Annotated in this window: 51 protein-coding genes (2 of these 51 cut by a window edge); 23 read left to right on the top strand and 28 right to left on the bottom strand. The window is 62.3% G+C overall.

Annotated elements, in window-relative coordinates; genetic code table 11:
* Positions 1-820, top strand: the 3' portion of a protein-coding gene (locus HX830_RS32390; protein ID WP_371317471.1) for a methyl-accepting chemotaxis protein. 44 nt of this gene lie to the left of the window's left edge; the window shows 820 of its 864 coding nt (coding positions 45-864); the start codon falls outside the window, past its left edge; the stop codon is at positions 818-820.
* 49 nt (positions 821-869) lie between these two features.
* On the opposite strand, the gene HX830_RS04455 is transcribed toward HX830_RS32390, so the two are convergent.
* From HX830_RS04455 to HX830_RS04415, 9 genes are all read right to left on the bottom strand, one after another.
* Entirely contained in the window at positions 870-1,847 is a 978-nt protein-coding gene (locus HX830_RS04455) for an NAD(P)-dependent oxidoreductase (protein ID WP_177099087.1), read from the bottom strand.
* Between the two features lie 19 nt (positions 1,848-1,866).
* Positions 1,867-3,165 (bottom strand): MFS transporter, encoded by a 1,299-nt coding sequence (locus HX830_RS04450; RefSeq protein WP_177099086.1) that lies wholly within the window; start codon positions 3,163-3,165, stop codon positions 1,867-1,869.
* A 63-nt stretch (positions 3,166-3,228) separates the two neighbouring features.
* Positions 3,229-4,182 (bottom strand): sugar kinase, encoded by a 954-nt coding sequence (locus HX830_RS04445; protein WP_152739705.1) that lies wholly within the window; start codon positions 4,180-4,182, stop codon positions 3,229-3,231.
* The gene (locus HX830_RS04440; protein ID WP_177099085.1) at positions 4,175-4,963 is read right to left on the bottom strand and encodes a sugar phosphate isomerase/epimerase family protein; all 789 of its coding nucleotides are present in this window, start codon (positions 4,961-4,963) and stop codon (positions 4,175-4,177) included. The genes HX830_RS04445 and HX830_RS04440 overlap by 8 nt, the downstream gene beginning before the upstream one ends.
* A 71-nt stretch (positions 4,964-5,034) precedes the next feature.
* On the bottom strand, positions 5,035-6,063 hold the full coding sequence (locus HX830_RS04435) for a LacI family DNA-binding transcriptional regulator (RefSeq protein WP_177099084.1): 1,029 nt from the start codon (positions 6,061-6,063) through the stop codon (positions 5,035-5,037).
* A gap of 104 nt (positions 6,064-6,167) precedes the next feature.
* Entirely contained in the window at positions 6,168-7,097 is a 930-nt protein-coding gene (locus HX830_RS04430; RefSeq protein ID WP_177099083.1) for an alpha/beta hydrolase, read from the bottom strand.
* 221 nt (positions 7,098-7,318) lie between these two features.
* Entirely contained in the window at positions 7,319-8,260 is a 942-nt protein-coding gene (locus HX830_RS04425) for a choline ABC transporter substrate-binding protein (protein ID WP_100943482.1), read from the bottom strand.
* A 134-nt stretch (positions 8,261-8,394) separates the two neighbouring features.
* Positions 8,395-9,006: a LysE family translocator gene (locus tag HX830_RS04420; RefSeq protein WP_177099082.1), complete on the bottom strand. Its 612-nt coding sequence runs from the start codon at positions 9,004-9,006 to the stop codon at positions 8,395-8,397.
* Positions 9,007-9,057: 51 nt separating this feature from the next.
* Positions 9,058-9,909: an AraC family transcriptional regulator gene (locus HX830_RS04415; protein ID WP_177099081.1), complete on the bottom strand. Its 852-nt coding sequence runs from the start codon at positions 9,907-9,909 to the stop codon at positions 9,058-9,060.
* Positions 9,910-10,081: 172 nt separating this feature from the next.
* Here HX830_RS04415 and HX830_RS04410 point away from each other — a divergent pair, with 172 nt between their 5' ends.
* From HX830_RS04410 to HX830_RS04380, 7 genes are all read left to right on the top strand, one after another.
* Entirely contained in the window at positions 10,082-11,185 is a 1,104-nt protein-coding gene (locus HX830_RS04410) for a DmpA family aminopeptidase (RefSeq protein WP_103499141.1), read from the top strand.
* A gap of 309 nt (positions 11,186-11,494) precedes the next feature.
* The gene (locus tag HX830_RS04405) at positions 11,495-12,943 is read left to right on the top strand and encodes a serralysin family metalloprotease (RefSeq protein ID WP_103499140.1); all 1,449 of its coding nucleotides are present in this window, start codon (positions 11,495-11,497) and stop codon (positions 12,941-12,943) included.
* 51 nt (positions 12,944-12,994) lie between these two features.
* Entirely contained in the window at positions 12,995-13,390 is a 396-nt protein-coding gene (locus tag HX830_RS04400) for a protease inhibitor Inh/omp19 family protein (RefSeq protein ID WP_256350391.1), read from the top strand.
* A gap of 183 nt (positions 13,391-13,573) precedes the next feature.
* The gene (locus HX830_RS04395; RefSeq protein ID WP_177099080.1) at positions 13,574-15,355 is read left to right on the top strand and encodes a type I secretion system permease/ATPase; all 1,782 of its coding nucleotides are present in this window, start codon (positions 13,574-13,576) and stop codon (positions 15,353-15,355) included.
* Entirely contained in the window at positions 15,352-16,680 is a 1,329-nt protein-coding gene (locus HX830_RS04390; RefSeq protein WP_152739713.1) for an HlyD family type I secretion periplasmic adaptor subunit, read from the top strand. Before HX830_RS04395 ends, HX830_RS04390 begins: the two co-directional genes overlap by 4 nt.
* Before the next feature lies 1 nt (position 16,681).
* The gene (locus tag HX830_RS04385) at positions 16,682-18,031 is read left to right on the top strand and encodes a TolC family outer membrane protein (RefSeq protein WP_103499137.1); all 1,350 of its coding nucleotides are present in this window, start codon (positions 16,682-16,684) and stop codon (positions 18,029-18,031) included.
* Between the two features lie 25 nt (positions 18,032-18,056).
* Positions 18,057-19,904 (top strand): polyurethane esterase, encoded by a 1,848-nt coding sequence (locus HX830_RS04380; protein ID WP_152739714.1) that lies wholly within the window; start codon positions 18,057-18,059, stop codon positions 19,902-19,904.
* A 185-nt stretch (positions 19,905-20,089) separates the two neighbouring features.
* Here the strand turns inward: HX830_RS04380 and HX830_RS04375 are convergent, their stop codons facing one another.
* The 8 genes from HX830_RS04375 to arnC all read right to left on the bottom strand — a co-directional run bounded on the left by HX830_RS04375 (position 20,090) and on the right by arnC (position 29,437).
* Complete coding sequence (locus tag HX830_RS04375; protein ID WP_152739805.1) at positions 20,090-21,685, bottom strand: ArnT family glycosyltransferase; 1,596 nt, start codon at positions 21,683-21,685, stop codon at positions 20,090-20,092.
* Positions 21,686-21,802: 117 nt separating this feature from the next.
* A complete protein-coding gene (locus HX830_RS04370; protein WP_103495130.1) occupies positions 21,803-23,164 on the bottom strand; it encodes a UDP-glucose dehydrogenase family protein in 1,362 nt (453 codons plus the stop codon).
* Positions 23,161-23,568, bottom strand: a complete 408-nt coding sequence (arnF, locus tag HX830_RS04365) for a 4-amino-4-deoxy-L-arabinose-phosphoundecaprenol flippase subunit ArnF (protein WP_103495131.1) — start codon at positions 23,566-23,568, stop codon at positions 23,161-23,163. The genes HX830_RS04370 and arnF overlap by 4 nt, the downstream gene beginning before the upstream one ends.
* The gene (arnE, locus tag HX830_RS04360; protein ID WP_177099078.1) at positions 23,565-23,909 is read right to left on the bottom strand and encodes a 4-amino-4-deoxy-L-arabinose-phosphoundecaprenol flippase subunit ArnE; all 345 of its coding nucleotides are present in this window, start codon (positions 23,907-23,909) and stop codon (positions 23,565-23,567) included. The genes arnF and arnE overlap by 4 nt, the downstream gene beginning before the upstream one ends.
* Positions 23,906-25,555 carry a lipid IV(A) 4-amino-4-deoxy-L-arabinosyltransferase gene (gene arnT / locus HX830_RS04355; RefSeq protein ID WP_177099077.1) on the bottom strand — a complete coding sequence of 550 codons (1,650 nt, stop codon included), beginning with the start codon at positions 25,553-25,555 and terminating at the stop codon, positions 23,906-23,908. The genes arnE and arnT overlap by 4 nt, the downstream gene beginning before the upstream one ends.
* Positions 25,552-26,436 (bottom strand): 4-deoxy-4-formamido-L-arabinose-phosphoundecaprenol deformylase, encoded by an 885-nt coding sequence (arnD, locus tag HX830_RS04350; RefSeq protein ID WP_100943353.1) that lies wholly within the window; start codon positions 26,434-26,436, stop codon positions 25,552-25,554. The genes arnT and arnD overlap by 4 nt, the downstream gene beginning before the upstream one ends.
* Positions 26,436-28,427, bottom strand: a complete 1,992-nt coding sequence (gene arnA, locus HX830_RS04345; protein ID WP_103495134.1) for a bifunctional UDP-4-amino-4-deoxy-L-arabinose formyltransferase/UDP-glucuronic acid oxidase ArnA — start codon at positions 28,425-28,427, stop codon at positions 26,436-26,438. The genes arnD and arnA overlap by 1 nt, the downstream gene beginning before the upstream one ends.
* Positions 28,424-29,437, bottom strand: a complete 1,014-nt coding sequence (arnC, locus tag HX830_RS04340; protein ID WP_103495135.1) for an undecaprenyl-phosphate 4-deoxy-4-formamido-L-arabinose transferase — start codon at positions 29,435-29,437, stop codon at positions 28,424-28,426. Before arnC ends, arnA begins: the two co-directional genes overlap by 4 nt.
* A gap of 396 nt (positions 29,438-29,833) precedes the next feature.
* Here arnC and HX830_RS04335 point away from each other — a divergent pair, with 396 nt between their 5' ends.
* Entirely contained in the window at positions 29,834-31,495 is a 1,662-nt protein-coding gene (locus tag HX830_RS04335) for an MFS transporter (RefSeq protein WP_177099076.1), read from the top strand.
* Positions 31,492-32,637 carry an HlyD family secretion protein gene (locus tag HX830_RS04330; protein ID WP_177099075.1) on the top strand — a complete coding sequence of 382 codons (1,146 nt, stop codon included), beginning with the start codon at positions 31,492-31,494 and terminating at the stop codon, positions 32,635-32,637. Before HX830_RS04335 ends, HX830_RS04330 begins: the two co-directional genes overlap by 4 nt.
* Before the next feature lie 7 nt (positions 32,638-32,644).
* Here the strand turns inward: HX830_RS04330 and HX830_RS04325 are convergent, their stop codons facing one another.
* The 3 genes from HX830_RS04325 to HX830_RS04315 are packed head-to-tail and all read right to left on the bottom strand — an operon-like array spanning position 32,645 to position 35,930.
* Positions 32,645-33,472: a metal-dependent hydrolase gene (locus HX830_RS04325; protein ID WP_152739719.1), complete on the bottom strand. Its 828-nt coding sequence runs from the start codon at positions 33,470-33,472 to the stop codon at positions 32,645-32,647.
* Between the two features lie 14 nt (positions 33,473-33,486).
* Positions 33,487-34,383: an SDR family NAD(P)-dependent oxidoreductase gene (locus HX830_RS04320; protein WP_177099074.1), complete on the bottom strand. Its 897-nt coding sequence runs from the start codon at positions 34,381-34,383 to the stop codon at positions 33,487-33,489.
* The gene (locus HX830_RS04315) at positions 34,380-35,930 is read right to left on the bottom strand and encodes a flavin-containing monooxygenase (RefSeq protein WP_177099073.1); all 1,551 of its coding nucleotides are present in this window, start codon (positions 35,928-35,930) and stop codon (positions 34,380-34,382) included. The genes HX830_RS04320 and HX830_RS04315 overlap by 4 nt, the downstream gene beginning before the upstream one ends.
* A 252-nt stretch (positions 35,931-36,182) precedes the next feature.
* Between HX830_RS04315 and HX830_RS04310 the strand changes: the two genes are divergently transcribed.
* From HX830_RS04310 to HX830_RS04285, 6 genes are all read left to right on the top strand, one after another.
* Positions 36,183-37,175: an alpha/beta fold hydrolase gene (locus HX830_RS04310; RefSeq protein ID WP_177099072.1), complete on the top strand. Its 993-nt coding sequence runs from the start codon at positions 36,183-36,185 to the stop codon at positions 37,173-37,175.
* A 242-nt stretch (positions 37,176-37,417) separates the two neighbouring features.
* Positions 37,418-38,695, top strand: a complete 1,278-nt coding sequence (locus HX830_RS04305; RefSeq protein WP_177099071.1) for an alkane 1-monooxygenase — start codon at positions 37,418-37,420, stop codon at positions 38,693-38,695.
* Between the two features lie 138 nt (positions 38,696-38,833).
* Positions 38,834-39,325, top strand: coding sequence for an alkane oxidation protein activator PraA (gene praA / locus HX830_RS04300; RefSeq protein WP_103495143.1), 492 nt, complete (start codon positions 38,834-38,836; stop codon positions 39,323-39,325).
* A gap of 170 nt (positions 39,326-39,495) precedes the next feature.
* Positions 39,496-39,978, top strand: a complete 483-nt coding sequence (gene praB, locus HX830_RS04295) for an alkane oxidation protein activator PraB (protein WP_100943342.1) — start codon at positions 39,496-39,498, stop codon at positions 39,976-39,978.
* A gap of 124 nt (positions 39,979-40,102) precedes the next feature.
* Entirely contained in the window at positions 40,103-41,545 is a 1,443-nt protein-coding gene (locus HX830_RS04290; protein WP_177099070.1) for an outer membrane protein transport protein, read from the top strand.
* Between the two features lie 224 nt (positions 41,546-41,769).
* Positions 41,770-42,684, top strand: a complete 915-nt coding sequence (locus tag HX830_RS04285) for a LysR family transcriptional regulator (RefSeq protein WP_103495146.1) — start codon at positions 41,770-41,772, stop codon at positions 42,682-42,684.
* Positions 42,685-42,700: 16 nt separating this feature from the next.
* Here HX830_RS04285 and HX830_RS04280 read toward each other — a convergent pair whose 3' ends face one another.
* Positions 42,701-43,474, bottom strand: a complete 774-nt coding sequence (locus HX830_RS04280) for a substrate-binding domain-containing protein (protein WP_103495147.1) — start codon at positions 43,472-43,474, stop codon at positions 42,701-42,703.
* A 35-nt stretch (positions 43,475-43,509) separates the two neighbouring features.
* Positions 43,510-44,808 carry an MFS transporter gene (locus tag HX830_RS04275; protein ID WP_103495148.1) on the bottom strand — a complete coding sequence of 433 codons (1,299 nt, stop codon included), beginning with the start codon at positions 44,806-44,808 and terminating at the stop codon, positions 43,510-43,512.
* 1 nt (position 44,809) lies between these two features.
* Between HX830_RS04275 and HX830_RS04270 the strand changes: the two genes are divergently transcribed.
* The gene (locus HX830_RS04270) at positions 44,810-45,007 is read left to right on the top strand and encodes a hypothetical protein (protein WP_177099069.1); all 198 of its coding nucleotides are present in this window, start codon (positions 44,810-44,812) and stop codon (positions 45,005-45,007) included.
* A gap of 7 nt (positions 45,008-45,014) precedes the next feature.
* Here HX830_RS04270 and HX830_RS04265 read toward each other — a convergent pair whose 3' ends face one another.
* The gene (locus HX830_RS04265) at positions 45,015-45,893 is read right to left on the bottom strand and encodes a LysR family transcriptional regulator (RefSeq protein ID WP_177099068.1); all 879 of its coding nucleotides are present in this window, start codon (positions 45,891-45,893) and stop codon (positions 45,015-45,017) included.
* Positions 45,894-46,137: 244 nt separating this feature from the next.
* Here HX830_RS04265 and HX830_RS04260 point away from each other — a divergent pair, with 244 nt between their 5' ends.
* The 3 genes from HX830_RS04260 (at position 46,138) to HX830_RS04250 (ending at position 49,147) form a co-directional block, all read left to right on the top strand.
* The gene (locus tag HX830_RS04260; RefSeq protein ID WP_103495150.1) at positions 46,138-47,451 is read left to right on the top strand and encodes an MFS transporter; all 1,314 of its coding nucleotides are present in this window, start codon (positions 46,138-46,140) and stop codon (positions 47,449-47,451) included.
* A 154-nt stretch (positions 47,452-47,605) separates the two neighbouring features.
* Entirely contained in the window at positions 47,606-48,160 is a 555-nt protein-coding gene (gene phnN, locus HX830_RS04255) for a phosphonate metabolism protein/1,5-bisphosphokinase (PRPP-forming) PhnN (protein ID WP_103495151.1), read from the top strand.
* Between the two features lie 177 nt (positions 48,161-48,337).
* The gene (locus HX830_RS04250) at positions 48,338-49,147 is read left to right on the top strand and encodes a hypothetical protein (RefSeq protein WP_177099067.1); all 810 of its coding nucleotides are present in this window, start codon (positions 48,338-48,340) and stop codon (positions 49,145-49,147) included.
* Here the strand turns inward: HX830_RS04250 and HX830_RS04245 are convergent.
* The gene (locus HX830_RS04245; RefSeq protein WP_177099066.1) at positions 49,144-50,061 is read right to left on the bottom strand and encodes a LysR substrate-binding domain-containing protein; all 918 of its coding nucleotides are present in this window, start codon (positions 50,059-50,061) and stop codon (positions 49,144-49,146) included. The two genes, HX830_RS04250 and HX830_RS04245, sit on opposite strands and share 4 nt — an antisense overlap.
* Before the next feature lie 143 nt (positions 50,062-50,204).
* On the opposite strand from HX830_RS04245, the gene HX830_RS04240 reads away from it, so the two are divergent.
* Both HX830_RS04240 and HX830_RS04235 read left to right on the top strand, forming a co-directional pair.
* Positions 50,205-51,215, top strand: coding sequence for an aldo/keto reductase (locus tag HX830_RS04240; protein WP_177099065.1), 1,011 nt, complete (start codon positions 50,205-50,207; stop codon positions 51,213-51,215).
* Positions 51,216-51,304: 89 nt separating this feature from the next.
* Positions 51,305-51,721, top strand: a complete 417-nt coding sequence (locus HX830_RS04235; protein WP_103495155.1) for an SRPBCC family protein — start codon at positions 51,305-51,307, stop codon at positions 51,719-51,721.
* A 22-nt stretch (positions 51,722-51,743) separates the two neighbouring features.
* Here HX830_RS04235 and HX830_RS04230 read toward each other — a convergent pair whose 3' ends face one another.
* Together HX830_RS04230 and HX830_RS04225 are read right to left on the bottom strand one after the other, a co-directional pair.
* The gene (locus HX830_RS04230) at positions 51,744-53,138 is read right to left on the bottom strand and encodes a sensor histidine kinase (protein WP_177099064.1); all 1,395 of its coding nucleotides are present in this window, start codon (positions 53,136-53,138) and stop codon (positions 51,744-51,746) included.
* Positions 53,116-53,799, bottom strand: a complete 684-nt coding sequence (locus HX830_RS04225) for a response regulator transcription factor (protein WP_100943330.1) — start codon at positions 53,797-53,799, stop codon at positions 53,116-53,118. Before HX830_RS04225 ends, HX830_RS04230 begins: the two co-directional genes overlap by 23 nt.
* Before the next feature lie 317 nt (positions 53,800-54,116).
* Between HX830_RS04225 and HX830_RS04220 the strand changes: the two genes are divergently transcribed.
* Positions 54,117-55,736, top strand: a complete 1,620-nt coding sequence (locus HX830_RS04220; RefSeq protein WP_177099063.1) for a glucan biosynthesis protein D — start codon at positions 54,117-54,119, stop codon at positions 55,734-55,736.
* A gap of 166 nt (positions 55,737-55,902) precedes the next feature.
* Here the strand turns inward: HX830_RS04220 and msrA are convergent, their stop codons facing one another.
* Entirely contained in the window at positions 55,903-56,631 is a 729-nt protein-coding gene (gene msrA / locus HX830_RS04215) for a peptide-methionine (S)-S-oxide reductase MsrA (protein WP_177099062.1), read from the bottom strand.
* 20 nt (positions 56,632-56,651) lie between these two features.
* On the bottom strand, positions 56,652-57,259 hold the final stretch of the coding sequence (locus HX830_RS04210) for a cytochrome c biogenesis protein DipZ (protein WP_177099061.1). It continues 1,198 nt past the right edge of the window; only the last 608 of its 1,806 coding nucleotides appear in the window; the start codon falls outside the window, past its right edge; it ends in the stop codon at positions 56,652-56,654.

The raw sequence follows: 57,259 nt of genomic DNA, 5'->3' as shown, positions 1-57,259 counted from the left end.
CGCCACGCAGCTGGCGTCGGCCGCTGAAGAGCTTAGCGCGGTGACCGAAGAGTCGTCCCGCGGGCTGCAGCAGCAGAACAACGAGATCGAGCAGGCGGCCACCGCGGTCAACGAAATGACCAGTGCGGTGGAAGAAGTGGCCCGCAATGCGGTGTCCACCTCCGAAGCCTCGCAGCAATCCAATCAGGCGGCTCGTGACGGACGCGACCGTGTCGTGCAGACGGTGGAGGCGATCCAGGCCATGACCCAGGACGTGCAAAGCACCTCGGTGCTGATCGAAGGCCTGGCCACCCAGGGTCGCGATATCGGCCAGGTGCTGGACGTGATCCGCGCGATTGCCGAACAGACCAACCTGCTGGCCCTCAACGCCGCCATCGAAGCCGCACGGGCGGGTGAGGCCGGGCGTGGTTTTGCGGTGGTGGCCGATGAAGTGCGGGCGCTGGCCCATCGTACCCAGCAGTCGACCAAGGAGATCGAGCAGATGGTTGCCGGTATCCAGAATGGCACCGGTCAGGCCGTGCAATCGATGCAACAGAGCAACCAGCGGACCCAGAGTACCCTGGAAACGGCCCGTGCCGCCGGTGTGGCCCTGGAGCAGATCACCCAATCGATCAACCTGATCAACGAGCGCAACCTGGTGATTGCCAGTGCCTCGGAAGAGCAGGCGCAGGTCTCCCGTGAAGTGGACCGCAACCTGGTGAACATCCGCGACCTGGCTTCCCAGTCGGCCGCCGGTGCCAACCAGACCAGTGCCGCCAGCCATGAGCTGTCGCGCCTGGCGGTGGACCTCAATGCCATGGTCGCGCGTTTCGTGATCTGACGCTGCGAGCGTTGCCAGGGCTTGGCGACGCTCGCTACCGGCACGGCTGTCAGTGCGGGTAGGCCTGGGGATTGACCAGATTTGCCGGTCGTTCTCCGGCCAGGGCTGCCAGCAGATTGTCCACCGCACAGAGTGCCATGGCTTCACGGGTTTCAAAGGTGGCCGAGCCGATATGCGGCGTGGCCACCACGTTGGCCAGGCTCAGCAACGGCGAGTCCGGCGCCAGGGGTTCGCGCTCGAACACATCGAGGCCGGCGCCACGGATCTGCCGGTTCTGCAAGGCCTGGATCAGCGCCTGCTCGTTCACCACCTTGCCCCGGGAAATATTGATAAGGATGCTTTCCGGGCGCATCAGGGCCAATTCCCCGGCACCGATCAGCCCCTCGGTCTGAGGGGTCAGGGGCAATGTCAGGCAGACAAAGTCGGCTTCCCGCAACAGTTCGTGCAGTCCCAGGTAGCGCGCATTGAAGCGTTGTTCCACTTCAGGCTTGGGCGAGTGACTGTGGTAGAGCACCGGCATGCCGAAGCCGAAATGCCCGCGCTGGGCCAGGGCTTCACCAATACGGCCCATGCCGATGATGCCGAGCTTCTTGCCATGGACATCCGTGCCGAAATGCAGCGGGCCGATATTGCGCGTCCACTGTCCGTTGCGCACCAGGTTCGCCAGTTCCACCACCCGTCGGGCGCTGGCCAGGATCAGGGCGAAGCCGGTGTCGGCGGTGGTTTCGGTGAGCACGTCCGGCGTGTTGCTGAGTAGGATCCGTCGGCGGGTCAGGTAATCGATGTCGTAATTGTCGACCCCCACCGAGACGCTGGCGATGGCCTCCAGGTGTGGCGCCAGGTCAAGCAGTGCGGCGTCCAGCTTCAGGCTGGCACCGAGCAGGCCCCGGGCCTCGGGCAAGGCGGCACGCAGTTGCGCCAGGCCGTTGTCACCCAGATCGTCGATCAGGGTGACCTGGGTGTGCTCATGCAGGCGGGCCATCAGCGAGGGCGAGAGCTTCTTGTACAACACAACCGGTTTTTTCATCGGGTTCGCTCGACAGGGTTCAGGGATGGGAGAGCGCACGGGGCGTCGGCAAGCCCTTGGGGGCTGCGCGATCGCTGGCGCCGGGATTGAGGAATACGGTCAGGATCACTGACAGCAGCAGGGCGCCGCTCATCAGAAGGTAGGAAGCCCCCGGCGAACCGGTTTCGCTGTTCAGGTAGCCCACCAGGTAGGAACCACCGAAGGAACCGAGGGCACCCATGCTGTTGATCAGCGCCATGGCACCGCCGGCAACGTTGGCCGGAAGGATCTCCGGGACAATCGCAAAAAACGGTCCATAGGGCGCGTACATGCAGGCTCCGGCGAGCACCAGCAGGCTGTAGGACCACCAGAAATGTTCCGCGCCCAGGGCGTAGGAGGCATAGAAGGCCACCGACGCCACCAGCAGCGGTGGCCAGACAAAACGTTTGCGCCGTTGCAGCTTGTCCGAGCCCCAGGACACCGCGAGCATGGCGATCACCGCGGCCAGGTAGGGCAAGGCCGACAACCAGCCGGCTTCGACCATGTCCATCTTCAAGCCGCTTTTCAGAATCGACGGCAGCCACAGCACAAAGCCGTAGACGCCGATGCTCCAGCAGAAGAACTGCAGGGCAAGGATGATCACCTTGGGTTCGCGGAAGGCCTGGGCATAGTTTTTCACCGCCTTGATGCCGACCTGCTCGGCGGCCAGGGCGCTGTCCAGGTCGCGTTTTTCCTGCTCGCTGAGCCAGCTCGCCCGGGCTGGACGCTCATCGGCCAGGCGCCACCAGATAAAGGCCCAGATCACCGCCGGCAGGCCTTCGACGATAAACATCCAGCGCCAGCTGAAGTGCTGCACCAGATAACCCGAGACCACCGACATCCAGAGCATGGTCACCGGGTTGCCGAGGATCAGGAAGGTATTGGCCCGCGAGCGTTCGGCACGGGTGAACCAATAACACAGGTACACCAGCATCGCCGGCATCACGGCGGCTTCGACCACGCCAAGCATGAAGCGGATGCCGATCAGCATATAGGCATTGGAAACGATGCCGGTGAGGGTGGCCAGGCCGCCCCAGAGGATCAGGCTGACGAAGATCAGCTTCTTCACGCTGTGCTTCTGCGCGTAGAGGGCGCCGGGCACCTGGAAGAAGAAGTAGCCGAGAAAGAACAGCGCGCCGAGCAGCGACGACAGCCCGGGGGTGATCTGCAGATCGGCGGCCATGCCCGAGGCCGCGGCGAAGCCATAGTTGGCGCGGTCCAGGTAGGCCAGGCTGTAGGTGATGAAAACGATGGGCATGATGTACCACCAGCGGCGGGTGGCGAGTTTCAGCGTGTGCATGGTGTGGCTCCTGAGCTTGTTGTTTTTGTCGCAGCAGGTGGCATTCGGAAAACGCGGTCTTGCTTAGCCGACGGGCGCGGGTCGGTGCGCCGCTGTCAGTTGTTCCCGGGTCGGTAAACCCTCCATGTCGCCGCGGCTCTGCACCGCCTGGGCGCCGATCCAGTTGCCGCGCGCCACGGCCTGGGCCACGCTGTGGTTCTCCAGCAGCGCACTGACCACGCCAACGGCGAAAGCATCACCGGCACCGACCGTGTCCACCACGACCTGCACCGGCACCGCGGCGACAAACCCCTCGTCGCGATGGGTCCGGTAGTAGGCGCCGTCAGCCCCGAGCTTGATGGCCACGACGGCGGCGCCCTGGTCGAGGTAGAAGGCGGCGATATCCCGCGGATCCTGGTAACCGGTGAGCAAGCGGCCTTCGCCCAGGCCCGGCAGGACCCAATGGGCGAGGGCGGCCAGGGCGTTGATGTCTTCGATCATCTGTCTTTCGCTGGGCCACAGGCTCGGTCGCAGGTTGGGGTCGAAGGACACGCTGCGCCCGGCCGCCGCCATGCGTGTCATCAGCTCGAACGACAGCTCGCGGGCACTGGCCGAGAGAGCGGGAGGAATCCCGGTGGCATGCAGATGCCGGGCCTTGAGCAGCTCCGGGCGGATATCGGCCACTGACAGGTGACTGGCGGCCGAACCCCGACGGAAATACTCCACCTGCGGGTCCTGGCCCTGGTCTTCCCGGGACTTGAGTTGAAAACCGGTGGGATAGCCCGGGTCGATATCGACGTAATCGCAGTGCAGGCCTTCGCCTTGCAGGGTGTCGATCACAAAACGGCCGAGGGAGTCGGCGCCGACCCGGCTCAGCCAGTTGACCTTGAAGCCCAGGCGCGCCAGGCCGATGGCGACATTGCTGTCGGCGCCGGCGATGCGCTTGTGGAAGTGCCCGACCCGGGCCAGGTCGCCGGTCTGTTCGGCGACGAACATCGCCATGGTCTCACCGAACGAGAGGATTTCGATCTCAGGCATGGGCTGTTTCCTCCATGGAGTGGCCCAGGCGGGCGAGGGTGCATACCTGTTCGCGGGTGACGGCCAGCAGGTCGTCGCCTTGCAGCGGGTATTCAACGGCCCGGGTCAAACCTTGACTCATCTGGCCCAGCAAACGTTCCCACTGTTCCAGGTCGACGGCGCTCGGCGGCAGGGCGACGAGCTTGCCGTCCGCACGCAGGGCCACGGCCTTGCAGTGCAGGTAGTCGACATGCCGGCCGAGCAGGCGCGCGGCGCTGCTGGCGGATTGGTCCTGCCAGCGCCAATTACCAATATCGAAGGTCATTTTCACCGGCAGTTGCTGTTGCTCGACCTGATCGAAAAAGCGCAGCAGGGGTTCGATTCGGCCGCCCTGGGTGGTCTGGTCGTTCTCCACCAGCAAGCGGACTGATGATGCCGACAACAATCCTGCCAGTGCCGACAGGTCGCAGTTTTCACTGAAGTAGCCCAGGGAGACTTTCAGCCAGCGGGCGCCAAAGGCTTCGGCGCGTTGCAGGGTAGCCGCCAACTGCGGGTCGGGACGCGACTGACCGGCGGGCCACAATTCCAGGGGGGACGAGTAGGCACACTCCAGGCCCATGGCCGCCGCGCGGGTTGCAAAGCGCTGCGGATCTTCGTTGGTCAGCAGTTCTTCGCGTACTTCGATGCGACTGGCGCCGGCCTCGGCCAGCAGTTCGATAAAACTTTCCTGGCCACGTTCGCGAACCAGCGTCGCGCCGTAACTGGAGAGGCTGATGGAGACGGGAAACAGCTGTTCTTTCATTGTTGTTGTACCTCTGAAACCGGTTTCATTTTTTGGCGGGCTTTACAGCGGAGGCCAGGCTTCGCTGCGTCTCAGGCAAATCTTGTACGTTGGGTGGATCCACGGACGATCAACTGTGCGGGAAAATCGAGGGCTTTGGCGGCGCCCTTGTCACCCCGCAGGCGCTTGAACAGGCAGTCGAAGGCACTGGCGCCGATCTGCTGCGTGGGCTGGGCGAGGGCGGTGATGCCGCTGCCGACCAGCGGGAACCATTCCAGGTCGTCGAGGGCGATCAGGCCGATATCGTCGAACAGATTGCAGCCCAGCTCGCGCAGGGCCTGGACACAGGCCAGGGCGGCAATGCCGTTGGCACAGAACAGCGCCTTGGGTCCGGCACTGGGGGCCGCCAGGAAATCCTGCAACTGATGTCGCAATGATTCGCCGGTATGGCCGATGCTGCCGCTCAGGGCATCACGCCTGACGATTTCGAGATTGAAGTGTTCAATCCGTTCCAGCCGCGAGCTGGTGCCGTCGAGGGGTTCACTGACCAGCATCAGGTCGCGGTAACCCTGTTGCTCCAGGTGCTCGACGGCGCTGCCCACGGCACCGCCGTTGTCGAGGCCGACCAGGTCGCTGCCCAGTTGCTCGACCTTGCGGTCCACCAGCACTATCGGCATTTCCCGTTGCAGTGCCTGCAATTCTTCGAGGTGGTGACCGAGGGTATTGAGGATCAGGCCTTCGATGTTGTACGAGCGCAGCGCCGCCAGGTGCAGGCGTTCCTGCTGGTCGTCGCGGTCGGTGTTGCACACCACCAGGCTGTAGCCGTGGGCGCGGCAGGCGGTTTCCACGCCATGCATCACGGCAATCGAATAAGGGTTGCGGATATCGGCCACCAGCATGCCGATCAGGCGCGTACGGCCGCGTTTCAGGCCACGGGCCATCTGGTTCGGGCGGTAGCCCAATTCGCTGATCGCCTGCTCGATACGCAGGGCGATGGCTTCGGAAAGCAGGGCGCGGTCATCGCCGATAAAACGCGACACGCTGGCCTTGGAGACCCCGGCGCGTTCAGCGACATCGAGCATGGTCACGCGGCTGCGTTGGGCGGCGGAAAAACTGTTCACGGCCTGAAACCTTTTCTTGGAGTTGTCGGCAGGCGGTTGGTGCATTGGCACTGAAACCGGTTTCAGAAGAACTCAAGGCAAGGTCGGTCGTCAAGTAACTTTTGCTACAGGTCCAGGGAGTGGCGCAGGGCGGCGAGGAGTTTTTCGTAGAGCAGATCGACCTCCGGTGCACTGCCCCGGGCGCGCAGGCAGCCGTGCACCAGGCCGTGGCCGGGATGGAAATCCACACTTACACCGGCCGCTTGCAGGCGTTCGCTGTACTCCACGCCGTCGTCGCGCAAGGGGTCGAATTGCGCCACGGCGATAAACGCCGGGGCCAGGCTCCGCAGGTCCGTGGCTTGCAACGGCATCGCATAGGCCGAAGGGGTGGCCGAACCCGGCAGGTACAAGGCGTGGTAGCAGTGCACATCGCTGGTGCTGAGCAGGGGCGCGTCGGCGCATTCGATGCGCGAGGGCAGTTGGTCGTCGCCACCCAGTCCTGGATAGATCAGGGCTTGTAGCCGCGGCCGCGCTTGGCCGGCATCGCGCAGGGCCAGGCATACGGCGGCGGCGAGATTGCCCCCGGCGCTGTCGCCGGCAATCGCCATGCGTTGCGGATCCAGTTGCCAGGTTGCGGCACTGTCCTGCAAACCGCGCCATACCGCCAGGCAATCATCGAAGGCCGCCGGGAAGGGATGTTCCGGTGCCAGTCGGTAGTCGACCGCGATGACCACGGCGTTGAGCCGGGAGGCCAGTTCAGCGGTGATGAAGTCGTGGGAGTCGAGGTCGCCGACCACCCAACCGCCACCGTGCAGGTAGACCACACAGGGCCAGCCATGGGCGGGTATTGCTGAAGTCGGACGGTATTGGCGTACGGGCACTTGGCCGATCCGCTGTTCGCTGACGCTGATGTTCGCCGGGCGGGCTGGAGTAAACGCTCGGCACATGGCGCTATAGCCGAGGCGCAGGCCATTGATGCTGGTGTCGGGATAGCTGAAATCGAGGGTCTTGGCGACAAAGGCGCTGAGTTCGGGGGAGAGCGGGTAATCGGTCATGCGCAGTCTCAGTTCTGTACGAGGTGTCAGGAGAACCTGTGGCGGCGATCTTTAGGGCCTCTTCGCGGCGGTGCGGCGATCCGACAAGCCCTGCTCCTGCAGCTCGGCGTCGGATACAGATTTTGCGCACACCATGGACCTGTAGGAGCTTGGCTTGCCAGCGAAGAGGCCCGTGAGGACGCTAAAAGCTTCGCGGGCAAGCTCCGCTCCTACAATGGGTGTTATTTCAAACTGGCCTGCACGGTCGCCACGCCGTCCTTGCCATCAACACTGGTCACGCCGGCCAGCCACTTCTGCAGATCTTCCGGGTGATCGCGCAGCCATTTCTTGGCCACGTCCTGGGGCGTCTGGCGCTCCATGATCGGCACCATCAACTGGCTTTCCTGGGCGGCGCTGAAGGTCAGGTTCTCCAGCAGCTTGTTCACGTTCGGGCAACGCTGGGCGTAGTCCGGGGCGGTGACGGTGGACACGGTGGCCGCGCCTTCGTTAGGCCCGTAGACATCTTCGCTGCCGGTCAGGTAAGTGATCTTCATATTGATGTTCATCGGGTGCGGGGTCCAGCCAACGAACACCACGAACTCCTTGCGATTGACCGCCCGCTGCACGGCGGCGAGCATCCCGGCTTCCCCGGACTCCACCAGATTGAAACCCTTGAGGCCGAAGTGGTCGGTGTCGATCATGGTCTTGATGGTGGTGTTGGCGCCGCTGCCGGGCTCGATGCCATAGATCTTGCCACCGAGCTTGTCCTTGAACTTGGCGATATCGGCGAAGGTCTTCAGGCCCGCGTCAGCCACATATTGCGGCACGGCGAGGGTGGCCTGGGCGTCGGAGAGGCTGGGCTGGGCCAGGACCTTGACCTGGTTGGCGGCGACAAAAGGCGCGATGTTCTTGTCCATCGCCGGCTTCCAGTAGCCGAGGAAGATATCCAGGCGTTTGTCCCGGATCCCGGCAAAGATGATCTGCTGCACGGCGCTGGTCTGCTTGCTTTCATAACCCAGGCCGTTGAGCAGCACATCGGCCATGCCACTGGTGGCGATCACATCGGTCCAGTTGACCACGCCCATGCGCACGGTCTTGCAGGAAGCGTCTTCGGAGGCGAGCACGCTGGTGCTCAGGAGGGCGGTACCGCAGAGGAACAGACAGCTGTTGAACAGTCTTTTCATGATACGCAGGTCTCGCGGCAGGTCGTTTATTGTGGAGTTCGGTGTCTTCATGCACCGTCCGGCCACGTTACGCAGCCGGCTGCTGGCAAAAGCGCACCAGTGCGACCGGCTTTTGCACTGCAGCGACCCCGACGTTATACCAGCACGCTCAGCCAGGCCGAAACCAGCAACAGCAGCGCCATGCAGCGATTGAACCGTTGCATCGCCAGGGGCGAGCGAAACAGCCGCGCGGAGCCGACACCGAGTACCGCCCACAGGCTCATGCATGGCAGCGACACCAGGAAGAACACCAGGGACAGTGACAGCACGTGGGCCTGGCGTTCGGCACCGTTGCCGGCGAACACGCCGACCACCGCCAGGGCCATCATCCAGACCTTCGGATTGATCAGTTGCAGGCTGGCCGCGCCGAACAGGCCGAGACGTTTGGCCGGTGCCGCGTCGGGATCGATGGCCGTGGCTGGGGCACTGAAGATCTGCCAGGCCAGGTAGCTCAGCCAGGCGATGCCGAGCCATTGCATGCCGGTGCGGACCTGGGGCCGTTGTGCCAGCGATTCACCGACACCGCTGCCCACCAGTAGGACGATCAGTGCCGCGCCGGCACCGGCGCCGAGGATGATCGGCAGGGCTGCCGCCAGGCCATGGCGGGCACTGTTGCTCAGCACCAGGATATTGTTCGGCCCGGGGGTGACGGAGGCGACGATGGCGAAGAGCACAAAGGGCAGGAAGCTGGAAAGGCTGGACAACATGGGGAGGGGCTCCACTGAAAGATCGATCAACCGATCTTCCCGCGTGCCGCCTCAGGCGTCTGGAAGATTTGAGCAGCGCTTGCGGTAGGCGGCGGGCGTCAGCCCGTAGGCGCGGACAAACCAGCGGCCCAGGTGGCTCTGGTCGGCGAAGCCCAGTGTCATGGCGACATTCGCCGGGGTTTCGCCCCGGGACAGCAGTTGCCGCGCCTTGGCCACCCGCAATTGCACCAGGTAGGCGTGGGGCGGCAGACCGTAGGCGGCCTTGAAGGCTCGGGTCAGGCGGAAGCGGTCGACACCACAGACGGCCGCGACCTCATCCAGGCTCAGGTCATGTTGCAGATGGGCGTGCAAGTACTCGCGGGCAACCTGCGCAACCCGTGGCAGGCGCGGGTCCTCGCGGTAGCGGGCGCGCCAGTGCAGATGGTCGGTGAGGCTGTCGAGCAAACGGTCGAGGGCGCTTTGCCGGACGATGCGCAATTCCTGGGTGTGAATGGCCTGGAACGCGGCACTGGTGGCCTGGGCCAGGCGGGTGTCGGTGGCCAGGGTCGCGGCAAAGCTCAGTTGGCTGCCCGCCGGGACTTCCTCGAACAGCGCGCTCAGCTCCCGCTCCAGCCAGTGTGGGTCGAGATAGATGGTGCGGTAGGTGAAGCCGCCGTCGGTGGGTGCGTCGCCGTCATGGATCTCGCCGGGTTCGAGCAGGAAGACGTTACCTGCCAGGCTTTGGTAGCGGGTGCCCCGGCAATTGAACTGCTGCACGCCTTGTTCGGTGACACCCACCAGGTAGCTGTCGTGCCAGTGGGCATCGTAGGCATGGGTATGCCCCTGGAAACGCGCGCGCAGGGTTTCGATGCCGGTGTCGCGGTCCTGGTTCAGGTCGACCCAGTGGTTGACGGTGCTGGACATGGGGTTCCTGGAGTCGTGGTCAATCTGCTGTGCTTCAGTAGAGGCTGGCGGCCGGGTAGCAGTCTAGAAGATCCGTGCACGGGCTCGACAGTACCCCGATAGGGGAATTGGCGAGCGGGAAGTGAGCGCCTAGAGTGGCCGCACATTTCAAACCCGCGGACAGAGAGGGATTATGCGCGCACGTGAATGGGGAATCACCCTGGGCCTGGGAACACCGGGGCCGTTCAATGCCATCACCGATGTGCCCGGTGTACGGGTCGGCCACAGTACATTGAAGACCGAGATCGACGGCAAGCAGGTGCGCACCGGCGTGACGCTGATCCAGCCACGGCCCGGCGCGGCGCGGCAGCAGCCCTGTTTCGCCGGTTGCCATGTGCTCAACGGCAATGGCGATGCCACGGGCCTGGAGTGGATTCGCGAAGCCGGGCTGCTGACCACGCCCGTGGCGATCACCAATACCCATAGCGTCGGTGTGGTGCGCGATGCGCTGATCGCCGACGAGCGCGACAGCCTGGCGGACCCGGCGGTGTACTGGTGCATGCCGGTGGTGATGGAAACCTATGACGGGGTGCTCAATGATATCTGGGGCCAGCATGTCGGCCCCGCGCAGGTCCGTGAAGCGCTGGCCGATGCCAGGCCCGGTCCGGTGACCGAAGGCTCGGTGGGTGGCGGTACCGGGATGATCTGCCATGAATTCAAGGGCGGTATCGGCACCTCATCCCGGCGCCTGTCGGCAGCGCAGGGCGGCTGGACCGTCGGCGCGCTGGTCCAGGCCAATCATGGCAAGCGCCAGGAGCTGCGGGTGGATGGCTATCCGGTTGGTCGCCAATTGCTGGATATCCCGTCGCCTTTCGCCCGTCGTGGCACCCCGGGCATGGGCTCGATCGTGGTGATTCTCGCCACCGACGCACCCTTGCTGCCCCATCAATGCCAGCGCCTGGCGCAACGGGCTTCCATCGGTATCGCCCGCACCGGCGGCGGTACCGAGGACTCCAGCGGCGATATCTTCCTGGCCTTCGCCACCGGCAACGACCAGTTGCCACCCGCCGACTACGGGCGCAAGGACCTGCCGTTCAGCAGCCCGCTGGCGATGCTCAACAACGATCATATTTCCCCCTTGTTCCTGGCGGCCGCCGAAGCGGTGGAGGAGGCGATCATCAATGCCCTGCTGGCCGGCGAGGACATGAACACGGCCGATGGAACAGCGGTATCGGCGTTAAGCGGCGAAGTTGTCCTGAATGCATTGAGAACGAGTGGTCGACCGGGAAATTTATAAGTATAAAAGTGACTGGTTGGTCATTTATTGATGCACTTCCCATATGCATTCTTGCGACTTGAAGTTTTCCGAAAGTCTGCTTGGGTGAGTCGGCCGTTACTGTCAGAAAAAACTTTCATGGCGTTGTCCAGCGTTTGTAGGTGTTTTCGGTGTTTATGGGATTTGTTATCAAAAAAGCGCTGGACGTTTGATTTCAAATTGTGTCAGTTTCTCGCTGCCTTCAAAAAGGGCGAGTGATAGGATGATCTCGCCAAGGGATTGTCGCTATCTGACAAAAACTGTTTCACTTGCAAACAAGGAAGTGTGTTTATGTCGAAAGTCAAAACCAAAGCTATTGTTTCTTCTGATGCGGCACTGGCGGCCAACGGGACAAGTTCCGCCTTTAACCAGATCGATAGCTTCAGCCATCAATACGACCGTGGCGGTAATCTCACGGTCAATGGCAAACCCTCCTACTCCGTCGATCAGGCCGCCACGCAACTGCTGCGTGACGGTGCCGCCTGGCACGATCTGGACGGCAGCGGCAAGATCGAACTGACCTATACCTTCCTGACTTCCCAGACCTCGAATTTCAGCGGTCTGGGCGTCACCGGGTTCAGCCAGTTCAGCGCGCTGCAGAAGTCGCAGGCCGTGCTCTCCATGCAATCCTGGGCGGACGTGGCCAATGTGACCTTCACGGAGGCGGCGAAGGGTGGCGATGGTCATATGACCTTCGGTAACTACAGCGGCGGGCAGGAAGGCGCGGCGGCATTCGCCTTCCTGCCGGGAACCGAGCCTGGCTACGACGGCCAGTCCTGGTACCTGACCGGTAGCGGCTACAACGTCAACAAGACGCCTGGCCTGAACAACTACGGTCGCCAGACCCTGACCCATGAGATCGGCCATACCCTCGGCCTGGCTCATCCCGGCGATTACAACGCCGGCGAAGGCAACCCGACCTACAATGACGCGTCCTATGGACAGGACACCCGCGGCTACAGCGTCATGAGCTACTGGAGCGAAAGCAACACCAGCCAGAACTTCAGCAAAGGCGGGGTCGAGGCTTATTCCTCGGGCCCGCTGATGGATGATATCGCGGCGATCCAGAAACTCTACGGCGCCAACTACAGCACCCGTTCCGGCGACACCACCTATGGGTTCAACTCCAATGCCGGTCGCGACTACCTGAGCGCCACTTCGTCTTCGGACAAGCTGGTGTTCTCGGTCTGGGACGGCGGCGGCAACGATACCCTGGACTTCTCCGGGTTCACCCAGAACCAGAAGATCAACCTGCATGACGGCTCGTTCTCCGACGTTGGCGGCATGGTGGGTAATATCTCCATTGCCCAGGGTGTCACGATCGAGAACGCCGTCGGCGGTTCGGGCAACGACCTGCTGATCGGCAACGATGCGGCCAACGAACTGCGCGGCGGTGCCGGCAACGATATCCTCTACGGGGCTGGCGGTGCCGACAAGCTCTGGGGTGGTTCGGGCAACGATACCTTCGTGTTCGCCGCCGTTTCCGACTCGGCGCCGAAAGCGGCCGACCGGATCATGGACTTCACCAGTGGCCAGGACAAGATCGATCTGTCCGGGATCACCCATGGTTCGGGCCTGACCTTCGTCAACGCGTTCACCGGCCATGCCGGCGATGCGGTACTGACGTATGCCTCGGGCACCAACCTGGGTACCCTGGCGGTGGACTTCTCCGGGCACGGCGTCGCCGATTTCCTGGTGACCACCGTGGGTCAGGCCGCGGTCACGGATATCGTGGCTTGAGTTGATGCGGTAGGGGCAGCGCTGCAGCGCTGCCCTCTGGCCAGGTAGTCCATGTCCATGATCAAGACCTTTGTTCGCAGTACCTATTCGACGTGGCTGATGGCTGCGTTTCTGGCGTTTTCTGGAGAAGTCACCATGGCGAGCAGCCTGCTCATGACCAGCCCCGAGGCCCTTGTCGGCCAGTGGCGGATGTACCCTGAAGGTGAGAACCCCCAGGCCTGCAAGCTTGACCTGGCGTTGCAGTCACCGCGCCTGAGTGGCGACCTGGAGTGCATCGCCGGCTGGTTGGGCGAACGCCCGGCCAACTGGGAACCGACCCCCGATGGCCTGTGGCTGTATGGCGCCGAAGGGACTGGCATCGTCCATCTCAATCGGCAGAAGGCGGATCGTTATGAAGTGCGTTTGAAGAATGGAAGCGTTCTGGTACTGGTGCGCGATAAGCCCTGAGTATCCAGGTGCAAATCGATTAAACGGCAACTTGATGCCTTGTGCCTGTTAGTTGTGTTCTCGTTCAGTCTTTATGCGTCGCTAAAGAACGACTCCTATTGAAAGTGCCTATATTCCCGAGCGGCTCGCCGGCCATCGAATAAAGGTGCGTATCCGGCTGTGCGTAAACTTCAAGGAAGAGAGATGAACCCGCCGAAAATGATGTCCGGGACACCTTTGATCCGTGTGCTCGGCGATTATAAAAGTGTGTTGTTCAGCGTCGGTTGTTTTACCGCGTTGATCAATCTGCTGATGCTGGTGCCTTCGATTTACATGCTCCAGGTCTATGACCGGGTATTGACCTCCCAGAACGAAACCACCCTGGTCATGCTGACCCTGATGGTGGTGGGGTTCTTTGCCTTTATCGGGCTGCTGGAAGTGGTCCGCAGTTTTATCGTGATCCGCATCGGCAGCGCCCTGGAGCGGCGCTTGAACCTGCGGGTCTACCAGGCGGCCTTCGAGCGCAACCTGTTGCGCGGCGAAGGGCATGCCGGCCAGTCCCTCGGCGACCTGACGCAGATTCGCCAGTTTCTCACCGGCCCGGCCCTGTTCGCCTTTTTCGACGCACCGTGGTTTCCCATCTACCTGCTGGTGATCTTCCTGTTCAATCCCTGGCTGGGGGTGTTCGCCAGTGTCGGGGCCTTGTTGCTGATCGCCCTGGCCTGCCTCAACGAGTCCATGACCAAAAAGCCCTTGAGCGAAGCCAGCGGTTATTCGCAACGCTCGACTCAGTTGGCCACCAGTCATCTGCACAACGCCGAGACGATCCAGGCCATGGGCATGCTCGGGGCCTTGCGCAGGCGCTGGTTCCAGGTGCACTCGCGATTTCTGGCACGGCAGAACCGCGCCAGCGATACCGGGGCGGTGATTACTTCCCTGAGCAAGATGTTGCGCCTGTGCCTGCAATCGCTGGTGCTGGGCCTGGGGGCGCTGCTGGTGATCAAGGGTGAGATGACCGCCGGGATGATGATCGCCGGCTCGATCCTTATGGGCCGGGTGCTCAGCCCCATCGACCAGTTGATTGCGGTGTGGAAACAGTGGAGCACGGCCAAGCTCGCCTATCAGCGCCTGGACGGCCTGTTGCGTGAGTTCCCCGAGACAGAAGGGCAGATGAGCCTGCCTGCTCCCCAGGGCCAGGTAGCCTTTGAACAGGTCAGCGCCGGACCGCCGGGCAAGCGTGTCGCGACCCTGCACCAGGTGAGTTTCAGCCTGGCCCCCGGCGAGGTGCTGGGGGTGCTCGGTGCCTCGGGCTCGGGCAAGTCGACCCTGGCCCGGGTGCTGGTGGGCGTCTGGCCGACCCTGGGCGGCACCGTGCGCCTGGACGGTGCCGACCTGCACCGCTGGGACCGCGACGACCTCGGTCCGCATATTGGTTATTTGCCCCAGGACATCGAGTTGTTCAGCGGCACCATTGCCGAAAATATCGCGCGGTTTGCCGAGGTCGACTCGGCGAAAGTGGTCGAGGCGGCACGTCAGGCCGGTGTGCACGAGCTGATCCTGCGCCTGCCCCAGGGCTACGACACACTGCTGGGAGAAGACGGCAGCGGCCTGTCCGGCGGGCAGAAGCAGCGGGTGGCGCTGGCCCGCGCGTTGTATGGCGGCCCGCGCCTGGTGGTGCTGGATGAGCCCAATTCCAACCTCGATGTGGTCGGGGAAACCGCCCTGACCCAGGCGATTGCCCTGCTCAAGGCGGGGGGCAGCACAGTGGTCCTGGTGACCCACCGTTCCACCTCCCTGACCCAGGCGGACAAGTTGCTGGTGCTCAACGAAGGCCGCCTGCAAGCCTTCGGCAGCAGTGCCGATGTGCTCAAGGCACTGTCGGCCGGCGCCCAACCCGCACCGCAACCGGCCCGCGAGGCAGCCACCCCGGCGGGCGTCAGCCTGAGCCGACAGTATCCCGCGCCGACGCGCAGTAGCGGCGCATGAGCAAGGACAGCACAATGCAGATCAGTACCCCTGTTGAATACCGGGAACGTGATGCCCGGTTCTTTGCCCGTATGGGCTGGTTGTTGGCCCTCCTGGGTGCCGGCGGCTTCTTTCTCTGGGCGGCCCTGGCGCCGCTGGACCAGGGCATTGCCGTGCAGGGCACCGTGGTGGTATCCGGCAAGCGCAAGGCGGTGCAATCCCTCGGCGGCGGCGTGGTCAGCCGGATCCTGGTGCGCGAAGGGCAAGTGGTGCATCAGGGCCAGCCGCTGTTTCGTCTCGACCAGACGCAATTGTCGGCCGATGTGCAATCGTTGCAGGCCCAGTACCGCATGGCCTGGGCCAGCCAGGCGCGTTGGCAGAGCGAGCGCGACAACCTGCCCCGGGTGGTGTTTCCGCCCGAGTTGAGCGCGGAGGCCGACCCGCCCCTGGCGCTGGTGCTCGAAGGCCAGCGGCAACTGTTCAGTAGCCGTCGCGAAGCCTTTTCCCGGGAGCAGGCCGGTATTCGCGCCAGTATCGACGGCGCCGGCTCGCAACTGGCCGGTATGCGTCGCGCGCGCAACGACATGCTGGCCCGCGCCGATTCCCTGCGCAGCCAGTTGGACAACCTCAAGCCCCTGGCGGACAACGGCTATATCCCGCGCAACCGCCTGCTGGACTACCAGCGCCAACTGTCCCAGGTGCAACAGGACCTGGCGCAGAACAGCGGCGAAAGCGGGCGGGTCGAGCAGGGCATTGTCGAGTCGCGTCTCAAGCTCTCCCAGCACAGCGAGGAGTACCAGAAGGAAGTGCGCGGCCAACTGGCCGAGGCCCAGCTCAAGAGCCTGACCCTGGAGCAGCAGCTGCGCTCGGCGGATTTCAATTTGCAGCACAGCGAGATCGTCGCGCCGGCGGAGGGCATCGCGGTCAACCTCAGCGTGCACACCGAAGGCGCGGTGATCCGTGCCGGGGAAACCCTGCTGGAGATCGTGCCCCAGGGCGAACGCCTGGAAGTCGAGGGGCACCTGCCGGTCAACCTGGTGGACAAGGTCGGCAGCCATCTGCCGGTGGACATCCTGTTCACCGCCTTCAACCAGAGCCGCACGCCACGGGTGCCCGGCGAAGTCAGCCTGATCTCCGCCGACCAGTTGCTCGATGAAAAGACCGGCGCGCCGTATTACGTGCTGCGCACGTCGGTGAGCGACATGGCCCTGGAAAAACTCCACGGGCTGGTGATCAAGCCGGGCATGCCCGCCGAGATGTTCGTGCGGACCGGCGAGCGCTCGCTGCTCAACTATCTGTTCAAACCCCTGCTGGACCGCGCGGGTTCCGCGCTGACCGAGCAATAGGATGTTTCACCGAATGAAGACACTGTCGATGATCGTGGCAACGCTGTCCCTGTTGGTCAGCACCGGCAGCCAGGCCATGGGGCCGTTCCAGGTGTATGAGCAGGCGCTGCGCAATGACCCGGTATTCCTCGGCGCGCTCAAGGAGCGCGATGCCGGCCAGGAAAACCGCGCCATTGGCCGGGCCGGCCTGCTGCCGAAGATTTCCTATAACTACAACCAGGGCCGTAACGATTCGCGGGCCACCTACCTCAGCGAACGGGGCAACTCCCACGAGGACCGTCACTACACCAGCTCCGGCTCGACGCTGATGCTGCAACAACCGCTGATCGACTACGAGGCCTATGCCAATTACCGCAAGGGCGTGGCCCAGGCGTTGTTCGCCGATGAAACCTTTCGCGGCAAGAGCCAGGAGCTGCTGGTGCGGGTCCTGACCTATTACACCAAGGCGTTGTTTGCCCAGGACCAGATCGAGATCGCCCAGGCCCGCAAGAAAGCCTATGGGGAGCAGTTCCAGCAGAACGAGCATCTGTTCCGCCAGGGCGAGGGCACACGTACCGATATTCTCGAAGCCGAGTCGCGTTTCGAACTGGCCACCGCCGAGGAAATCGAAGCCCGCAACGAACAGGATGCCGCCCTGCGCGAACTGGGGGCGCTGATCGGCGTAGCGTCGGTGGATGTTTCCGAACTGGCGCCACTGGCCCGGACCTTTCAGTCGTTTCCCCTGGAGCCGGCCAACTTCGATACCTGGCACGCCATGGCCCTGGAGAACAACCCGACCCTGGCGTCCCAGCGCCAGGCACTGGAAGTGGCCCATTATGAAGTGGAGCGCAACCGCGCCGGGCACTTGCCCAAGCTCAATGCCTACGCCAGCGTGCGCAAGAGCGAGTCCGACAGCGGCAACACCTACAACCAGCGCTACGACACCAACACTATCGGTTTCGAGGTGAACGTGCCGTTGTTCGCCGGTGGCGGCGTCTCGGCGTCGGTGCGCCAGGCCAGCGCCAATCTGGAACAGGCCGAATACGAACTGGACGGCAAGACCCGCGAAACCCTGATCGAGCTGCGTCGTCAGTTCAGTGCCTGCCTGTCGGGGGTGAGCAAGTTGCGCGCCTATCAGAAGGCCTTGAGTTCGGCCGAAGCCCTGGTGGTCTCGACCAAGCAGAGCATCCTCGGTGGCGAGCGGGTCAACCTCGATGCGCTGAACGCCGAGCAGCAGCTCTACAGCACCCGGCGCGACCTGGCCCAGGCGCGCTACGACTACCTGATGGCCTGGACCAAATTGCATTACTACGCGGGCACCTTGCGCGAAACCGACCTGGCCAGGGTCGATGAGGCCTTCATACGACAATGATTCCAACCAGCAAGGAGGCAATACCATGGGTGTGTTTGACTATAAAAACGTGGGAACCGAGGCTTCGAAAGCACTGTATTCCGATGCAATGGCGATCACCTTGTACTCCTACCACAACCTCGATAACGGCTTTGCCGTGGGCTACCAGCAGAACGGCTTCGGTCTCGGCCTGCCGGCGACCCTGGTCAAGGCCCTGATCGGCGGCACGGATGCCCAGGGGGTCATCCCCGGGATCCCCTGGAACCCGGACTCGGAGAAAGCCGCGCTGGCGGCGGTGAAGGCCGCCGGCTGGACACCCATCAGTGCCGTGCAACTGGGCTACGGCGGCAAGACCGATGCCCGCGGCACCTTCTATGGCGAGAAGGCCGGCTACACCACGGCGCAGGCGGAAATCCTCGGCAAGTACGACGCCAGCGGGCACCTGACCGAGATCGGCGTGTCCTTCCGTGGCACCAGCGGGCCGCGGGAAAGCCAGATCAGCGACACCATCGGCGATGCGATCAACGACTTGCTGGCGGCCATCGGACCCAAGGATTACGCGAAGAACTACAGCGCCAATGCCTTCGAAGGCCTGCTCAAGAGCGTGGCGACCTTTGCCGCGGCCAACGGTCTTTCCGGCAAGGACGTGCTGGTCAGCGGCCACAGCCTCGGCGGGCTGGCGGTCAACAGCGTGGCCGACCTGAGCAAGGACCATTGGGGTGGTTTCTACAAGGATGCCAACTACATCGCCTTTGCTTCACCGACCCAGAGCGGCCCGGGCACCCAGGTGCTGAATATCGGTTATGAAAACGACCCGGTGTTCCGTGCCCTCGACGGCTCCAATCTGACCCTGGCAACCCTGGGTGTGCACGATGCCAACAAGGCCTCGGCGACCAATAATATCGTCAGCTTCAACGACCATTACGCGTCCGATGCCTGGAATGTGCTGCCGTTTTCCATCGGTAACGTCGCCACCTGGATTTCCCATCTGCCGACGGCCTATGGCGATGGCTTGAATCGGGTGCTGGGGTCGCAGTTCTACAACCTGACCAGCAAGGACTCGACCATCATCGTCGCCAACCTGTCGGATCCGGCACGGGACAAGACCTGGGTGCAGGACCTCAATCGCAATGCCGAAACCCATAGCGGCAGCACCTTTATCATCGGCAGCGACGCCAATGACCTGCTCAAGGGAGGGCGTGGCAACGATTACATCGAGGGGCGCGGCGGCAACGATACCTTCCGCGATGACGGTGGCTACAACATCATTCTCGGCGGCAAGGGCAACAACACCTTCGATCTGCAGAAATCCCTGAGCAGTTTCGATATCGCCAATGACGGCCACGGCACCTTGTATATCCGTGATGCCAGCGGCGGGATCACCATTGCCCAGAATATCGGCACCCTGGTCAGCAAGGAGTCGAGCCTGGTGTTCTTCAACAAGGACGTGGCCCATGTGGTGGGCAACCAGAGCTTGTCCGAGGGGAGTTACGTCAACTCGCAGGTCGGCAGCGATGGGGCCGATACCCTGACGGCGAAGTCTTCGGGGGAGTGGCTGTTGGGTAATGGCGGCGACGATCATCTGATCGGTTCGGCCAAGGGGGGGAATGTGTTTATCGGTGGTGCCGGCAATGACCTGATGGATGCGAAGGGCGGGGGCAATACCTTCCTGTTCAACGGCTTCAACGGATCGTTCGGCCAGGACAAGATCACCGGCTTCCAGGCTTCCGACAAACTGGTGTTCATGGGGTATGCCGATTCCCAGGGACACACTATCCAGGACCACGCCAAGGTGGTGGGACACGACACCGTGCTGACCTTCGGGTCGGATTCGGTGACGTTGGTGGGGGTAGGGCTGGATGTGCTGAAGGGGGCGAGTGTAGTTATCGCCTGATGCTGTAATACAGGAAACGATAGCAGCCTCCAGGCCGCCAAAAGCTTCGCGGGCAAGCCCTGCTCCTACAGTGAGTCGTCGTTTGCTGATCTTGTGTACGACACCGAACTGTAGGAGCAGGGCTTGCCCGCGAAGAGGCCCGAGATCGCTCAAAGCCTCTCTGGCAAGCCAGGCTCCTACAGGTTTTACGGTAGCTTCAACAGCACATAATCGTTCTTGTCGAACCGCTGGCTGAGTACTGGCGTCAGATCGCCGATAGCCGTGCCTTTCAGGGCGTCATACTGATCCTTGCCCATCATCACCCACGCCGGTCGTGCCACGCCCTGAAGCTGCTCAGGCGTTTCGGTGAAGATCGGCTGCAGATCGCCCTCGGCATTGACCATGAACTTGATCGCCCGTCCATCCTTGCCCACCGCGTGCATGACCAGCGGCGCAGGATCCTTCTGCATCAACTGCTGGGTAGCCTGGGTAAAGGCGCGGGTATCGTAGGCGACGCGTTCGGTCGGCTCGACGATCAGGATATAGCTGCTCCACAGCGCCAGCACCGCACAACCGGCCAGCCCGAGCGCGCGCCAGCGGGCGTTGAACAACGCCACCACGGCGATCAGTTGCAAGGCCCCGACCAGATAGGGCGCGACGCCCAGGGTTGGCAGTTCTTCAGGGAAGCGCCGGTGCAACATGAACATCCCGACAATCAGCAGGCCCGGCAGGATCAACCAGAGACCCTGGATCAGCCCACGCAGCCAGGCAAACAGACGGCCTTTCCCGACCTGGAACGGATAGGCGGCAATGATCGCCGCCATCGGTACCATCGGCAGGATATAACGGGCTTTTTTCGCCTGGGGCACCGACAGGCCGAGCATCACGATCAAGCCGGCCGCGACCGCGTAGAGGGTCAGTTGCAAGGCCGGCCCACGATGCTGGCGACCGGTTGTCAGAATGGCAACCAGAACCAGCACGGCCAATGGATAAGCCAGGGCGTAGTTGCCAAAAGCGCTGCTGAAGTAATACAGCGTACCGCTGGAGCCCGCCGAGCCGTCCATGCGGCCGGTGAACTGCATACGGATCACTTCTTGGAGGAAGGCCGGGCCGCCATCGAGCGAGGCCAGCCACAACAGCAGGCCGATGCAGGCTGCCAGCAGGAACAGGGCCTGGAAGCCAAACACGAACAACCGGCGCCATTGACCGCTGAGCAGGTAGAAGCTGCACAGCATGCCGGTGGGGATCACCAGGCCCATGGGGCCGCGAATGGCAAAACCGAGCACCAGCAGCGCCAGGAGCAGCACGCTGCGTTTCGGCGCGCCGTAGTATTTGGCGGCATAACCCAGGTAGAACACCGCCAGGGACACGGCGGCGAGCATCTGGTCGAGGGATACCGCGCGGGTTTCAATCAGGAAATTATTGGTCAGCAACAGCAAGGCAATGCTCAGCAGCGCCCAACGGGGCGAATGCGGGGCCACCAGCCGGTACATCAGCACCACGATCCAGGCCGAGGCCAGGGCGCTCGGCAGCCAGGCGGCGAGGGCGTTGACCGAGCCGAACGGCAGCGACAGCAACCAGATCAACAGGGTGGAAAATGCCGAATAGTCCGGATACGGCTCGCCATAGGTGGTCGGAAAGAAACTCGGACCATGGCGCAGCATTTCCTCGGCGAACAGCACGAAGCGCGAGTCGAAACCGATGGCGGCTTGCTGATAGACGCCGGCGATAAACAGCAGCAGGGCGATCAGGCCCAGGCCGAGGGATTGGCGATTCAGGGTGTTACGGGATGAGGACGTCAATGTCACGGCCGTGGACCTAAAACAACGGGCAAGCCCGTTAGGAACGAAAACGCGGTCATTTTTTCGAAATGACCGCGTCGTTTGTTTGCTCAGTAACCCTATGCAAGGGTCAGGGCATCATTCCAGACCGTGACGGGTCACCGGCAGATCCAGCGACGCACCGCGACCGATCGCAAAGTAGGTGAAACCTTTGCGCTGCATGCGGTTGGCGTCGAACAGGTTACGGCCGTCGAAGATCACCGGCGCTTTCAGGCGCTGCTTGATCAGTTCGAAGTCCGGTGCCTTGAACTGCTGCCATTCGGTGCAGATGATCAGTGCATCGGCGCCGACCAGGGCCGATTCCGGCGTGCCCATCAGCGACAGGCCCGGCTCATCCGGATAGATGCGCTGGGTTTCCTGCATGGCTTCCGGGTCGAACGCGCGAACCTGGGCGCCGGCCGCCCACAGGGCTTCCATCAGCACGCGGCTCGGTGCGTCGCGCATATCGTCGGTGTTCGGCTTGAACGCCAGGCCCCAGAGGGCGAAGGTCTTGCCTTTCAGGTCACCCTTGTAGAACGCGTTCAGGCGGTCGAACAGCTTGTGCTTCTGACGCTCGTTGATCGCTTCGACCGCTTGCAGCAGGTCGCTCGAGCAGTTGGCCGCCTGGGCGCTGTGGATCAGGGCGCGCATGTCTTTCGGGAAGCACGAACCGCCGTAGCCGCAGCCCGGGTAGATGAAGTGGTAACCGATGCGCTGGTCGGCGCCGATGCCCATGCGCACGGCTTCGATGTCCGCGCCCAGGTGTTCGGCCAGTTCGGCGATCTGGTTGATAAAGCTGATCTTGGTCGCCAGCATGCAGTTGGCGGCGTACTTGGTCAGCTCGGCGCTGCGCAGGTCCATGAACATGATGCGGTCATGGTTGCGGTTGAACGGGGCGTAGAGGTCGCGCATCACTTCGCGGACTTCTTCACGCTCGCAGCCGATGACGATCCGGTCCGGACGACGGCAGTCTTCCACCGCCGAACCTTCCTTGAGGAATTCCGGGTTGGAGACGATATCGAATTCCAGGGTCCGGCCGACTTTGTCCAGGGCGGCTTGAATGTGCGCGCGCAGGGTGTCGCCGGTGCCGACCGGAACGGTGGATTTTTCCACCAGGATCAGCGGATCGACGCGGTGACGGACCACGGCATCGCCCACCGAGAGGACGTACTTCAGGTCAGCCGAACCGTCTTCGTCCGACGGCGTGCCGACGGCGATAAACAGCACCTGGCCATGCTCGATCGCCAGCTTTTCGTCGCTGGTGAAGTGCAGGCGGCCGCTTTCCAGGTTGCTCTTGACCATGGTCTCCAGCCCTGGTTCGAAGATGGGGATGTGGCCTTTACGCAGCAAGTCGATCTTGTTCTGGTCGACGTCCATGCAGACGACATCATGACCGACTTCGGCCAGCACAGTCGCCTGCACCAGACCGACATAACCGCTACCAATTACGCTGATTTTCATACGGAGTCCCTAGGACGGGGTATACGTGGAGAGTTGATCGTTAGCACGCCGAGAATGACCAGGGCCACTCCCAGCGATTTCGAAAGACTGAAGCTTTCATTGAAAAACGGCAGGCCGGCGGCCAGCAGGTAGACCAGCGCGTAACTGACGCTGAGCAACGAGTAGGCACGGCCCAATGGCAGGTCGCGCAAGGCGGCCAGCCAGCAGAGCATGGACAGGGCGTAGGCGAGGATCGATGCCGCCACTACACCCAAGGCGAGTAACGATACGTCCTGAGTCATCAGGGCGTCCAGCCACTGTGTCGGTTCCGGCAGGCGGGTCATGCTCCAACGCATGCCCAACTGGGCACCGCTGACCAGCAGGACGCTGCCGGTGGCCAGGGTAAAACCGCGCGCCTGGCTCATACGTGACGCCCCAACAGGACCACACCGGCGATGATGAACGCCACGCCCAACCAATGGCGGGTGTCGATCGACTCCTTGAACAGGTAGTGCGCCACCAGGGTGATCAGGACAAAGTTCAGGCTGAGCATCGGATAGGCAATCCCGACCTCCAGCCGTTGCAGGACCAGCAGCCAGACCAGCAGGCCGAAACCGAGGCTGGCCAGGGCTAGCCACAGCCAGGGCGAACGCAGTTTGTGCAGGACGCCCAGGTCCGGGCCGCGCCAGCTTTCGACGGCGAACTTCTGCGCGACCTGGCCCAGGCACGTCAGCAGGCAGGCGCTGAGCAACAAGATCAGGGTCATGGGGTGGTCTTCGAAAAAATCAGGATAACCATGTTGCCTTCTTCATAGCGAACATGATCCTTGGGCAGCAGGTCGATCTCGTGCAGTTCGTCCTCATCCTTGACGCGCATCACCACACCGACCTGGCCTTCACGCCGGGCGTTGTCCATCCAGGCCTGGATCTGGCTCAGATCCTGAGCGCGACCGGCGGTCTCGGGATAACCCAGGCCGTACTGCAATTCACCCTGGGTGTTGTAGAGGGTGATATCGCTGCGTTTCATGCGCCAGGCCAGCGCCGAAGCGGCACCCAGGTCGTTGCTCAGGAAGTGACGGCTCTGGCTCAACTCTTCGGCATGGTGGGCGATGAACTGGTCGGGCATCTTGTTGTGCACGATGACGTTCGGCATCGCCGCCGGCAGCAGCAACACCAGCATGCCCATGCCCAGCGCCGGGGTGGCCCAGAAGGTCAGCGGCTTGAGCAGGGGCAGGAGATTGACCAGGATCCAGCTGCCGATGAACACGCAGAGCAGGGTCAGGTGCAAAGGCTCGTTATCGTAGAACGGCTGCTTGATCTGGAAATACACCAGTGCCGCCAGTCCCGCCAGGCCCAACACCAGGTTGAGCAGGCCGTTGAGACGAGGAACCTGGCCTTGGGCAAGCTTGATGCGATCCATCAGCGAATGCCCCATCAGCAACGCCAGGGGCATCAGGCACGGCATGATGTAGGTCGGCAGCTTGCCGCGGCTGAGGCTGAAGAACGCCAGTGGCAGCAACAGCCAGAGCAGCAGGAACAGGGTGATGCGCTGACCCTTGGTACGCCAGGCGTCCTTCAGGGTCACCGGGAACAGCACTGCCCATGGCAGGCTGGAAGCCACGATCATCGGCAGGTAGAACCACCAAGGCCGGGTGTGTTGCGCGTCTTCGGCGGCAAAACGACGGATATGCTCGTGCCAGAAGAAGAAACGCCAGTAGTCCGGTTCCTGGAGGTGAACCGCCAGGACCCAGGGCAGGCTGATCAGCGTGGCCACGACCACGGCCACCAGGCCATAACCCACCAGTTCGCGAAAACGCTTCTGCCAGATCATGTAGGGCAGGGCGATCAGCACCGGCAACAGCAGGGCGAGGAAACCCTTGGTCATGAAACCCATGCCGCAGGCCAGGCCCAGGGCCACCCACGACCACAGGCGTGCCCGTGGGGTACTGCCGTCGATGGCGAACCACAGGGCGACGAAGCTCAGGTTGACCCAGAAGGTGAACTGCGGATCGAGGTTGGCATACCCGGCTTGCCCGGCGATCAGGCCGAAGCTCATGTACAACGCGGCGCAGGCAAACTGCTTGCGTTCGTCGTTCCACAGGCGTCCGGCAATCAGATAGACCAGCAGCACGCTCAGCCCGGTGCTCAGGGCCGAAGCGAAACGCACGCCGAAAAAGTTCTCACCGAAAATGGCCTGACCGATGGCGATCATCCAGTAGCCGGCGATGGGTTTTTCGAAGTAGCGCAGGTCCATGAAATGCGGCGACGCCCAGTGGCCGTGCCGGAGCATTTCCTGGCCGATCTGGGCGTAGCGGGTTTCGTCGGGAATCCACATGCCATGGGTGACCAGTGGCAGGAGGTAGAACAGCAGAAAAGCGAGAAACAGCAACGGCAAAGCCCAGCGCCTGGTCATCCCTGCTGTACCCCAAGCCAGCCTTCACGGCCGCCGAGGGTGCCACGGACCAATTGCCCTGCGGGCAGGCGGTCCAGTTGGGCCGGCAATAGATTGACCAGGGGTTGGAACTCGATATCGCGCGCCTTGGCCTGGGCCAGCAGCTGGCGAAACTCGTTTGCCATCAGAATCCCTTCTACTTCTGCGTGAATCGTGTAGACATTCAGGCGCGCCGGACTGAACCGGTCGAGAATGAACGCATTGAAATCTTTCGCGGCCAGATCCGCACCCACGACTTCGTCGAAGGTAGGCAGGTCCACGGGAATTTGCGGGGTCCCCAGGCTGCCATCCGCCAACCGTGGCAGAAACAGACCGTGCCCGCGGCAGTCGCTGTTATAGCGAAAACCGAAATGCTCCTTGGCTTGCACGACACGCTCGTCCGCTCGCCAACCGGCGGTGGCCGAACATTCGACGGCTTGCCCGGTGATATCGCTCAGGCAATCGACGCCGCGACGGATCTGTTCGATCAGTTCGGCTTCGCTCCAGCGCCCGGCGTTGGCCTGCCAGCCGTGGTGATCCCAGGCGTGCAGGCCGACCTCATGGCCGGCGGCCAGGGTCTGGCGCATCAGATGCCCCAGATCCCGACCGATCGGCTTGCCTGGCCAGGCAGTGCCGGCCAGCAAGATGTCCCAGCCATAAAGACTGGCAGCCTTGGAACGCAGCATCTTCAGGAGGAACTGGGGTTTGATGAGGCGCCACAAGTGGCGCCCCATGTTGTCCGGTCCAACGCTGAAGAAGAACGTCGCCTTGACCTGGGCCTCGTCGAGCAGTTCCAGCAACCGCGGTACCCCTTCACGGGTGCCGCGATAGGTGTCCACATCGATGCGAAGTCCAGCCTGCATCAGCGCTTGTCCGCGATTTCGAGCATGGCTTCTTTCAGGAAGAAGTCCAGGGTGTTACCGATGGTTTCGCTCATCTCGACGGTCGGCTCCCAGTTCAGCAGGCGCTTGGCGTTTTCGACGCTTGGTTTGCGGTGCGACACGTCCTGGTAGCCAGTACCGTAGAACGCCTTGCTTTCCACGTCGCGGAAACCGGCGAACGGAGGGAAGTTGCTGCGCAGCGGGTGAGCTTCGAACTGACGCAGCAGTTCTTCGCCCAGCTGACGGATGCTGGCTTCGTTGTCCGGGCTACCGATGTTGATGACCTGGCCGTTGCAGCAGTCGTTCTCGTTGTCGACGATACGGGCCAGGGCCTCGATGCCGTCGGCGATGTCGGTGAAGCAGCGCTTCTGCTCGCCGCCGTCGAACAGACGGATCGGAGTACCTTCCACCAGGTTCAGGATCAGCTGGGTGATGGCACGGGAGCTGCCGATACGCGCCGAATCCAGACGGTCCAGACGTGGACCCATCCAGTTGAACGGACGGAACAGGGTGAAGTTCAGGCCCTTGGCGCCATAAGCCCAGATCACGCGGTCCAGCAGTTGCTTGGAGACCGAGTAGATCCAGCGCTGCTTGTTGATCGGGCCAACGATCAGGTTCGAGGTGTCTTCGTCGAAGTTCTCGTCCTGGCACATGCCGTAGACTTCGGAAGTCGACGGGAAGATCACGCGCTTGTTGTACTTGACGCAGTAGCGAACCAGCTTCAGGTTTTCTTCGAAGTCCAGTTCGAATACGCGCAGCGGGTTGCGGGTGTATTCGATCGGGGTGGCGATGGCCACCAGCGGCAGGACCACGTCGCACTTCTTGATGTGATACTCGATCCACTCGGAGTGGATGCTGATATCGCCTTCGACGAAGTGGAAGTTCGGGTGGCTGCGCAGGCGCTCGATGGCGTCGGAGCCGATGTCCAGACCGTAGACGTCGTACTTGTCGTCACGCAGCAGGCGCTCGGACAGGTGGTTACCGATGAAGCCGTTGACGCCCAGGATCAGTACGCGGGTACGACGTGGCTTGCGGCCCGACTCGGCGCCACGCAGGAAGGAACCGTCCACCAGACCCAGTTCGTTGGCCAGTTGCGGGCCGCTGAGGAAGAGGCCGGCGTCGTTGCGCTGACCGGCCTTGATCACCAGGGAGTCTTCACCGCAAGCGATGCGCAATGGGTCGACGCTGATCACACGGCCAGGGGCCTGACCTTCGTTGCCCTTGACGACTTCGGCGCTCCAGACGATCAGCTTGTGCTCGCCCACGGCGCAGAAGGCACCCGGGTAAGGTTGGGTCACGGCACGGACCAGGTTGAACAGCTCTTCGGCAGGCTTTTTCCAGACCAGCTTGCCGTCAGCCGGGGTACGGCGACCGAAGTAAGTAGCCTTGGACTCGTCCTGGGCGGTTTCGCTCAGTTTGCCGGCAGCCAGTTGTGGCAGGGCTTCACCCAGCAGGGCTGCAGCGCTGTCACGCAGCTTGGTGTGCAGGGTCAGGGCGGTGTCGGCACGGTCGATGGCGACGCGGTTCTGCGCCAGGATGCCACCGGCATCGGCACGCTTGACCATGCGGTGCAGGGTCACGCCGGTTTCGGTTTCGCCGTTGACCAGCACCCAGTTGGCCGGTGCGCGACCGCGGTAGCGTGGCAGCAGGGAACCGTGCAGGTTGAACGCGCCGTTCTTGGCGGTGGCCAGCAGCTCTTCGCTCAACAGGTTGCGGTAGTAGAACGAGAAGATGTAGTCCGGGCTCAGCTTGGCAATGCGCTCGATCCACAGAGGATGGTTGGCATCTTCCGGGGCGTGCACGGTAATGCCCTTGCGAGCACAGAGTTGCGCTACGGAACCGTAGAAGGCGTTCTCCTTCGGGTCGTCGGCATGGGTGAACACTGCGGCGATGTCGTAACCTGCGGCGAGCAGGGACTCGATGCCGGTGCAACCAATATCGTGATAGGCGAAGACGACAACTTTCGGATTCATGGTGCGACCTGATTGGAGGTAGTAGTAGAAGGGGTATCACCAGCAGCGCTGGCAGGAGACGGCTGGCTACGCAGCACTTTCTCGATGAAGAAGCGCGGACGTGCACGCACGTCACTGTACATGCGGCCCAGGTATTCACCCAGGAGCCCCATGCCGATGAACTGGCCGCCGGTAAAGACGAACAGGATAGCAAACAGCACGAACGAACCGTCACCGGCCCAGGCGGCGCCGAAGATCAGGCGCAGCACCACCAGCAGGATGGCGAACAGCGCGCCGAGACCGGCCATGGTGAAACCGATGATGCTCAACAGCCGCAGGGGCGTGGTGGTCATGCAGGTGACCAGGTCGAACATCAGGTTGATCAGGCGCATCGGGCTGTATTTCGAGTCACCGTGCTCGCGCTCGGCGTGCTGCACCAGTACTTCGGTGGTGTGCCGGGCAAAACTGTTGGCCAGGATCGGGATAAAGGTGCTGCGCTCGCGGCAGGCCAGCATCGCATCGACGATGGTCCGGCGATAGGCGCGCAACATGCAGCCGTAGTCGCTCATGGCGACGCCGGTGGAACGTTGCACGGCCATGTTGATCAGGCGCGACGGCCAGCGGCGCAGGGCCGAGTCCTGGCGATTGTTGCGCACGGTGCCGACCACGTCGAAGCCCAGGGCACACTGTTCCACCAGACGCGGAATTTCTTCCGGCGGGTTCTGCAGGTCGGCGTCCAGGGTGATGACCACATCACCGGTGGATTGCTCGAAGCCGGCCATGATCGCGGCGTGCTGACCGTAGTTGCGGTTCAGGATCACGGCGATGACCTGGCTGCCTTCACGCTCGGCGGCTTCCTGGAGAATGTCGGCGGAGCGATCACGGCTGCCGTCGTCGACCAGGATGATTTCGACATCCTGGGTCAACTGCGAACAGGCCGCTTCGGTGCGGCGCAACAGTTCTGGCAGGCTCTGTTCTTCGTTATAGACCGGGATAACGATCGACACGCGCTGAATTGGATAAGGTTTCAAAGGCTTCTTTCCAGAATGGTTTCAATGGTGCGGCGATGCTTCAAGCCAGCCGATAGCATGCCGGACTCAACGCTCGGGCACAATGAACGATACCTTTTATGCGGACAAGCATAGAGGCATGACCGTGGGATGATACAGGGGTAATAAAAGACATGCGGCGATTTAAGCCTAAAAAAATGAAATGTCAAAGCTGCATTGCAGCGTTATGTTCATGATTTTTATCAATTCCCTGGCCCGAAGCGCGGGCAGGATTCTACGGTAAACGCCCAAATGTGAAAAGCCTATGAAGAAGAGATGAACGACCTGTTGTTTTTGCTCAATAGACAGCGGCGATTCAGGTAATCTGTGTGGCCGCGCAAATAAGAGTCGCCTTCCGGTGTTTGGAGCAAGGCCCCGATGAACCAATACGCGCCGCACGACTGGCAGCCCCACGAGCGCCCCAGCCTGCCCGGATCGCCGTCGACGCCGTTGCATTCCACGCCCAGGCGCTGGGCCTATGCCATGGTCGGACTGCTGGTGGCCTTGACCGGTGGCCTCGGCAATTCGCTGGTGATCGCCAATTTGCCGTACCTGCAAGGCGCCCTGGGCTCGACCACGGCGGAGATCGCCTGGTTGCCGGCGGCCTATGTCATGACCAATGTCTCGATGAACCTGTTGCTGGTGAAATTTCGCCAGCAATTCGGCTTGCGAGCCTTCACCGAGGTGTTCCTGGTGCTCTATGCGCTGGTGACCTTCGGCCATCTGTTCGTCAATGACCTGAGTTCGGCGATTGCCGTGCGTGCGGCCCACGGAATGGTGGGCGCGGCCCTGAGTTCCCTGGGCCTGTATTACATGATCCAGGCTTTTCCGGCGAAATGGCGGCTCAAGGCCCTGGTGCTGGGGCTGGGCACCTCGCAGTTGGCGCTGCCCCTGGCCCGGCTGTTTTCCGAGGACCTGCTGCAGATCGCCGAGTGGCGCGGGCTGTATCTGTTCGAGCTGGGACTGGCCCTGGCGGCCCTGGGCTGCGTGTTCCTGCTCAAGCTGCCGCCGGGCGATCGCTTCAAGACCTTTGAAAAACTCGATTTCCTGACCTTCGCCATCCTCGCTACCGGCGTGGCGCTGCTCTGCGCGGTGCTGTCCCTGGGGCGGATCGACTGGTGGCTGGAAGCGCCCTGGATCGGCATCGCCTCGGCGGCCTCGATCGTGCTGATCCTCGCCGGGCTGGCAATTGAACACAACCGCAGCAACCCGATGCTGATGACCCGCTGGCTGGGCAGCGGGGCGATGATCCGCCTGGGGCTGGCGGTGATCCTGATCCGCATGGTGCTCTCGGAGCAGTCCACCGGCGCGGTGGGCTTTCTCCAGGCCTTGAACATGGGCAGCGAACAGATGCGCAGCCTCTATGGGGTGATGCTGCTGGGCAGCATCGCCGGATTGGCGGTCAGTGCCCTGACCATTCACCCCGATCACCTGCTCAAGCCGCTGATCATTTCCCTGGCGCTGATGGCGGTCGGCTCGTCCATGGACAGCTTTTCCAACAACCTGACGCGTCCGGCCAATATGTACGCCAGTCAGTTCCTGCTGGCCTTCGGCGGGACCTTTTTCCTCGGCCCGACCATGGCCCTGGGCACCCGCAATGTGGTGACCAACCCGCGCAACCTGGTGAGCTTTTCGGTGTTGTTCGGGATCTGCAACAATCTCGGCGGCTTGATCGGCTCCGCGTTGCTGGGGACCTTCCAGGTGGCAAGGGAGAAATTCCACTCCAGCAGTATCGTCGAACACCTGACGCTGATCGATCCGCAGGTCGCCGCACGCCTGCAAAGCAGCAGCGCGGCCTATGCCGGGGTGATTTTCGACCCGTCGGCGCGCACCACCCAGGGCATGCAGGCGCTGGCCGCGTCGGCGACCCGCGAAGCGAATATCCTGGCCTATAACGATGTGTTCATGCTGATTGCGGTGATCGCGGTCCTGACCATGCTGTGGATCTTCGCCCGCAGCCTGTGGTTGCTCAGCATGAACAGGAAGATTGCCCGCAACGCCCCGTCTCCCACTCTCACCAGCGGTGCCCCTTCACGATGAGCGAACCTGCGACCACGACCAATGCCATTGCCGCCACCCCCGAAGGGGTCACCCCGGCCGGCGCTTCGTCCACCGAACCAAGGTCCCTGGGGGTGCGGATCGTCTCGTCCCTGGGCTTTGCCGCGATTGCCCTCACCGGTGTGCTGATCGTGTTGTATGCCTGGCAACTGCCGCCGTTCGGCAGCGCCATCGAAAGCACCGAGAATGCCCTGGTGCGCGGACAGGTGACGTTGATCGGTCCGCAGCTCAGCGGCTATGTGTACGAAGTGCCGGTGCAGGACTTCCAGTTCGTCAAGGCCGGCGACCTGCTGGTGCGCCTCGACGACCGTATCTATAAGCAGCGACTGGACCAGGCCCTGGCCCAACTGGACGTGCAGAAGGCCGCCCTGGCCAACAACCTGCAGCAGCGCCGTAGCGCCGAGGCAACCATTGCCCAGCGCCAGGCGGCCCTCGACAACAGCCGGGCCCAGGTGCTCAAGAGCAGCGCCGACCTCAAGCGCAACGAAGCGCTGATCGCCGATGGCTCGGTGTCCCGGCGTGAACTCGACGTGACCCGTGCCGACCATGCCCAGACGGACGCGGCGGTGGCCCAGGCGAAGGCGGCGCTGGATATTTCCCGTCAGGACCTGCAAACCGTGTTGGTCAATCGCGGTTCACTGGAGGCGGCGGTGACCAACGCCGAGGCCGCGGTGGAGCTGGCGCGGATCGACTTGTCGAATACCCGGATCACCGCTCCCCGGGACGGCCAACTGGGGCAGATCGGCGTGCGCCTGGGGGCGTATGTGAACTCCGGCGCGCAGTTGATGGCCCTGGTGCCGGATCGGCACTGGGTGATCGCCAATATGAAGGAAACCCAGATGGCGGATGTGCGGGTGGGGCAGGCGGCGAGTTTTACCGTCGATGCCCTCAACCATCGTCGTTTCTCTGGCCGGGTACAGCGTATTGCCCCGGCGACCGGCTCGGAGTTCAGCCTGCTGCAGGCCGATAACGCCACCGGCAACTTCGTCAAGATCGCCCAGCGGGTGCCGGTACGGATCATCGTCGACCCGGGGCAGGAGGAGATCGACCGGCTGCGCCCGGGGCTGTCGGTGGTGGTGAGTATCGATACCGCCAGTCAGGTCCAGCCTGTGGAGCCTGACTGACAGGCTATCAGGGGCGCTGCTTATCCATCGCCTCGACCAGGGCATCGATGCGTTGCAGATGCTCGCGGTTGTCATGGTCCCAGGGATGGAAGCCAGGCTTGAAGTAATCCAGCCAGGGCAGGGCGATACGCGGGAACACACCGTGGCGGCCGAACAGGTACTTGAGCATGGACCAGCAACCTTTGAGCGGATGACCGGCCTTGCGGTCGGCGATCAGCAGGCGCACATGAAAGTCGAACACCACCAGCCAGAACATCAGCGTGGTGCTTAGCATGCTGCCGACACGGATGAGGTAGCGCCCCGGTCCCGGCTTGAGCGCGGCATTCCACACATCGAAGGCCACTGACTTGTGCTCGGTCTCCTCCAGCGCATGCCACATCCACATCTGCCGATAACCCTCGACCGAGTCGCCGAAGCGGCTCGGGTCGCGCAACATCAGATCAGCGAGCATTGCGGTGTAATGCTCCAGGGCAATGGTGATGCCCAGGTTGAAGGCGGGCGGGAAGTGCTTTTTCTGGAAGTCGAGGATTATCCGCAACCGTCGATCGAGCTTGTGCGCCGGCAGGCCGGCGGCTTGCAGCATGTCGTTGTAGCGCAAGTGCTCGCGGCTGTGCATGGCTTCCTGGCCGATGAAACCCTGGATCTGGCGCTTGAGCTCGGGGTCGTGCACCCGATCCCGGTAATGGCGCACGCTGTCCATGAAGAACAGTTCGCCGGAGGGAAACAGCAAGGACAGGGCATTGAAGAAATGCGTGACCCACGGGCCCTGGGCATGCCAGTCCTTGGCACGCTCGGCGGGCAGGTCGACACGGACATCACGGCGTACAGGCAGCATGGCTGGCACTCCTTTCAATTGAGACCGCCGGCGTCACTGGCGTCGGGCCGGGTCTTGCGTTTGCCCGAGGGCGACATGCGTCGGGTGACGAACACCACCAGGGCCTGATAGGCGCTGGGCAGCAGGCGCACCAGCAGATCCAGGGCATGGGCGTCGCGGCCGATCAGCACCCGTCGACGGTTTCTTCGCACGCCGTGCAGGATCGTCCGGGCCGCCTGGTCGGCATCGGTGATAAAGAGTTTCTCGAAATCCGCCCGGGCCTGTTCATCGTTGTCGATCAGCAGGCCCTTGACGTTGTCACTGATCCGGCTGGAACGGGCGATATCGGTCTTGATGCCGCCAGGGTGCACGCAGGTGGCCGAGACACCGATGTCCATCAGGTCGAGTTCCTGGCGCAAGGACTCGGTAAAGCCGCGCACGGCGAACTTGCTGGCGTTGTAGGCGCTCATCCCCGGTTGGGCGAACAAGCCGAACACGCTGGAGGTGTTGATGATATGGCCGTGGCCGGTCTGCCTGAGGTAAGGCAGGAAGGCCTGGGTGCCATGGACCACGCCCCAGAAATTGATCCCGACGATCCAGTCGAGGTCTTCCTGGCTCATGCCTTCGATGGTACTCGACAGGGCCACCCCGGCATTATTGAACACCAGGTTGACGCCGCCATGCTCGGCCGCCGTGGCGGCCGCCCAGTCGAACAGAGCCTGGCGTTCGGCGACATCGAGGACCCGGGTGGTGATGCGCAGCGGTAGTAGCGCGGCGGCCCGGGCCAGTTCCAGGGTCTGTGCCAGGCCCTGGGGATTCTTGTCCGCCAGGGCCAGGTGGCAACCTTCGCGGGCCAGGGCAATGGCCAGGGCGCGGCCCATGCCGGCACCGGCCCCGGTAATGGCGGCGACTTTACCGTCGAAGGTCTTCATGGGTGGCCTCCGGGGGATCGGGCTTGAACGGGAGCCGGTTCCGGGCTTGGGGATATCCGGGCAGAAACCTTGTAATCGCCGAGCTGGAAATGACGCGTGACCTGACGGAAACGCCAGGTCGAGCCGGGCCAGAGGGTGGTGTTCTTGCCGGTGCGCGGGTCCAGGTACCAGCTGCGACAGCCGCCGGTTGACCAGATAGCGCGCTGGAGCTGCTGCTGAAGCCGCTCGTTGTAGCGACTTTCCACTTCGGGCCTGATCTCCAGGGTCTCGATCCACTGGCTGCGCATTTGCGCAAGGGCCTGAAGGATATAGGTGACCTGGGCCTCGATCATCAGGATCATCGAGTTGTGCCCCAACCCGGTGTTCGGGCCGATGATCATGAAGAAGTTCGGGTAGCCCGGCAGGCAGCTACCCAGGTAGGCATGGGCGCCGTCGGCCCAGGCATCGAGCACGTCGAGGCCGTTGCGTCCGATGATCAGGCCCCGGGGCAGGGGTTCGGTGGCCTGGAAGCCGGTACCGAAGATCAGGCAGTCGACGGGGTGGCGGACACCGTCGGCGGTGACCACGGCATCGGTCTCGACCCGCGTGACCGCCTGGCTGACCACTTTCACGTGGCTGCGCGCCAGCGCCGGATAGTAGTCGTTGGAAATCAGGATGCGCTTGCAACCGATGGTGTAGTCGGGCGTCAGGGTCTTGCGCAATGTTGGCGCGGCCACCTGGCGGTGCAGATGGCGTACGGCAATTTTCTGTACCAGCTTCATCAACTTCGGATAGCGGGCGAAGGCAATCACCCGGCTTTCCAGGGCCCAGTAGATGGCCGAGCGGGCCAGGCGCTGGGTAAAGGGCAGGTGTCGGAACAACCAGCGTTCGGCCGTCGACAATTCGCGATCCGGCTTGGGCAGGATCCAGGGTGGCGTGCGCTGGAACAGGCTCAGGTGCGCCACCCTCGGGGCGATCCGCGGCACGAACTGGATGGCGCTGGCCCCGGTGCCGATCACCGCGACCCGTTTGCCTTCCAGTGCATAAGCATGATCCCAGTGCTGGGAATGGAAGCTTTTGCCCTGGAAGTCCGCCAGCCCCGGAATATCCGGCAGCGCGGGACGCGAGAGCCCACCCATGCCGGAAATCAGCACCCGTGCCGACAGCTGGCGTCCGTTGGCAAAGCTCAGGGCCCAGCGCTGTCGGCTTTCGTCGAACACTGCGCGGCTCAGGGTCATGTCGAAATGCAGGTGGGGAGTGACACCGAAATCCTTCGCGCAACGCTCAAGATAGGCACGGATTTCCGCCTGCGGTGCAAATTGCCGGCTCCAGTGCGGATTGGGCGCGAAAGAGAAGGAGTAGACATGCGACTGCACATCACAGGCGCAGCCGGGGTAGTGGTTGTCGCGCCAGGTGCCGCCCAGGCTGTCGGCCCGTTCGGCGACGAAGAAGTCGCTGATGCCGGCCTGTTTCAAGCGAATGGCCATGCACAATCCGGCAAAACCGGCGCCGATGATCGCAATATCAACGGCTTCGCCATCTGGCGGGGGTGACGAGTACGCATTCATGGTGTGTACCTCGATTGTGGCAACGCCTGCCGATGATTGGCGGCGCTGGATGAGTCCTCAGCATTGCATATTTAAATTAAATGTTTTAAAAAATAATTTAAATAACTTACCTGAAAATATCGCCTACGCTAGTGTTCTGCCGAACCCTGGCGACTCATCCGACCGATGGGCCTGTTTATCAGGTGTAGGCGATTCTCGAGGTGGCAGCCAATCCCGGCGCCGCGCCTTGGGCAGGGATGCAAGGGGCGAGCAATGGGATGGGGCGTTGGGGTTGCACTTTTTGCGGCGGCAAATGCCGCGCTATGGGCCATCAGCTCACGGATCAACCGGAGCATCGAAGCCGCAGTGCCCGCCGAGGGGCGTTTTATCGAGGTGGGCGGCGAATGGATTCATTATGTGGATGAGGGCAGCGGCCCGGCCCTGGTGATGATCCATGGACTATCCGGCTGTGGACGCAACCTCACCTATGCCTTGTCGCCGCGTCTGCGCGAACAGTTCCGCGTGATTACCCTGGACCGTCCCGGTTCCGGCTATTCTTCCCGTCACTCGGGTGCCGAGGTTGATATCCCTGCGCAGGCCAGGCTGATCGCCGAATTCATCGGCAAATTGGACCTCGATCGCCCGCTGGTACTCGGACATTCCCTCGGTGGCGCCTTGGCGCTGTCCCTGGCGCTGGATCATCCGCAGTCGGTTAGCGGCCTGGTGCTGGTAGCCCCCTTGACCCATCCCCAACCCCTCCTGCCTCCGGTGTTTCTGTCATTGGGGGTGAGGCCGGCATTCTTGCGCCGCTGGTTTGCGCGGGTCCTGGCCACACCCATCGGGATGCTCGGGCGCAAGGCCCTGATCAGGGCAGTGTTCGCTCCCGAGCCGGCGCCCACTGATTTTGCCGAGCGCGGCGGCGGATTGCTGGGCATGCGCAGCGATAACTTCTATTGCGCCTCCAGCGAGATCGCCACGGTGAACAACGACCTCCCGGATATGGTCAGGCGCTATCCCTCCCTCAAGCTGCCGGTGGGCCTGATCTATGGCTCCAAGGACCGCGTACTGAATTACCGCAAGCAAGGCGAATCGATGCTCGGCAAGCTGCCAGGTCTGTCCCTGGAGATTGTCGAAGGGGCTGGACATATGTTGCCGGTCACCGCCGTGGAGCCGGTGGTCGAGCTGGTCCGCAGCATCGCCCTGCGGGCAAAACCGCAAGCCGGGCTCGCCGTGGATCAGGCAACCCCGGTGCTGGGGGCTTCCTGAGCGAGCGGCTGGCAGGTTGATCCAGCGCGACGTGACGACATTCAACATTCGATAAAAAAATAGTTGACGAGCTAACGAAATCGGGCTAAATATTTAAAAAAATGTTTTGAATGTTTTTTTTAAAAGTGCAATTGAGCGATTAAAATAATGAAAATAACGCTTTCTGACGCATTTGCTTTCTCCCTGCCTGCCCATCAGTCGGATGCGCGGCCGTGTGCTGTTGTGATCCTGCGGAGGCTGCCATGAGCGCTTCGCTGGCGGCACCCGGGATCTGGACCGACGGCAAGCGGCATCTGTGGTGGCTTGGTGCTTTGCCAATGGCCACGCCACTCTTGTCCGGCCTGTTCGCCCTTACCACCGGCATCCAGTCCTTGTGGTGGAGCGGGGTGCTGGTGATCTTCGGGTTGATCCCGATGATCGACGGCCTGTTCGGCGAAGACCGCAACAATCCACCGGAAACCATGGTTCCGGATCTTGAGAAACAGACCTACTACCGTTGGATCATCTACACCTGCGTGGCCCTGGTCACCCTGTCGATGATCAGCACCGCCTGGCTGGCGGCGGGCGGCATCGACTGGTTGATCGGCGGTGGCCTGCTGCGGCTCGGCGAGGCGTGGTCGTTGCACGGTGGGCTGGCGAGCCTGATGGCCTATATCACCGAGCGCGCCCAGGTGCACGGCAGCGTCGGTGCCTTCACCTACCTGGGCATGGCAATGTCCACCGGGGCCGCCACCGGGATCGCCATCAACATTGCCCATGAGCTGGGACACAAGACCCGGCCACTGGAGCAGTTCCTGGCGAAGTTGTCCCTGGCGCCGACCTTCTATGGCCACTTCTTCGTCGAGCACAATCGCGGCCATCACGTGCGGGTTGCCACCCCGGAAGACCCGGCCAGCTCGCGACTGGGAGAAAGTTTCTGGCGCTTCCTGCCGCGCTCGGTCTACCACAGCCTGCGTTCGGCCTGGCACCTGGAGCGTGATCGGCTGGGCAAGCTCGGGCTGCCGGCCCTGCACTGGAAAAACACCGTGCTCGGCGCCTGGATGTTCAGCGTGGTGATGTGGGGCGGCTTGATCCTCTGGCTGGGCAGCGCGGTAATTCCCTTCCTGCTGATCCAGGGGATCTACGGGTTCTCGTTGCTGGAAGTGGTGAACTATGTCGAACACTACGGCCTGTTGCGCCAGCAGTTACCCAATGGCCGTTATGAGCGCTGTTCGCCACGGCACTCCTGGAACAGTAATCGGATTGTCACCAATATCTTTCTCTTTCAACTTCAGCGGCATTCCGATCACCATGCTTACCCGACACGCAGTTATCAGGCCTTGCGTCACTTCGATGAATCGCCGCAACTGCCATACGGTTACGCAAGTATGATTGTCTGGGCCTATGTACCGTTTCTCTGGCGGCGGCTGATGGATCACCGGGTATTGGCGCACTATGAGGGCAATGTGCGGCTGGCCAACTTGCAACCTTCCAGACGCTTGGAATTATTAAGGCGCTACGGCACTCGTCACACTGATTGAATAGAACCATTGAATAACATGCCCATTTTTCAAAGTGCGCATGGCGGGAAGACTCACGCCAAGATTGGCGAAGGGGGCCCGGATGGAAGATGAAGTTGCTCCATAAAACAACAATAAAGACCAGGAAGGACGTCAGCCATGCATTCAATTCTATTAGCTTTTCGGGTACTTGCGGTACTGCTGGGTTTTTCGGCCGTGGCCCCGGCGTTTGCCGCCGCGCGGATGGAACCGGCCAATAGCGAGTTCAGCGCCAAGGGCCCGATCAGTTTTGCCAAGAGCATCATCAATGCCGACTGCACCATTGAAGTCAGCGGCCGGATCAGCGCCGACGGCAGTTATGCCAGTGTCGAGAAGGTCGGTTTCGACGGTGGCCTGAAGTGCGGTCAGGTCGAGGCCACGCACTTGCCCTGGAAGCTGGTGGCCAGGGACGAGGGCAGCGGCTCGATGTCCGGTATCCAGGTCACGGTGCACGCCCCCTTTGTCGGTGGTGATTGCGGGCCGACCACGGCAACCGGCACCTGGAACAACAGCAGCGGAAAACTCCAGGCGGCGGATGTGGCATTGGACGGCGGCTGCACCATCAAGACGGTATCGATCCAGATGCCGCCGAACTTTCGGGTTGTGCCCTGAATGGAATAACCCGTTATTGGACGGCTGTTAAAAAGTTATACAGCGGATTTTGAAAGTTTGGCTGGAAAAGGAAGCTCGGTCGCTGTTGCTGTCGTGGTACTCCGTGTTGTCCGTTAAAGGCCATTATCCCCGGCGAAATGAATCGCCATAACATGTGAGGAATAACAACAATGAAAGGCATCAAAACTCTCGTATCGTTCACTGCCATTGCTGTCTGCTTAGGCGCGGCATCCATGGTCAACGCGGCAACCATTACTCCGGTGAATACCACCTTCAGCGCTCCTGGCACCATTACGGTGAAATCCCCGGCGTCGTTCAACCTGCCAGTGACCTGCAACATCACCTTCACCGGCAAAACCGCCGCTGACGGCTCCTCGGCGTCGATTACCGCGGCCACTGTCAGCGGCTCCAACTCCCTGTGCGGTGTGCCGGTGATGCAGAACCTGCCCTGGACGCTGACACCGACCAGCACCAGCACCGCAACGGTGGCCGGTGTCAGCTTCAGTGTCATTTCGAACTGCGGCACCGCGACGATCAACACCAACTATGGTGGCGGCGCGCTGACCGTTCCAAGTGCACAGGCCGTGGGCAGTTGCAGCATCACTGCGCTCAACGTCGCACCGAGCCCGACCTTCGTTATCACCAACCCTTGAGGTTGGGTTGAGAACAACGTGCTGATCACTCGTTGATAAGACCGGCGCCTCCTCGGAGGCGTCTGTTGAGTGCTGGTGGGCGGGGATGTGACCTGTTGCGGTTGATAATAATAAGGAGTGGGGCATGAATAACAAGAAACAACAATTGCACGTTGCTATCGCACTGGCTGTTTTGGGTGGCTTGGTGACGGCAGGGCCTGTTCAGGCCGGTGGTTTTTCGACACCCACCTACGGTGCACCGGGCTGGGGGCGTGCTTTCGGTGGTGGCTCGCTGTTCAAGAACGACCCAAGCGCTGCCTACAACAACCCCGCGGCCATGGCGTTCATTGATCAGAGTGTTGGACAGTTCACGGTCGACTATGCGCGTATCAAACTGAAGTATACGGGGACCGCCACCGACTATCAGGGCAATCCTGCCTCGCAGACCCCCGTGGATGCCAATGGTATTCCCGGCGACCCTGTGCCCCTGACCGGCGATGGTGGTCAAGGCGGTTTTACGGCCTGGGTTCCAACCGGGTTCCTGGTCGTACCGATCAACGATCGTTTTGCTTTTGGCCTGAGCCAGGTGGTTCCCCAGGGGATGCGCAGTACCTGGGACGAAGACTGGAAAGGTCGTGACTTTGCCGTGGATACCAAGATCGAGACCGTGGGGCTCACCGGCTCGTTGTCGTTCAAGGTCAACGACGCCTTTTCGGTGGGCGCCGGCGCTATCGTGCAACACACCAATGGGTTCGTCAGCCAGAACCTCAACCTGACTGGCGCGGCGGCCTTGTCCCCGGGCCTGGGGGGCATTCCGTTCCCATCGGGCGTCGGCTCGAACCTGATGCGTGTCAAGGTGGATAACACTTCGGTCGGCTGGTTTGCCGGGGTCGAGTGGAAGCCGACTGATCGTGACTCTCTGGGACTGAATTATCACGCCAAGATCAAGAACAAGCTGGAGGGTAAATACAATATCTACGCCGATGCGCTCGGTAGGCAGTACACCACCCTACCGGTGGGGCCCAACGGTCAGACGCTGGTTGGACTGGCCTATCCCGGGCTCAGTCTCAATCCGGACGGTGCCAACGCCAGTACCCAGCTGGATATCCCCGCCACGGCCGGCCTGGACTGGGTACACGTCTTCAACGACCGTTTCACCCTGGGCGTCAGTGCGACCTGGACCCAGTGGTCGTCCTTCCAGGACCTGACGCTGAAGTCCAATGGAAATCTCATTGTCTCCATTCCTTATAACTACAAGGACACCATGATGTACTCGGTGGGCGGTGACTATCGGTTCACTGATCGTCTGACCCTGCGCGCGGGTGTGGCTTTCGACGAGACTCCGACCCGCAATTCGACCCGCGATCCGCGCATCCCGGACAACAACCGCTGGTTCACTTCCCTGGGCTTTGGTTATGAGGTCAAGGAAATACCGGGGTTGAGCGTCGACGGGGCCTATTCGCACCAGTTTGTGAAAGACGCTCCGATCAATACCCAGAACGTAGATCGCCTGGGTGGCTCGACCCTGAATGGCAAGGTGGAAGCTTCCGGCGATGTGGTCAGTCTGTCGACAACCTATAAGTTCTGATAAGAAGTTGCGGCGGCTGTGACCGATCAAATGCTTTGAAAACACCGCTTAACTGTAGGAGCGAGGCTTGCCCGCGAAGCTTTTGGCGTCCTTAAAGACGCCATCGCCGGCAAGCCGGCTCCTGCTCGATTGCGACGAATAACGCGCATTTAAACTTAACTCACGCATCGAACCGGTAGACTCATGCGTTAAACTGATCAATCAGTTTCCGACGAGTAAGCCCGGTGGCCATCAACTTCGATTTGAACGACTTGCAGGCCTTCCGCGCCGTGGTCGAGCAGGGCAGTTTTCGCAAGGCGGCCCAGGCCATCAATATTTCCCAGCCGGCGTTGAGCCGACGTGTCGACAAACTTGAGGAAGCTCTCGGTGTCCGGCTGTTCGAACGCACCACCCGGCGGGTCAGCCTGACCCAGGTGGGCCGGGCATTCGCGCCGACCGTGGAGCGTTTGCTGGACGATCTCGACCTCGCACTGCTGGGCATCACCGACGTGGCCTCGACCCGGCTCGGGCATGTCACGGTGGCGTGTGTGCCGTCGGCGGCCTATTACTTCATGCCCAAGGTGGTGGCTCACTATCACCGGCAATATCCGAAGATCAAGGTCAAGGTGCTCGACTCCAGCGCCAATGACGTGCATGCCGCCGTACTCAGTGGCGAAGCGGATTTCGGCTTGAGTTTCACCGGCAACCTGCAGGCGGAAATCGAATTCGAGTTATTGGTCGAGGAGCGTTATGTCGTGGCCTGTCGCCGCGATCATCCGCTGGCCGGGCGGGCCAGCGTGACCTGGACCGAGTTGTACCAGCAGGACTACATCAGCCTCGACAAGACCTCGGGCAATCGCTTCCTGCTCGACCAGGCGCTGGTGGGGATCGAGGCGCAGAAACCAGGGGTCTGTGAAACCCGGCACGTCACCACCATGATCGGTCTGGTGGAGGCCGGATTGGGGATCGCGGCGGTGCCGACCATGGCGATGCCAGTGGGCGACGAGCATCCGATTCTCACCAGTGTGCCGTTGGTCGAGCCGGAGGTGATGCGCAAGGTCGGCTTGCTCAAGCGCCGGGGACGGGTGCTGACCCCGGCGGCGCGGGAGCTGGAGCGGCTGATTGTCGAGATGAAACTGCCGCATACCAGCGGATCCTGAGCAAGCCGGATCGTGATCAATGAAGAACGGAATCCAGCCCGGTGGCCTTCACGGTGGCTTGGGCGGCCGGAGCGGCGAGGTATTCAAGCAGGGCCTTGGCCTGTGCCGGATGCTCGGCCCCCACCGGGATCCCGGCGGCAAAACGTGTCACCGACTGCACTGATTCCGGGATCTTGCCGACATAGGTCACCCCTGGCACCGGCAGCAGTTCGCTGACCTGCTGGAAGCCCAGTTGAAAGTCACCGGTTGCCACCACCGAGGCCACCGGGATCTTCGGCACCATGGTTGCCTTGGGCTTGAGCTGCGTTTCGATGCCCAGGCGCTTGAACAACTGATCCTGGATATACACGCCGCTGGCACTGTCGGAGTAGGCCACGGACTTGGCCTTGAGCAGCGTGTCTTTCAGTTCGGCTTCGGTGCCGATGGCCGGTTTGGCACTGCCTGCGCGTACCACCAGGCCGATCCGCGAATCAGCCAGCTCGACCCGCGAGCCGGGCAGGACCTTGCCTTGCTTGATCAACTCGTCGAGGGCGTAGCCGACCATGATCACTACATCGGCCTTTTCACCGCGTTCCAGCCGGTTGGGAATGGCTTCCGGGGCCTTGCCCATGGACGGGCCGAGAACGGTATCGAGGGTGTTGCCGCTGTCGGCGGCGAATTTCGGGCCGAGGAGCTTGTAGGCGGCGGTGAAGCCGCCGGAGGTCATCACACGGATTTCCTCGGCCTGGGCCGCGATGCTCGCCAGGCTCAGGCTGCCGAGCAGGGCAAGTTTGAGAAACACTGATTTCATTGGATCTCTCTTTATTTGGTATCGAAAGGGCTGGCTTACACCGCCGGCTGGAACTGCACCCTGGCCTTGCGATAGAGAAACAGCGTCGCGCACAGGGCACAGAGTGCGGCAAAGCTCATCCAGTAGCCCGGCGAGGCCTTGTCTCCGGTGTACTGGATCAGCGCGGTGGAGATCGCCGGAGTGAAACCGCCGAACACCGCGGTTGCCAGGCTGTAGGCCAGGGAGAAACCGGCCACCCGGACTTCCACCGGCATGATCTCGGTCAGGGCCGCAACCATCGCGCCGTTGTACATCCCGTAGAGGAACGAGAACCACAGCAGTACCAGCAACATGCTGGTGAACGTCGGCGCCTGGACCAGCAGCGACAGCGCCGGATAGGCCGTGGCCAGGGTCAGGCCGGACATGGTCAGCAGTACCGGACGACGGCCGATACGGTCGGAGAGGGCGCCGCCCAGGGGCAGCCAGCAGAAGTTTGAAACACCCACCAGCAAGGTCACCAACAGGCTGTCGGCGGTGCTCAGGTGCAGCACGGTCTTGCCGAAGGTCGGCGCATACACGGTGATCAGGTAGAAGGCGGTGGTGGTCAGCGCGACCATCAGCATCCCGGCAACCACGATGACCCAGTTCTGCGCCAGGGTGTTGAACACCTCGCGCATGCCCGGACGGTGCTTGCGCTTGGCGAATTCCTCGGTTTCCGCCAGGTTGCGACGCAGCAGGAAGATAAACGGCACGATCATGCAACCGACCAGGAACGGGATGCGCCAGCCCCAATCGGCGACCACGCTGGCCGACATCCACTGGTTCAGCCCGTAGCCCAGGGCAGCGGCGATCACCACGGCGACCTGCTGGCTGCAGGACTGCCAGGCGGTGAAGAAACCCTTGCGCCCCGGTGTGGCGATTTCCGACAGATAGACCGAGACACCGCCCAGTTCGGCACCGGCGGAGAAGCCCTGGAGCAGGCGACCGATCAGGACCAGGGCCGGGGCCAGCAGGCCGATGCTTTCGTAGCCGGGCACCAGCACGATCAGGATGGTGCCGCTGGCCATGATCGACAGGGTGACGATCAGGCCTTTGCGCCGACCGACGTCATCGATATAGGCGCCGAGGATCACCGCGCCGAGCGGGCGCATCAGGAAGCCGGCGCCGAACACGGCGAAGGTCATCATCAGCGAGGCGAACTCACTGCTGGCGGGGAAGAAGGCGGCGGCGATATAGGTGGCGTAGAAGCCGAACAGGAAGAAGTCGAACTGTTCGAGGAAGTTGCCCGAGGTAACGCGAAATACCGCGCCCGCCTTGGCACGGGCGGAACTGGCGGTCGGTGTTGTGGCGTGCATCGTGAAAGGTCTCCAGCATTTTTATGGCCTGCATCGCAGTGCAGATTTTTATTGGCCGGGATACTGGAGCAGCGCTATAGATTTGATAAGTGCATTTTTAGAATGGATTGATGCGTCCAGCGAATTAATACTGGATGTTTCCATGTGCCGCATGGCCAACAATGTGGCGAGCGGGCTCGGCTTGAGGTCTTCTTTGTGAGGTCGTCCTAGGCAAACCGCCTGACCATGAACTCGATAAAACTGCTCAACTTCGGCGTCATCTGCTTGTCCGGCAGATAGACCAGATGCAGCGGTCGATCCAGGGTCTCATGATCCGGCAACAGGTGTACCAGGCGCCCGTCCTTCAGGGCGTCTTCCACCAGCGTATGGGGTAGCAGGACAATGCCGATGCCTTCCAGCGCGGCGTTCATCAACGCCGTGCCGTTGTTGGCCGAGAACTGTCCCTGCACCCGGACGCTTTCGCTGCTCACACCGTGGAACAACCAGTCACGTTGCGGTGTGGCCCGCAGGAATACCAGGCAGTTATGCTGCGCCAGATCCGCCGGCACCCGCGGTGTACCGTGGGCCTTCAAATACGCCGGCGAGGCGCAGGCAATGCGCCGGTTCTTGCTCAGCAGACGTCCCACCAGGCCGCTGCTGGGCAGTTCGCCGTAACGGAACACCAGGTCGAAACCGTCCTCCACCAGGTCCACCACCCGATCGTTGAACTTCAACTCGATATCCACTTCCGGGTAGGCCTTGAGGTAGGCGGCAATGGCCGGGATCAACCGGTCCGAGGCCAGGGTCGGCGACGCACTGACGCGCAATCGGCCGCGGGGATGGGCGCGTTGTTCCCGGGCAATCAATTCAGCCTGTTCGATCTGCCCAAGGATGGCCAGGCACTGGGTGTAATAACCCTGGCCGATCTCGGTCAGGCTCTGGCGGCGGGTGGTGCGATGCAGCAGGCGCGTGCCCAGGTGTTTCTCCAGGCCCTGGACATGGTTGCCGACCATGGTCGAGGAAATTCCGATGGATTGCGCCGCGGCGCTGAAGCTGCCGTGATCGACCACCTTGACGAAGACCTTCATGCTTGCCAGAACGTCCATTGCCAACCTTTTATTGGGAGTGATCCAAGAAAGTCCTAGTTTATCAAGTGAGGGTAGGGGATCACCATGGGCGCAGACGCCGCCTGAACCCGCGCTCGATATCGTACAGCCGTGGTTCAGCAAAACGTCGTCATCGGTATTTGGCAAAAAGCTATGATCCGCTCTGTACAGCGGGTTTCGGGGGTGTGCGATCAGCGGGTTATCGGGAATTTTCAGGCCGCGTTTATCGCGTCAGGTCAGTGGCATGTTGGCGATCCTGATCTCCATCGCCCTGGCCTCGCTGGACACCGCCATCGCCAATACGGCGCTGCCGGCCATCGCCACCAGCCTGCACACCACACCGGCTGCATCGGTGTGGATCATCAACGCCTACCAGCTGTCGGCGGTGGCGACCATCCTGGCCTTCGCCTCGTTCGGCGGCGTGATCGGCCATCGCAAGATCTACCTGTTCGGCCTGGTGTTGTTTACGGTGTCGTCGGCACTCTGTGCGATGTCGAGCACCTTGACCGAGTTGACCCTGGCCCGGGTCCTCCAGGGCGTGGGGGCGAGTGCGATCATGAGCGTCAACGCGGCGCTGATCTTCAGCCTGTTCCCACCGGAAAAACTCGGCAAGGGCATGGGCCTCAATGCCCTGGTGGTGGGCATGTCGTTCGCCGCCGGGCCGACCGTGGCTTCGTTGATCCTGTCCGTGGCCACCTGGCCCTGGCTGTTCGGGGTGAATATTCCGATTGGCCTGATCGCCCTGGCCATGGCCATTCCGTCGCTGCCCCATACACCGCCCAACGGTCAGCGCTTTGCCTGGGGCACGGCCGGCCTGAGTGTCGTGACCTTCGGTTCGCTGATTTATGCGCTGGGGGAGGGCGCGCAGTTTGCTGGCGCGCTGCCGATCTGCCTGGCGCTGCTGGTCTGTGTCTGTGCCGGTGGCCTGATGCTGCGCCGCGAGGCCGGGCATCCGGCGCCGATGTTTCCGATCGATCTGCTCAAGCGCCCGATGTTTGCGCTGTCGGCCTTGACCGCCGTTTGCTCCTTCGCCACCCAGGGCCTGGCCTTTGTCTCGCTGCCGTTTTTCTTCGAGACGGTGTTGGGCCGTGATCCGGTGCAGACCGGCTACCTGATGACACCCTGGTCGGTGGTGGTGGCCTTGATCGCGCCGTTTGCCGGACGCCTGTCGGATCGTTACCCGCCGGGCTTGCTCGGCGGTATCGGCCTGGGGGTGCTGTCGCTGGGCATGTTGTCCCTGGCGATGTTGCCGGCGGATCCGAGCGCCCTGGAGATCGGCGTGCGCATGGTGATCTGCGGCTTGGGCTTCGGCTTCTTCCAGTCGCCGAACCAGAAGGCCCTGATGACCAGCGCACCCCGTGAGCGCAGCAGCGGTGCCAGCGGAATGATCGCCACCGCGCGCTTGCTCGGCCAATCCACGGGGGCTGCGCTGGTAGCCCTGAGTTTCGGTTTGTCGAGCCACTCCGGGCCGATCCTGGCGTTGTATATCGGTGCCGGCTTTGCCGCCGTGGCTTGCCTGGCGAGCTTCTCCCGACTGGCGGCGCGCAACCCGGCCTGAGGCAGCGGCAATCGCCCGGCCCAGGCTGGGCGTTGCGGCTTGTCGAGCGGCCATGACCCCCTGCACCTTGTCCGTCTTCGAACGGCCTTGCGGCCAGTGCCATGATCGCCGCGAGTGTTGTACTGTGCGCGCGACAATGTGTGAGGGACTGTGGATGGCCGGCCGATTGATCTATCTCATCGGGCCTTCGGGCTCGGGCAAGGACAGTTTGCTCGATGCCGCCCGCGAACCCCTGGCGGCGCGTGGCTGCCGGATTGCCCGGCGGGTCATCACCCGTTCGGCCGAGGCGCTGGGGGAGGCGGCGCAATCGGTCAGTGCCGAGCAATTCGCGACGATGCAGGCCCAGGGGGCCTTTGCCATGAGCTGGCAGGCCAACGGCCTGTGTTACGGCATCCCGCGCCTGGTCGACGATTGGCTGGCGGCCGGCCTGGATGTGCTGGTCAACGGTTCGCGGGGCTATCTGCCCCAGGCCCGCGGGCGTTATCCGGATTTACAGGTGATCCTGCTTACCGTGGACCAGGCGGTCCTGCGTGAACGGCTGCTGGCGCGGGGGCGGGAGAGCTTGCCGCAGATCGAGGCGCGCCTGGCGCGCAATGCCGAATTCACCGCCTCGCTGCTGGCGGCGGACGATCCTTCGCTGAACTTGCTGGATAACTCCGGCCCTCTTCGCCAAAGCCTGGAGACCTTGTTCAGACTGCTCGGGAAATAGTTGGTTTTTACAAGGGTGCGTAGGATATCTAGGACCTTTCTTATTGTCTTTTCCGTTTTTAAATAAACGGCAAATTCAAGTAATACATTGGCCTTTTTTTACCTCGTTGAATGGTATTCGGGACTGATATTTTAATTAAAAACTCCCCGGATCTTTAAACACGAGAGGTAGGCCGATATGGGTGTGGAGCAGGATAATTTTGCCGCGCGCTTGAAAGAACTTTCCCAGTACAGTTTCAAGGTGGACAGCCTGATCATGGACACTGCCCTCGCATTGTCCGGGCTCATCCCCCATGGCACAGGGGCCGCTGTGGCGCCGCTGGTGGGGTCCTACAAGATGGGGCAAGCGTCTTCGGTCCTGGTGGATAATCCCTATTTCACGGTGAACAGTGTCGAGCGGCCTTCGCCCAAGACCAAACACCTGTTGCGCCATCGTAAAGTGCGCAATTACGTGCAGTCTTTTACCGGAACGGCGGCATCGCTCGGGAGCATGGCCTTGCCGGTCAATCCTTATGCGCTGATTCGGGATGGTAGTTCCGCCGGGGCTTCAATCATTCACTTGTATCGTTTTACTGAAATGGCCAGGAACTGTCGGCAAAGCAGAACCTTGAGCCAGTGGTTTGAACTGTTGAAACTCATGAAAAGCCACAAGTTGTTCAATCGCGGCGTCGGGTTCAGCCTGGCTGCCATTCCCGGCGGGGTATCCCTGGCCGTCAGCATCCCGATCAAGCTCTGCCTGATGGCTAAAAATACCGGCGTGCTGGCCCAGGAGTCGGCGCTATGCAAGGTCATTGCGATGGAGTTGCACTGGCGCGCCTATCAGGAACAGAGCCTGTTGAAAGGCAGTGGCAGCGGGCCGGCAACCGCCATCGTCCGTGAACTCATGACCCGGCGTGGCGTGATGGGCGGCTTTTCGCACAACTACCAGGCATTGATCCAGGAGCCGGCCGGCTGGAATGCCTTCGCCGCCAAGATCATGGACATCTAGTCCGCCGCCGGCAGGTCGGCCTGGATCGCGTCCCGCACCAGCACTTCCCTGAAAGTCGCCACCAGCGGTCGCAGGTTGATCCGATGCCAGGCCGCCCACAAGGGCGTGGTGTAGATCATCCAGGGTAATTCCCGCAGCACCACGCCCTGGGGGGCGTTGTGTCGCAGGCTCTGCTGGATCATGGTCAAGCCCAGTCCCGCCGCCACCAGTCCCAGCGCCGTCAGCGGTTCATTGGCTTGCAACCGGACATTGGGATTGAATCCGGCCTTGATACAGGCCTGGACGAAATCGTCCTGTTTGCCGGTGCGCTGGGGATGCTGTACGGCAATCCATTCCTGCTCCAGAAAGTCTGCCGGACTCAACTCGCTCAGTTGTGCCAGCGGATGCCGTTCGGGCAGGGCCAGGAGCATGGGGTCGTTGAGCACGCGGGCGCTGTTCAGGTCCGGGTCATCTGCCGCCGGCGGCTCGCTGACCAGGGCGATATCGAGGCTGCGCTGGCGCAAGCCTTCCAGTTGCTGCGCCGAATTCAGGCTGTAGAGCGCGATATGCACATCCGGCCGATCAACGCGCAAGCTGCGCAGGGCCTGGGGCAGCACGCCCGAATGCATGGCGTTCTCGATATAGCCGATGCACAGGCCACCTTCTTCACCCCGGCCCAGCCGCCGCCCGAGGGACTCCAGCCGGTTGGCATGGGTCAGGAAGGCCCGGGTCTCGGCGAGAAAGGTCTGGCCGTCGGCGGTCAGGCGGATGCGTTGCAGGCTGCGTTCGAACAGGGTCAGGCCCAGGCGCTCCTCCAACTGGGCGATCTGCCGGCTCAGGGGCGATTGGGAAATATGCAGGCGCTCGGCGGCACGCCCGACGTGCTCTTCTTCGGCGACCGCCACGAAATAGCGCAGCTGGCGTAGATCAATCATGTCAGACCTTCCAGGACTCAAGTTGAGCAAATTATGTCTTGGACGGTCAAAAGTCTGCAACCTAGTATTGATCCCGACAGCGAGATCCGCGTCACCCCAGTGGGTGAGGCGGACTCATCATTTCCATTCAAGGGATCATTACGATGAGCATCAGAGACAAACTGCAGGGCACCATGGGTTTCGGCACCGCCCCGCTGGGCAACATGTTCCGCGCCATTCCCGAGGAAGAGGCCATGGCCACCGTCGATGCGGTCTGGGACCAGGGCGTACGCTACTTCGACACGGCGCCGTTCTATGGCTCGGGGCTTGCGGAAATCCGCCTGGGCGAGGCCCTGGCCAAGCACCCACGGGATCAATACGTGCTCAGCACCAAGGTCGGCCGGCTGGTGCTGGATGAAGTGGAAGACGTCACCGCCCGTGACCTGGGCGAAAAGGCCGGGGTCTTCGAGCATGGCCGTCCGAACAAGATGGTCAACGACTACTCGGCCGACGCTACGCTGCGCTCCATCGAGGGCAGCCTCGAACGCCTGAAGACTGACCGTCTGGACATCGTCTGGGTGCACGATATTGCCCAGGACTTCTACGGCGACGAATGGCTGGAGTATTTCAACCAGGCGCGCAAAGGTGCGTTCCGGGTGCTCAGCCGCCTGCGCGATGAGGGTGTGATCAAGGCTTGGGGCCTGGGGGTGAACAAGGTCGAACCGTGCGAGCTGACCCTGCAACTGGACGAAGCGCGGCCCGACGGCTTCCTGCTGGCCGGGCGTTACACCCTGCTGGATCACGAGCGCGCCCTGCAACGCTTGATGCCCGAGGCGCTGGCCCAGCAAGTCGATATCGTTGTCGGTGGTCCTTACAGTTCAGGAGTGCTGGCCGGCGGCACGCATTTCGAATATCAACCGGCATCGTCACAAATCATGGCTAAAGTTGAACGGATAAAGACCATCGCGCAACGCTTCGGGGTGAGCCTCAAGGCGGCGGCCTTGCAGTTCTCCCTGGCCAACCCGGCCGTGGCGGCGGTGATTCCCGGCGCCAGCCGGCCAGGGCGGATCGCCGAAGATGTGGCGGCCTTGCGCAAGCAGATTCCGCAGGCGTTCTGGCAGGCGTTGCGTGATGAAGGGCTGGTGGCGGGCAATGCGCCGTTGCCGCTGGTCTGAAACAAAAAAACGGTCCGCTAACGTCGTTGGCGTCAGAGTCTCCAGCGTCGGGATCGGACCGGCTACCCACTTATCCCTGGAGATTATTCATGGCCGCAACATCCGTCACCCTCGAAATCGGTGCGCCACCGGAGCAGGTCTGGCAACTGATGGGTGGGTTCGACTCCCTGCCTGACTGGCTGCCGTTCATTCGTCAAAGCCGCCTCAGCGAAGGCGGGCGTGTGCGCAGCTTGCACACGGCGGACGGCGTGCGGATCGTCGAGCGCCTGGAAGCGTTCGACAATCGCGCCCGGCGCTACAGTTATTCCTTTATCGAGCAGCCCTTCCCGGTGGCCGACTACCTGGCCACGATGCAGGTCCGCGAAGGCAATGATCCGCACACCTCGATCGTCGAGTGGGCGGGGATTTTCACCCCGACGGGCGTCAGCGAAGAGGAAGCGGTGGAGCTGTTCCATGGGATCTATGCCGACGGCCTCGCGGCCTTGAAGGCCAATTTCCCGGACTGAACCCAAGGCTTGGCCCTTGGCTTCAGTCCACGGTGATCAGGCTGTCCCGGCAATTGAGGATCAAGCGCGCGCCGGCCTGTTCGCTGCTGTCGATGTCGAGGGTGAAGCCGTGCAGGTTGACGATGGCGGCGACAATCGACAGGCCGAGGCCGAAGCCGCCGTGCTGGGCGCCTTCGTCGCAGCGATAGAACCGCTGGAACACCGCTTCGCGCTCGGCCACCGGGATACCGGGGCCGGAATCGAGGACTTCGATGCGGGTACTGCCCGCATCAAAGCTCGCCTTCAATACCACTTCACCGCCCGGTGGAGTGAACTTGATCGAATTACTCAGCAGGTTGGCCAGGGCTTCGAACAACAAGGCCCGGTCGCCGGTGATCGCCGGCAGTGTCTCGGGCACTTCGAGGCGCAGGTGGATCTCCGCTTCCTCGGCCAGCGGCAGGTAGAAATCATGCAGCTCGTGCAGCAACGGCAAGGGATCCAGCACCAGGAAACCGGAGCGCCGTTGATGGTCTTCCAGCTCGGAAATACGCAACAAACCGCGAAAGCGCGCCATCAAGGTATCGGTCTCGGCAATCACCCCATCCAGTTGCAAGGACTCGGGCGAACCGTCGACGGTCTGTTGCTGGATCCGGTACAACTGGGCGCGCAAACGGGTCAACGGGGTGCGCAGGTCATGGGCGATGTTGTCGCAGACGCCCTTGACCTCGTGCATCAGCTTCTCGATCCGGTCGAGCATGGCATTGACGATCGCCGCCAGCATATCCAGCTCGTCGCGGCGGTTCGACAGCGGCAGGCGATGGCCCAGGTCGCCGGCGATGATCGACTCGGCGCTGGCCTGGATCGCCCGTATCCGCCGGATCGGTCGGCGACGCAGCAGGTGCCAGCCGGCAACGCCGGGCAGGATGGTCAGTGATACCGCCCAGAACAGGGCATGGAGAATAATCCGGGTCACGCCGAACAACGAGCCGTTGTCGCGTACCAGCACCAGCCAGCGTCCGTCGTGGGTCTGGGTGGCCACCGCGTCGCAACTGTCCTGGGGCAGGTTGGGGTCGTCGGAGTCGATGCAGTCCGCCAGCTCATGGATCCGGCCGTCCAGGGGCAACTCGGCGGGGATTTCCTGGATCGGTCCGCTCAGATGCAGTTTCTGCTCGTTGAACAGGCCGTAGGCGTCGACCCCGCGCATGTCGAAGGTCATGCTGGTGGTCAGCGCTTCCATCAGCGGTTGGCCCTGGAAGCGCGAAAACAGGTGCTGGCGTTGCATCAACGAGTGGCGGGCGAGGGTACTCAGGTAACCGGAAACTTCGTAGTACAGCACCCCCATCAGGCTGCAGCTCCACGCCACGAACAGGAAGCTGTAGAGCGCCAGCAGCCTGCTGGTGGAGGAGCGCCAACCTCTAGAGGGGTTCGGCAATGACATAACCCGAGCCTCGCACGGTACGGATCAGCGGTGCCAGGCCCTGACTGTCGATTTTCTTGCGCAGGCGACCGATATGGACGTCGATCAGGTTGGTGCCGGGGTCGAAGTGATAACCCCAGACTTCCTCGAAAATCATCATTCGCGAGAGAATCTGCCCGGTGTTGCGCATCAGGAATTCCAGCAGCTTGTATTCGGTGGGCAGCAAGCTTAACAGTTGATCGGCCCGGGAGGCTTCGCGGGTCATCAGATTGAGCTCGAGATCGGCCACCCGCAGCGAGGTTTCGAATTCCCGTGCCGGGCTCTTGCGTCGCAGCAGCACTTCGACCCGAGCGGCCATTTCGTCGGAGGCGAAGGGCTTGGTCAGGTAATCGTCGCCGCCGGCGCGCAGGCCGCGTACGCGTTCGTCGACATCGGAGAGGGCGCTGATCATCAGGATCGGCGTGGCCACCCCGATGGTTCGCAGCGTGGTGACGATGGCCAGGCCATCGAGCTCCGGCAGCATGCGATCCAGGGTAATCAGGTCATAGTCACCGCTGACGGCGCGAACCAGGCCTTCACGGCCATTGTCGACCCAGTCGACTTCAAGCCCGTGGCTGCTCAGTTCTGCCACTATTTCCTTGGCGGTTACAGCATCATCTTCGATGGTCAGGATGCGGGTCATGGGTTGCCTCGACGGACCTTCAAAACAAGTGGGCAAGTGTGCCAAGAAGCGCATGAAAACATTCTGAACAAATCTTCATGCGCCTCGGGCAGCCATTAACAAGGTGCCTCGGGTCTACCAGAGAGGCTGGAAACATATAGCCACACCTTGGCTGAATAAAGGCTGTCAGTAAGTTTTCTGTAGGATGTTGCGAACCGTCACCGGGATTTGATATCTGTTACCTGTAGCCGCATTCGTTCGCAGTCTTGAACGAGCGCTTCTTTTGATCCGGCGCCCAAGGGTTCCGGATGTCCGGCAGCTCCTGTACAGGTCTTTTTATGCACCGCCGCAATCTTCTGAAAGCTTCCCTGGCCCTGGCGGCCTATACCGGCCTGTCGGCCAGCGGTCTGTTCGCGGCCCGGGCGCTTGCCGCCACCGCGGATGGCGAGATAGAACACTTCGACTTCGAGACACTGCAGGTCCACGCGAAAAAACTCGCCGCGAAGGACTATGTCAGCACCCGCCAGGTGTTGCCGCAGTCCCTGGCGGACATGACCCCGCAGCAGTTCAACGCCATTCAGTACGATGCCCGGCACTCGCTGTGGAACGAGCTCAAGGGCCAGTTGGACATGCAATTCTTCCATGTCGGCATGGGGTTCAAGCAGCCGGTGCGCATGTACAGCGTCGACCCGCAGACGCGCCAGGCCCGCGAGGTGCATTTCCGCCCGGCATTGTTCAACTATGCCCGCAGCGGCATCGACCCGTCGCGCCTCAAGGGCGACCTGGGATTCTCCGGCTTCAAGCTGTTCAAGGCCCCGGAAATCGACCAGCACGACATCGTCTCGTTCCTCGGCGCCAGCTACTTCCGGGCGGTGGACAAGACCGGGCAATACGGCTTGTCGGCGCGGGGGCTGGCGATCGATACCTATGGGAAGAAGCGTGAGGAGTTTCCCGACTTCACCCATTTCTGGTTCGAAACCCCGGACAAGGACAGCACCCGCTTCGTGGTCTATGCCTTGCTCGATTCGCCGAGTGCCACCGGTGCCTATCGCTTCGATATCGATTGCCAGGCCGAGCAGGTGGTGATGGCGGTCGATGCCCATATCAATGCGCGTATCGCCATTGAGCAGTTGGGCATCGCGCCGATGACCAGCATGTTCAGTTGCGGCACCCATGAGCGGCGGATGTGCGACACCCTTCACCCGCAGATCCATGACTCTGACCGCCTGGCCATGTGGCGCGGTAATGGCGAATGGATCTGCCGGCCGCTGAACAACCCGGCGACCTTGCAGTTCAATGCCTTCGTCGACAAGGACCCGAAGGGCTTCGGCCTGGTGCAGACCGACCATGAGTTCGCCAGCTACCAGGACACCGTGGACTGGTACAGCCGGCGTCCGAGCCTGTGGGTCGAGCCGACCACGGCCTGGGGCGAGGGCTCCGTCGACTTGCTGGAAATCCCCACCACGGGTGAGACCCTGGACAATATCGTCGCGTTCTGGACGCCCAAGGAACCGGTGGCGGCGGGGGCTTCGCTGAATTACGGCTACAAGCTGTATTGGAGTGCGATGCCACCGGTGGGCACGCCGTTGGCACGGGTGCACGCGACCCGTTCGGGCATGGGCGGCTTTGTCGAAGGCTGGGCACCGGGTGAGCACAACCCTGAGGTCTGGGCCCGGCGCTTTGCCGTGGACTTTACCGGCGGAGGGTTGGAGCGTCTGTCCCTGGGGGCCGAGATCGAGCCGGTGGTGACGACGTCCTGCGGTCAGGTGAAGGATATCGATGTCCTCAAACTGGACGAAATCAACGGTTATCGGGTGACGTTCGACTGGTACCCGAGCGACGATCGGGTCGACCCGGTGGAACTGCGGCTGTTTATTCGCACCCGTGACCGCACCTTGAGCGAAACCTGGCTGTACCAGTATTTCCCGCCGGCTGCGGACAAGCGGCGCTATACCTGATAAGAAGGTCTGAAACCGAACACGGTCCCTGTAGGAGCTGGCTTGCCTGCGATGAGGCCGAAGAGTCTTGCATCGCTCTTGCGGACGCTATCGCCGGCAAGCCGACTCCTACAGGTGCCGTGGCGTTTTCAATATCTCATTACGGGCATTGGGATTGCCGCAGCCATCAGTTGACGTTCGGCACCAACACCGGATCCTCCCGATACAGCTGCGGTTCCATACGCTTGAGGTTTTCCACCTTCGGCAGATCGTTGACGGCGATATACGGCGCGTTTGGGTGCAGTGTCAGGTAGTTCTGGTGATAACCCTCGGCCGGATAGAAGACCTTGCCGTCCTCGATCCGGGTGACGATTGCCGCCGGAAATGCCTTGGCGGCATCCAACTGGGCGATATAGGCCTTGGCGATGGTTTCCTGTTCGGCATTCATCGGGAAAATCGCCGAGCGGTACTGCGTGCCGCTGTCCGGCCCCTGACGGTTGAGCTCCGTCGGGTTATGGGCCACCGAGAAAAACACCTGCAGCAGTTGCCCATAAGTGACCTTGCTCGGGTCATAGGTCACCTGCACCGACTCGGCGTGTCCGGTCGAACCTTCTCCCACCGATTCGTACTGGGCGGTATTCGCCGCGCCGCCGGTATAACCCGACACCGCATTCTCGACCCCGCGCACATGCTGGAACACCCCCTGGACGCCCCAGAAACAGCCGCCGGCAAACACCGCCGTGGCCTTGCCGCTGGCGCCGGCCGCTTGATCCAGCGCCGGCGGGGCGATCTGCACCGCATCTTCCGCCGACCAGGCCAGGCGCTGGAATATCAGCACCGACAGGGACAGGGTAGCGATCCCGGCGAGTATCAGCAGCGGAGACCTGGTTTTTTGTTGCAGGATTGGCTTGCTCATGGTGTTTATCCTTGTGGCGATCAACCGAAGGTAAAGGCGTAGGCTTGTACGCCGGGATCGAGAAATTCGATGGAGAAGGTGTGTTCGCTGACGTCCCCGGCCTGGCGGACCAGTTGGTACAGACGCTGCTCGGTCACCTTGCCTTCGCCGTTGGCGTCGGTATCGGTGCCGTGGTTGGCGCCGGGCATGGCGCCGTCGATACGCACCTTGAAGCGCACCGGCTTGCCATCCGACGCCGGGCCCAGCACCAGGTGCAGGTCACGGGCGTGGAAGCGATAGACCACCTGGCCCGGGGCCTGGTTGAGCGTCACTTGTTCGGCATGGGCGGTCCATTGACCGTCCAGGCCCCACTGGTTCAAGGCCGGTTGCTTCGGTGCGACGTAGTTTTTCTGATGGTCGGCAACCTGGTCGCCCGGCGAGGCGAAGTTCTCGGCGCGGTCATAACCCAGGTAGGTTTCCGGCGATTTCACTTCGGCTTCGTCGGCGGCCTGCATCACGCCCTGGGCCTGGGCACTGACCATGCCGCCGGAGACGTTCTGGTGGCCGGCTTCTTTCAGCAACTGCTGGATCACCTGCTCGGAGCCTTCGTAGTCGCCTTCGCCGAAGTGGTGATAACGCACACGACCCT

The sequence above is a fragment of the Pseudomonas gingeri genome (assembly GCF_013385425.1).
Lineage (GTDB): Bacteria > Pseudomonadota > Gammaproteobacteria > Pseudomonadales > Pseudomonadaceae > Aquipseudomonas > Aquipseudomonas gingeri_D.
Note: the sequence above shows the minus strand (reverse complement) of the source record. Positions and strands in the feature narration are given on the sequence as shown.

Excerpts from the sequence above, each read along its gene's own strand:
- HX830_RS04455 (WP_177099087.1), bottom strand. The coding sequence starts at position 1,847 with ATGAAAAAACCGGTTGTGTTGTACAAGAAGCTCTCGCCCTCGCTGATG.
- HX830_RS04450 (WP_177099086.1), bottom strand. The coding sequence starts at position 3,165 with ATGCACACGCTGAAACTCGCCACCCGCCGCTGGTGGTACATCATGCCC.
- HX830_RS04445 (WP_152739705.1), bottom strand. The coding sequence starts at position 4,182 with ATGCCTGAGATCGAAATCCTCTCGTTCGGTGAGACCATGGCGATGTTC.
- HX830_RS04440 (WP_177099085.1), bottom strand. The coding sequence starts at position 4,963 with ATGAAAGAACAGCTGTTTCCCGTCTCCATCAGCCTCTCCAGTTACGGC.
- HX830_RS04430 (WP_177099083.1), bottom strand. The coding sequence starts at position 7,097 with ATGACCGATTACCCGCTCTCCCCCGAACTCAGCGCCTTTGTCGCCAAG.
- HX830_RS04425 (WP_100943482.1), bottom strand. The coding sequence starts at position 8,260 with ATGAAAAGACTGTTCAACAGCTGTCTGTTCCTCTGCGGTACCGCCCTC.
- HX830_RS04420 (WP_177099082.1), bottom strand. The coding sequence starts at position 9,006 with ATGTTGTCCAGCCTTTCCAGCTTCCTGCCCTTTGTGCTCTTCGCCATC.
- HX830_RS04415 (WP_177099081.1), bottom strand. The coding sequence starts at position 9,909 with ATGTCCAGCACCGTCAACCACTGGGTCGACCTGAACCAGGACCGCGAC.
- HX830_RS04410 (WP_103499141.1), top strand. The coding sequence starts at position 10,082 with ATGCGCGCACGTGAATGGGGAATCACCCTGGGCCTGGGAACACCGGGG.
- HX830_RS04405 (WP_103499140.1), top strand. The coding sequence starts at position 11,495 with ATGTCGAAAGTCAAAACCAAAGCTATTGTTTCTTCTGATGCGGCACTG.
- HX830_RS04400 (WP_256350391.1), top strand. The coding sequence starts at position 12,995 with ATGTCCATGATCAAGACCTTTGTTCGCAGTACCTATTCGACGTGGCTG.
- HX830_RS04395 (WP_177099080.1), top strand. The coding sequence starts at position 13,574 with ATGAACCCGCCGAAAATGATGTCCGGGACACCTTTGATCCGTGTGCTC.
- HX830_RS04390 (WP_152739713.1), top strand. The coding sequence starts at position 15,352 with ATGAGCAAGGACAGCACAATGCAGATCAGTACCCCTGTTGAATACCGG.
- HX830_RS04385 (WP_103499137.1), top strand. The coding sequence starts at position 16,682 with ATGTTTCACCGAATGAAGACACTGTCGATGATCGTGGCAACGCTGTCC.
- HX830_RS04380 (WP_152739714.1), top strand. The coding sequence starts at position 18,057 with ATGGGTGTGTTTGACTATAAAAACGTGGGAACCGAGGCTTCGAAAGCA.
- HX830_RS04370 (WP_103495130.1), bottom strand. The coding sequence starts at position 23,164 with ATGAAAATCAGCGTAATTGGTAGCGGTTATGTCGGTCTGGTGCAGGCG.
- arnF (WP_103495131.1), bottom strand. The coding sequence starts at position 23,568 with ATGAGCCAGGCGCGCGGTTTTACCCTGGCCACCGGCAGCGTCCTGCTG.
- arnE (WP_177099078.1), bottom strand. The coding sequence starts at position 23,909 with ATGACCCTGATCTTGTTGCTCAGCGCCTGCCTGCTGACGTGCCTGGGC.
- arnT (WP_177099077.1), bottom strand. The coding sequence starts at position 25,555 with ATGACCAGGCGCTGGGCTTTGCCGTTGCTGTTTCTCGCTTTTCTGCTG.
- arnD (WP_100943353.1), bottom strand. The coding sequence starts at position 26,436 with ATGCAGGCTGGACTTCGCATCGATGTGGACACCTATCGCGGCACCCGT.
- arnA (WP_103495134.1), bottom strand. The coding sequence starts at position 28,427 with ATGAATCCGAAAGTTGTCGTCTTCGCCTATCACGATATTGGTTGCACC.
- HX830_RS04335 (WP_177099076.1), top strand. The coding sequence starts at position 29,834 with ATGAACCAATACGCGCCGCACGACTGGCAGCCCCACGAGCGCCCCAGC.
- HX830_RS04330 (WP_177099075.1), top strand. The coding sequence starts at position 31,492 with ATGAGCGAACCTGCGACCACGACCAATGCCATTGCCGCCACCCCCGAA.
- HX830_RS04325 (WP_152739719.1), bottom strand. The coding sequence starts at position 33,472 with ATGCTGCCTGTACGCCGTGATGTCCGTGTCGACCTGCCCGCCGAGCGT.
- HX830_RS04320 (WP_177099074.1), bottom strand. The coding sequence starts at position 34,383 with ATGAAGACCTTCGACGGTAAAGTCGCCGCCATTACCGGGGCCGGTGCC.
- HX830_RS04315 (WP_177099073.1), bottom strand. The coding sequence starts at position 35,930 with ATGAATGCGTACTCGTCACCCCCGCCAGATGGCGAAGCCGTTGATATT.
- HX830_RS04310 (WP_177099072.1), top strand. The coding sequence starts at position 36,183 with ATGGGATGGGGCGTTGGGGTTGCACTTTTTGCGGCGGCAAATGCCGCG.
- HX830_RS04305 (WP_177099071.1), top strand. The coding sequence starts at position 37,418 with ATGAGCGCTTCGCTGGCGGCACCCGGGATCTGGACCGACGGCAAGCGG.
- praA (WP_103495143.1), top strand. The coding sequence starts at position 38,834 with ATGCATTCAATTCTATTAGCTTTTCGGGTACTTGCGGTACTGCTGGGT.
- praB (WP_100943342.1), top strand. The coding sequence starts at position 39,496 with ATGAAAGGCATCAAAACTCTCGTATCGTTCACTGCCATTGCTGTCTGC.
- HX830_RS04290 (WP_177099070.1), top strand. The coding sequence starts at position 40,103 with ATGAATAACAAGAAACAACAATTGCACGTTGCTATCGCACTGGCTGTT.
- HX830_RS04280 (WP_103495147.1), bottom strand. The coding sequence starts at position 43,474 with ATGAAATCAGTGTTTCTCAAACTTGCCCTGCTCGGCAGCCTGAGCCTG.
- HX830_RS04275 (WP_103495148.1), bottom strand. The coding sequence starts at position 44,808 with ATGCACGCCACAACACCGACCGCCAGTTCCGCCCGTGCCAAGGCGGGC.
- HX830_RS04265 (WP_177099068.1), bottom strand. The coding sequence starts at position 45,893 with ATGGACGTTCTGGCAAGCATGAAGGTCTTCGTCAAGGTGGTCGATCAC.
- HX830_RS04260 (WP_103495150.1), top strand. The coding sequence starts at position 46,138 with ATGTTGGCGATCCTGATCTCCATCGCCCTGGCCTCGCTGGACACCGCC.
- phnN (WP_103495151.1), top strand. The coding sequence starts at position 47,606 with ATGGCCGGCCGATTGATCTATCTCATCGGGCCTTCGGGCTCGGGCAAG.
- HX830_RS04250 (WP_177099067.1), top strand. The coding sequence starts at position 48,338 with ATGGGTGTGGAGCAGGATAATTTTGCCGCGCGCTTGAAAGAACTTTCC.
- HX830_RS04245 (WP_177099066.1), bottom strand. The coding sequence starts at position 50,061 with ATGATTGATCTACGCCAGCTGCGCTATTTCGTGGCGGTCGCCGAAGAA.
- HX830_RS04240 (WP_177099065.1), top strand. The coding sequence starts at position 50,205 with ATGAGCATCAGAGACAAACTGCAGGGCACCATGGGTTTCGGCACCGCC.
- HX830_RS04235 (WP_103495155.1), top strand. The coding sequence starts at position 51,305 with ATGGCCGCAACATCCGTCACCCTCGAAATCGGTGCGCCACCGGAGCAG.
- HX830_RS04230 (WP_177099064.1), bottom strand. The coding sequence starts at position 53,138 with ATGTCATTGCCGAACCCCTCTAGAGGTTGGCGCTCCTCCACCAGCAGG.
- HX830_RS04225 (WP_100943330.1), bottom strand. The coding sequence starts at position 53,799 with ATGACCCGCATCCTGACCATCGAAGATGATGCTGTAACCGCCAAGGAA.
- HX830_RS04220 (WP_177099063.1), top strand. The coding sequence starts at position 54,117 with ATGCACCGCCGCAATCTTCTGAAAGCTTCCCTGGCCCTGGCGGCCTAT.
- msrA (WP_177099062.1), bottom strand. The coding sequence starts at position 56,631 with ATGAGCAAGCCAATCCTGCAACAAAAAACCAGGTCTCCGCTGCTGATA.